The organism is Deinococcus fonticola (assembly GCF_004634215.1).
GTDB classification, from domain to species: Bacteria; Deinococcota; Deinococci; order Deinococcales; family Deinococcaceae; genus Deinococcus; species Deinococcus fonticola.
In genome coordinates this window covers 1-55624 of sequence record NZ_SMMH01000023.1, presented here as the reverse complement: position 1 = coordinate 55624, position 55624 = coordinate 1, and the positions used below count along the sequence as shown (strand labels likewise).

The window sequence follows — 55624 nt, the reverse complement described above, 5'->3', positions numbered from 1 at the left end:
TCAGTGGTGTTCTCCAGGTGATCCCTCGCGCTGCCCGCAATGCCCTCCAGCAGCGAGGCCCGGTCGTAACTGAAGCGCGTTCGGGCCACCTCGCCGCTCGGCTGGCGGCGGATCAGAAACGCCTGCACGTCCTCCCAGAAGTGCATGTTCGATTCCACGAACCGGTCGATCATGCTCCCGAATTGCCGGTCGATCGCCTCGGGCAGGTCGGCGACCGCCTCGCGGCGAAACTGTTCCTCCAGTTCCCGGCTGTTCATCAGTCCGCGCAGGTTGCTGAAACGCAGTTTATCGTCAATGAACTTGTCTGCCCGCACCTCGAATTCGGCCAGCAGGCGGTTCACCCGGTTGAGTTGCCCGTCCAGTTCGCCCAGCATGGTCTCGCGGTGGTGTTCGCGCTGCGCTTCCAGCTCCTGCAAGAACCGCTGATCTTCCATCAGCGTCGTTCGCGCCGCCTCCGAGCGCTGCGCCTCACCGTTCAGCAGTTCGGACGCAGTGTTCAGCGGTGAACTGAACTTCAGGCGCATACGTTCGCCTTCGCTCAGGCGGGCTTGCAACAGCGCCCGCAGGGCCGCGAAGCCCACATCCCCACCGCGCTGCTCCTGACGGGCGCTGATGAGCACCACCGGGGGCGTCAGGCCCAGCACACCCCGCGCCCCGGCCTGCACGAATTCTTTGACCTGCTCTTTCTGGGCGGGCGTTTCCAGCAGGTCGGCCTTGTTCACCACCATGATCACGCTGCGGCCCCACCTGGCCGCCAGGCTCAGGAACTGCCGCTCGGACTCGGTAAACGGTCGATCCGCACTCGTCAGAAACAGCAGCAGATCGGCGCGAGGTAAAAAGCCCTCCGTGAGGGCCTGGTGCTGGCGAATAATGGCGTTCGTGCCGGGCGTATCCACCAGCGCCACGCCCTCCAGGCTGGGCAGCGGGTAAGTCAGGCGGCTCACGAACGGGTCGCGGGTGGGTTCCATCTGTCCCGGTTTCTCCCCGTGAACCAGCACGTAAATCCGGTCCGTGGTGGGCGTCACGCCCTCCGGCAACACCGAGGCGCCCAGCAGGGCGTTCACGAAACTGCTTTTGCCCGCGTTGAATTCCCCCACCACCACCAGCAAAAACGCCTCGTCCAGCGTCCGGGCCGCCACGCGGGCATGCTCGACCACCTCCGGCGGAGCGCCCTGCAACTCCAGAAACGCCTGAAGGTCAGACAGTAAGGTGCGTTCCCTGGTGAGCAAATCCTGCGTTTTTGCGGAAACGAGCATAATGGCAGTCTAGAACAGAGGCCGCGAAGGGCCTGAGCTCCAGAGGGAAAAGATAAAGAAGAGAGCATGGCGTGGATTTCCCCCTGAGTTCACGCCAGTGGGGTAGAGGTGTGGTGGCCTGGTTCTGGATGTTGGAGCGTTGATGTTGGTGCGCTTACCCCTGGGAACGGCGCCGGGAGAGGGCACGAAACGCCAAAAAGAGATCCAGAAGTGCTTTCCCCATCCGTGGGGGCTCGTGGGGCCGCTTTCGCGGTGCCTCCACCCATTTCAGGAAAATGACCTGTACTTTTCCCAGGAGTGGAACCCCGGGGGGAAATCTTTGCCCCCTTCTCCCTGCTTCCCCCACCTGTTCCCACCGACCTCAAAAAGTGGTAATTTGACGTTGGCAACGTTATTCTCGCTACCTTTCGGCCCTGTTCGGCGGCCCGTTAGAAATCCAGTCCGGGGGAACCTGGTGGGGAAACGGGATCACAGTGGGGGAAACCGGGGGGAAAAGTGGGAGACGGTGGTAAATCGTGGTAGGGCTTGTTACACTCTTGTGGCGGCCTGAATGTCTTTCTCATGCAAGTTTTCCGGCTGCGTTCCCCGCAGCCCATTTTTTTGCTGGTGGGAGGGTGTGGGAAAAGGAGAAGCGCCGCTTTGCCGTTCGGAGAGTACCCCTACACCATTGATGACAAGGGCCGCGTGGTCATTCCACCGCCTTTTCGTGAATTCGTGGAGGACGGCATGATCCTGACGCGCGGCATGGAGGGGTGCCTGTACGTGTTTCCCCTGGCGAGCTGGAAGCGTGTGGAGGAGCAACTGGAGGGGCTGCCCCTGACGGACGCCGAGTCGCGGGCGTTCGTGCGTTTCTTCTACTCCGGAGCCAACAAGGCGCGGCTGGACAACCAGAGCCGCGTATCCGTGCCTCAGACGCTGCGTGACTTCGCGCAGCTGGCGGGCGACGTGATCGTGGCGGGCGCCCCGGGAAGGCTGGAGTTGTGGAATCCGACCCGCTGGGAAGCCGCCATCAACGCCGTGCAGGACAGCCCACCAAAACCCGAACTGCTCGCCAATTTCGTGGCGTGACAAACCTTACGGACACCTGTCCTTCACATACTTCATCTTTTACTCACCCTTCCTGGATATTCACTGTGACCGAAAACGAAGCCACCCCCCTCACCCATACGCCTGTGCTGGCCCTTGAAGTGCTCGACGCCCTTCGGCCCGAGCCTGGCAAGGTCTTCGTGGACGGCACGCTGGGCGGTGCCGGGCACACCCGGCTGCTGCTGGAAGCCGGAGCGCAGGTGATCGGCATCGACCAGGATCCTTATGCCCTGAACCGCGCCCGTGAAGCGCAGATAGGGGGCCTGACCGTGGTGCAGGGCAACTACCGCGACATGCGAACGCTCCTGGCCGAGATCGGCGTCAGCGCTGTCGACGGCATTCTGCTGGACATCGGCGTGAGCAGTTTCCAGCTCGATGACGTGGAGCGCGGTTTCTCGTACCACAGTGAAGCGCCGCTGGACATGCGCATGGCCCAGAGCGGCGAGACGGCCGCAGACGTGGTGAACACCTACGAAGAAGCCGAACTGGCCGCGATCATCTACGAGTACGGCGAGGAGCGCCACTCGCGCCGCATCGCGCGCGCCATCACGCAGGCCCGCTACAAAACGCCCATCGAAACCACCGTGCAACTCGCCGAGCTGATCAAACGCGCCTACCCTGGCTTCTCGAAGGGGATTCACCCGGCGAGGCGCACTTTTCAGGCGCTGCGCATTCACGTGAACGACGAACTGGGGGCGCTGCGCGATGGCCTGGGCGCCGCCGAGCATCTGCTTAAACCGGGCGGGCGACTGGCGGTCATCAGTTTCCATTCGCTGGAAGACCGCATCGTGAAACGCTTCCTGCTGGGCAGCTCTGCCCTGACGCCCCTCACCAAACGCCCGGTGGTCGCCAGCGAACAGGAGCAGGCCACCAATCCGCGCGCCCGCAGCGCCAAGCTTCGCGGTGCCGAGAAAACCAGCCCGGAAAAAACCAGCACCGGGAAAACCAGCGTTGGGAAAACCACTGACCCCCCCTCAGCGGAGGAGGCAGAATGATGGCCTTCCCCAACTTCGACACGACCACCGCCACCTGGCAACGCCGCACCCTGCGCTACCTGGGCATCTACCTGGTGCTGGCCCTGCTGCTGGTGGCTGCGCGCTACTTCACGCAGGACATCCGGCCTCACCTGCGCGAGGTGCAGCGCCAGGAAGCCGCCCTGCAAACCCAGCGCGATGACCTGGAGGTGCGCGTTCAGGCCGCCAGCAGCCCGCAGAAGGTGCAGCAGTGGGCCGTGCAAAACGGCCTGCAACGCTTCGCCGAGAAAGCCGCCAGCGCCACCACCCGTGACCTGGGCGCGGGTGAAGCCCCCCCCGAAACCCTGACCCCCTCTTCCACCCCCGCCATCGAGGTGAAGACGCAATGGAAATAAAGATCCGTAACCGCTCCCACATCATGCAAGCCGTCGCCCTGCTGATGTTCCTGACGCTGGTGTGGGCTTACGCGCAACTGGAGTGGGGCCTGCCCAATACCGTGAAACGCAACGTGATGCAGGCGCGCGGCACCATTTACGCCGCGGACGGCTCGGTACTGGCCCGCAGCGTGAACGGCAAGCGCACCTACCCGCAGGGGCACCTGGCCGGGCAGGTACTGGGCATGATGGGCGACACCGAGGGGCTGGAGGGGCTGGAAGCGGCGTACAACCGCACGCTGGAAGTGGGCGAGGACGTGAAACTGACCGTCGATCCGCGCACCCAGGCCAGTGCCGAGGCCGCGCTGGCCGAGAGGGTCAAGGCGCATAAAGGTGAATACGGGTCCGTGATCGTCATGGAGACCCTGACCGGGCGCATTCTGGCAGCGGCCAGTTACCCGGAGTTCAACCCCAACAACTGGCGCAGCTACAGCGCCGAAACGCGCCGCAACCGTCCTTTCCTGGACGTGTACGAACCCGGCTCGACCGTGAAGGGCCTGGTGGTGGCGGCGGCCATGAACGAGGGCCTGACCACGCCCGACACGCTGTACACCACGCCCATGCAGCGCCATGTGGGGGGCAGGTGGGGCAGCGTCATTAACGACGCCGTGGACCACCCGGCCACCCTGACCACCAAGTACGTGCTGCGCTACAGCAGCAACGTCGGCATGAGCCACATCGTGGAGAAGTTCCCGGCCACCGATATGCGCAATTACCTGCTGAACTACGGCTTCGGGCAGGACGTGCAGCTGCCGGTGCTGTCCACGGCCACGGGCCGCCTGCAGAACATCCGCAAGTGGGACGACCTGGTGCGCGTCACGAGTTCTTTCGGGCAGGGCATGAGCAGCACCACCCTGCAACTGGCGGCGGCGTTCAACACCCTTGCGAACGATGGCCTTTACATCACGCCGCGCCTGGTCGAGGGGGCCACGCCCGGCGAGCGGCGCGAGGTGCTGAAGCCCGCCGTGGCCCGCGAGACTCGCACCATGCTGGAAGCCGTGGTGAAGGAGGGCATTTTCGCCAACGCAGGTCTGGAGGGGTACGGCCTGGCCGGGAAAACGGGAACCTCGCAGGTGGTCGTGGGCGGTAAGTACTCGAAGGAACTGTACGACAGTGTGTTCGCCGGGTTCTTTCCGGCCGACGCGCCGCGCGTGACCGTGGCTGTAATGGTGCACGGCGCAAAGTTGGACTACCAGGGTTCGATGCTGGCGGCCCCCATCTACAAGAAGATCGCGGCGGGCCTGTTCTCCGACTGGGCAGCGGCTCCGGCGGCCACCTCCGCGCCCTGATCTTCCGCTTGTCTGGGATTAGCGACCAATGCCGACAGGCTGACGTCAGAAAATGTGAAAAATGAGGAAACGAAGCCGGATGGAGGTCGTAAACGTGACCTTCATCCGCTATTTAAGTTACCTGAGCAGGAACATCACGTTAAAAGAGTGGTCTTGCCAGCTTGATTGGGGAGTGAGGCTGCTGAAAAGCGCGTCGATGGCTCCCTGGTGAGAAATTTAAAGTGAGAAACTAAATGAGTCGATTAGAACTTGACTCATTTTTAAGCTGTCGATCCCAAAGGGTAAAACCCGGCATAATGTGATTTCGGACAGTAAAATTAAACGGTTTTAGTGAGAGAAAAAATCCTTGTTTCTTATTTTTAACTCATTTACGTTGCTAGGCTGTTTGACGTAGGAAGGTTCCGCCCTGGTCAGTTTGAGTACCACTTCAGTGACCAACCCTGAGTTCCATCTGCCTGAGAGTTATCCCCGCTGCCCGCAGCGAGATCTTAAGAAATAAAGTCCACGAGCTTCTCTCCACCGCGTCTGCCGGTGGTGTGCTTTTGCGTTGGATGCCGACAGGAGAACCATGTTGAACAGCCTCAAGAAAACCCTTGCCGTTTCCGCCCTCGTTCTGGCCAGCGCCGCCAGTGTGCTGCCCAGCCAGGCCGGCGCCCAGCAGGTCACGCTCGACACGTACGTCGCCGCCCGCACCGGCCGCAGCGTGGTGGCCCGCGCCACCGCGTACAGCAGCCACGCCGCGCAGACCGACAGCACCCCCAACATCACCGCCACTGGCACCCGCACCCGACCCGGCGTCATCGCCCTGAGCCGCGACCTGCTGCGTATCTTCCCTTACGGCAGCCGCGTGACCATTCAGGATCTCAGTGGCCGCTACAACCTCGGTGGTCGCGTGTTTATCGTCGAGGACACCATGGCCGCCCGCAAGGTCGGCAGCGTGGACATCTGGATGCCCAGCTACGGCGAAGCCATTCGCTTCGGGGCGCGTTCCGTGCGCATCACCGCCGTTCGCTAATTCGCTTTTCCTTCTCAAGGTCGGCCTGTCGGGTCGGCCTTTTTCGTTTTCAGGAGGGTAAGTTTTTTCCCCAGAGCGCATGGCCCACCGCCGTCCCGGACAGTCCGTCACTTCCGCTGATACCCGACCCCACAGAATGGCTTGCTCCTTCAGTGTTCATCCGTTACAATTACGTCCATAACGTAATCAGTATTAAAGGATGATCCATGAACCTCACCCCTGAAACCATCCTGGCCCTTGCCCCTGACAGTGCCAGCGCCAGCAACGGCAAGAAACTCGCCACTCCGGCCAAATGGCAGAACCTGAACGCCCCCGCCGGCATGCTCTGGGGACAGGCACAGGGCAGCGGCAAAGACCCGTACCTGACCGGCGTCGACCTGAACGGCCTGGTCAGCAAATGCAGTTGTCCCAGCCGCAAATTCCCCTGCAAACACGCCCTGGCCCTGCTGCTGCTGCACATCACGCACGCGGGCGACTTCGGACAGGCGGACGCGCCGGAAAGCCTGCAAACCTGGGTCAAGGGCAGAGAGCAGAGGGCCGAGAGTAAAGAGCAGAAAACCGAAGAGGCGGCCAGGAAGGAAGTCGACCCGGCCGCGCAGGCCAGACGCCGCGCCGCGCGCGAGAAGAAGGTCACGGACGGCCTGGCGGCGCTGGACCTTTTCCTCAAGGATCTCGTGAGAGACGGCCTGGCGCAGGCGAGGGGCCGCCCTTACAGCGACTGGGACACGCAAGCCGCCCGGCTGGTGGACGCTCAGGCCGGTGGAGCGGCCCGGCAGGTCAGGAAGATTCCCGAACTGCTAGGCGAACCCGCCGCGCTGCTCACGCACCTGGCAAAATTGCACCTGCTGTGTGAAGCGTGGACGCGCCGTGACACCCTCACCGACGACGAACAGGCGGACTTGCGAACCGCCCTCGGCTTCCCGCTGAGTCAGGCCGAAGTGCTGGCCCGGCCCGGCCTGCGGGGCAAGTGGCTGGTCGCCGCGCAGTTCACCGAGGAAGAAGACACCTTCACCACCCGCCGCACCTGGCTTCAGCAGGGGAGACACCACGCCTTGCTGCTGGATTTCGCGCCGTCCGGCCGCCCGTTGCCGCCCGGTTCCCCGCTGGGCGCCACGCTCGACGCCGAAGTCTGTTTCGTTCCGTCCGCCACGCCTCAACGCGCCCTGCTGCGGGGCGAAGCGTCCATGAGTCCGCGCAGTGAGCAAAGCCCGGAGGCCTTCACGCTGGACGAACTGCTGGAACGCCATGCACAGCTGCTGGCCCGCAACCCGTGGCTGGAACGCAGCGGCATTTATCGGCTCCAGAACGTCAAGATTATGAATGACGGCACGAACTGGCATCTGCTGGACGCGACAGATCGGACTTTACCCCTGCGTTTGATCGACAGCAGGCAACCTTACCTGCTGCTGGCGCAAAGTGGCGGGCAACCCATGCAGGTGTTCGGCGAGTGGGACGGCCAGCACCTGCTGATCTCGGGCACGGTGGGCACAGGGGAGAAAGAATGAAGGATGTTCAGGACTTACTGGCCGCAGCGCTGGTCGGCACGTCGCGCAGCACGCCACCCGTTCATGCCGGGACACTCCTCAGCGAGCCGCTGAACGCCATTCAGGGCGACCCGGAAGGTGTTCTGCTTTCGCGCGCGGCCCTGGCCGGAGCGGTGGAGTGTGCTGGACGCCGCGCCGCACCTCTTCAGCACGATGTCCCCACGCCCGCCCCGGTGGACACCCTGCCGGAGGCCCCCGCGCGAGTGGCCCGGCACCTGCCCATTGTGGTGAACACGCCGGTCGTGAACGAGTGGCTGCAACTGTGCGCTCAGACGGGCTGGCGCATTCCCCACAGCGCCCTGCCCGGGCTGCTTGACCTGGCCCGTTTCGACACCACCCTGCGCGTGAACCTGCGCCCGGTGCTGGGTGAACGCAGCATGTGGCTGGCTTCACTCAACCCCGACTGGCGGTTCAACGCCACCACCTTCAGCGAGGACGCCTGGCTCACGGCCACCGAAGCGCAGAAAGAAGGCCTGTTCCGTGACCTGCGCGAGAAAACCCCCGACGCGGCCCGCGACTTGCTGACCCAGCACTTCAAAACGGAGAAGGCTGGAGCCAGAAAACGCCTGCTCAGCGTGCTGCAAGACACCTGGACGGACGAGGACGCCACGCTGGAACCCCTGCTGGAAGACGCCCTGACCGACCGCAGCCGCGAGGTGCAGGAGCTGGCCCGCGTGTTGCTGCAATCCCTGCCCGGCAGCGCCTACAACGCCCGCATGACCGAGCGCGTCGCCGGTATGCTCCAGCAGGAAAAAGTCGGTCTGCTCGGGAAGCTCCTGGGCAAACAGAAAGTCTCCCTGCACCTCCCGGAAACACTCGACGCGGACGCCGGCCGTGATGGCCTGACTGCCATTGACCCGCACAAAAGGGTGGCACTGGATCGTTTTCGGGAACTCATCCAGAACACGCACCCACAGGCCCTCGCGGACGCGCTGCACCTCACGCCGGAACAGCTGTCCGGCCTCATTCAGGCGCTGGGCGCCGCCGATCAGCTGCGCTGGGCCACCCTGGCCACCCGGCACGTACCCACCGCGAACGTCCTGCAACCCTGTTACCCGGACGACCTGGCCCTTCTGCAAATCAGCGCCCCGGAGACCATCGCCGGGCGCATTGGCACGCACCTGCAAGGCCAGCCGGACGCCTCGCACCTCCTCACGCTGCTCAGCGTCCTGCCCGGCGCCTGGCCCGTTGACCTGAGCGAACAAGTCCTCAATGTCATTCACGGGCAGGTCAGCCGCGCCAATCAGCATCAGAACGACTACCGCTGGGAAGCCGTCATGCAAAACGCCGCCCACCACGCCCACCCGCACGCATCAACTGCCCCACTCCCGCCCCAGGAAGACAGCGACGACTACCACGCCACCTACCTGCGCCTGAGGTACGCCGCCATGCTGCGCCTGCTCGAGCAACGCCGCCTCATGCACGACGACTTCCAGGAAGCCCGAATTCACACTGACCTTAAAGGAGAAACCCCATGACCCACCTGGAAACCACCGTCCTCCGTCAACACGCCGAGCAGCAGTACGCCCATGAACTGACCGCGCTGGCAGAGCACGACACCCGGCCCAGGCCCCCGCGCTGGAACCTGTCGCCCGCGGCCGTCCTGACGTACCTGATGGGCGGGAAGGCCGGGGACACCGAGATCACGCCCAAATACGTCGGGGACAGGCGCCTGATGGAAATTGCCGTGGCCACGCTCGCCACGGACCGCGCCCTGCTGCTGATCGGCGTGCCCGGCACCGCCAAAAGCTGGGTCAGTGAGCACCTGGCCGCCGCCATCTCCGGCGACAGCACGCTGCTGGTGCAGGGCACCGCCGGAACGGGCGAGGAAGCCATCCGCTACGGCTGGAATTACGCCCGCCTGCTCGCCGAAGGCCCCAGCGAGGCCGCGCTGGTGGAAAGCCCCATCATGCACGCCATGCGCCAGGGCAAAATTGCCCGGCTGGAGGAACTGACCCGCGTGCAAAGCGACGTGCAGGACACCCTGATCACCGTCCTGTCCGAGAAAAGCCTGCCTGTTCCCGAGTTGAACACGGAAGTGCAGGCGGTGCGCGGCTTCAACCTCATTGCCACCGCGAACAACCGCGACAAGGGCGTAAACGACCTTTCGAGCGCCCTCAAACGCCGTTTCAACACCGTCGTTTTGCCGGTGCCCGACAGCCTGGACGACGAGGTGAACATCGTCATCAGCCGCGTGAACAGCCTGGCCAGAACCCTGGAAATTCCCGCCGCGCCCCCCGCCCTGGAGGAAGTGCGCCGCATCGTCACGGTGTTCCGCGAACTCCGCGCCGGGGTCACCGAGGACGGCAAAACCAGGCTGAAAAGCCCCAGCGGCACCCTGAGCACTGCCGAAGCCATCAGCGTCGTCAACCACGGCCTTTCGCTGGCCGCGCACTTCGGCAGTGGCGAGCTGTCGGCCCACGACACTGCCGCCAGCCTGGTCGGGGCCGTCATCAAAGACCCGGTGCAGGACGGCGTGATCTGGCGCGAGTACCTGGAAACTGTCGCCAAGAAACGCGACGACTGGAAGGACTTCTACAAAGCCTGCCGGACTGTGAGCTGATGGGAGAGTTCTTCTCTCACCAGCACCCCAGGGGCCCCAGAGGTCAGTCTCTCCTGGAGGCGGTGAAAGCGGGTGCGCCCTGGCCTGTTCACGTCAACCTGAACAGCTGTGGCCTGAGCCAGTGGCCGGAAGCGCTGCGTGAGGCGGACAACCTTGAGTCGCTGAGCGTGTACGACAACCAGCTCACGGACATTCCCGATTGGTTGTGGACGTTCACCCGCTTGCACACCTTGAACCTGTCCGGGAACAACTTCGCGTCTCTTCCAGCGGAACTGGGTGGCCTGCACAGCCTGCGGATGCTCGACCTGGGGCACAATCGGCTGGCCGGCCTGCCCGACTGCTTCGGCGGCCTGCGCGAACTGCGGTTCCTGTACGTCAGCAACAACGGCCTGACCTCGCTGCCTGATTCGATTCGCACGCTGGTCAACCTGACCTACCTGAACGTCACAGACAACGCGCTGACGGAACTTCCCGACGGGCTGGGTGAACTGGAAAACCTCGTCGAATTCCGGGCGTACAACAATCGTCTCGCCACCCTGCCGACAAGCATCGGTCAGTGGCGACACCTGCGTGAATTGCACGTCATGAAGAACGACCTGACGCAGCTTCCCGCTGAACTGGGCCGGTGTGTGAACCTGCGGGAAATCAACGCGCAGGGCAACAAGCTGGCGCATCTGCCGGACAGCATCGGTCAATTGCGGAATCTGGCCGTGCTGGACTTGCGATTCAACGAACTGAGCGAACTCCCGGAGTCCATGCGCGAACTGAGGGAACTGCGTTTCCTGGATTTGCGGGCCAACCGCCTCACCGGACTTCCCGGCTGGCTGGCGCTGCTGCCCCGGCTGGAAAAGCTGGACTTGCGCTGGAACCGGATTGACCACGTGCCGGACGAGTTCAGCGGCTTTCTTGAGAAGGGAGGCTTACTCTACCTATGACGCCTCAAGTCTCCATTTTTCCCATCCGGCACCACGGGCCCGGTTCGGCCCGCAGTCTGGAACACGCCCTGAATCAGCTTCAACCGGACATCATCCTGGTGGAAGGCCCGGCGGATGCGGATTCGGTGCTGCCTTTCCTGACCCGCGAGGAACTGGAGCCGCCAGTGGCGCTGCTGGGGTACGTAACGGATGACCCGGCCAGGGCGGCCTTCTGGCCTTTTGCGGCGTTCAGTCCGGAGTTCGTGGCGTTCCGCTGGGCAGCCCAATCCCGTCAGACTGGCGCAGGGGCACAGGCGCGGTTCATGGACCTGCCCGCCAGTGCCACGCTCGCCCTGCGCGACGAGGATGAAGGGGGACTGGACGCCGCAGGATCAGACGCAGCGGAACCGGACGCCGCGCAGGGCAAGGGGAAGCCGGACATGCCCGACGCCCCGGACATGGACGCCGAACTGCGGGCTGACCCTCTGCGCGTGCTGGCGCAGGCGGCGGGATACAGCGACTTCGAGCGCTGGTGGGAAACGCTGGTGGAGGCGCGCGGAAACGACTTCGTGGTATTCGAGGCGATTCTGGAAGCCATGCAGGCGGTGCGGGTAGGTGCGCCAGCCCCGCTGGGCCGCGAGGCGATGCGCGAGGCGTTCATGCGCCAGACCATTCGCGCGGCGCTCAAGGAAGGGTTTCAGCGGGTGGCGGTGGTGTGCGGGGCGTGGCACTCGCCCGCGCTGGACACGGAAGCCTTCAGGGCGAAGGAGGACGCGGCCATCCTGAAGGGCCTGCCCAAAGCGAAAGTCAGCCTGACCTGGGTGCCCTGGACACACGGGCGCCTCAGCATGAGCAGCGGGTACGGCGCGGGCGTGCGCTCGCCGGGCTACTACCACCACCTCTTCACCACGCCGCAGCACGTCACGGAACGCTGGTTCGCCCGCGCCGCGCGGCTGCTGCGCGATGAGAAACTGGACGCCAGCAGCGCCAGCGTCATCGAGGCCACGCGCCTGGCGAACACCCTTGCGTTCCTGCGTGGGCGGGCGTTGCCGGGCCTGGACGAGTTGAACGAAGCGGCCCTGAGCGTTTTCGGCTGGGACAGCGACCTGCCGCTGCGCCTGATCTCACAGAAGCTTATTGTGGGCGAGGCGCTGGGCAAAGTGCCGGACGACACGCCTTCCGTGCCTCTGGCGCAGGACATGGCGCGGCAGCAGAAGAAGCTGCGGTTGAAAGTGCAGGCCGAGCAGGACGACCTGACCCTGGATCTGCGCAAGGACACCGATCTGGAGCGCAGCGCCCTGTTTCACCGCCTGAACCTGCTGGGCGTGCCGTGGGCGCAGGAACGGTACGCCAGTGGCAAGGGCACGTTCAAGGAAGCGTGGGTGCTGGTGTGGAAACCGGAATTCAGCGTGCGCCTCGTTGAGGCCAGCCGCTACGGGCAGACGGTGGAACAGGCCGCCACGGCGCACTCGGTGGACGCCGCGCACAACGCCACGACGCTTTCCGAACTGACGGCCCTGCTGGAAGCCATCCGGCACGCCGATCTGACGGCCGCTGTGCCGCCCGCCCTGAACGCCCTGAACGCCCGCGCTGCCCTGAACGCCGATGTGGGCGACCTGCTGGGCGCCCTGCCACCCCTTGCCCGGCTCGCCCGTTACGGGGACGTGCGCGGCCGCGCGGCCAGCGGGGACGAACAGGCTGCCGGAACCTTCCGCACGCTCCTCACGCGGGCCAGTGTGGGGCTCCCCACCGCCGCTATCGGCCTGGCCGAGGACGCCGCGAACGAACTGCGCCAGCAGGTGCAGCAGGCCGACGCGGCCGTGCGCCTGCTGGACGACCCGGCGGCCCTGCGCGAGTGGCAGGCGGCCCTGCGGCGCCTCGCCGACCGCGACGACACCGCGCCCGTCCTCGTCGGGGACGCCGTGCGCCGGCTGCGCGACGCCGCGCACCTGGAGAGGGAAGACGTGGAACGTCGCCTCAGCCTCGCCCTGAGCAGCGCCGCACCTCTGGACGTGACCGCGTGGCTCGACGGGTTCCTGGGTCACAGCGGCACGCTCCTCATCCACGACGCGCCCCTGCTCAACCTGCTGGACGGCTGGCTCTCCGGCCTGGAACAGAGCACTTTTCAGGAAGTGCTGCCCCTGCTGCGGCGCGTGTTCTCCCGCTTCGAGAAAGCCGAACGCCGCGCCATCGGCGAGAACCTGAAGGGCGGCGGAGTGAAGCCGCGCGGGGTGGTCACGGAAATTGACGAGGAACGCGGCATGCAGGTCGTTCCCATCGTCCTGAAAATGCTGGGAGTGAACCCATGACGGAATTCAATGCTGAACGCCTGCGCCGCTGGCGACTTGTGCTGGGGGGCGGTGAGGCCGACGGCCTGACCCACGGGGAAGGGGTTGGGATTTCCCTCGGCCTGGAGGACAGGCGCATGGACGACGCCCTGGCGGGCCTGTACGACGCCGAAACGGGAACCCGCAAGGGCGGGCTGGGGGGCAGTGCGCCGAAAGTGGCGCGCTGGCTGGCGGACGTGCGCGAGTTTTTCCCTTCGAGCGTCGTGCAGGTCATGCAAAAGGACGCCATCGAGAAACTGAACCTGACGCAACTGCTGTTCGAGCCGGAAATGCTGGAGAACGTGGAGGCGGACGTGAACCTCATGGGTACGCTGCTGACCCTGAAGGGCGTGATGCCCGCCAAAGCCAAGGACGCCGCCCGCGCGGTGGTGCGCAAGGTCGTGGATGACCTGACCCGGCGCCTGGAGGAACCCACCCGCGCCGCCGTGACGGGCAGCCTCAACCGCGCCCAGCGCAACTTCCGCCCCCGCCCCGGCGAGATCGACTGGGACAGCACCATCCGCAAGAACCTGAAGAATTACCTGCCGGAGAAAAACACGGTGATTCCCGAGCGGCTGGTGGGGTACGGGCGCAAACGCCGCAGCCTGCGCGACATCGTGCTGTGCCTGGATCAGTCCGGCAGCATGGCCTCCAGCGTGGTGTACGCCGGCGTGTTCGGCGCCGTGCTGGCGAGCCTGCCGGCCGTGGACACCCGCGTGGTGGTGTTCGACACCGAAGTCGTGGACCTCTCGGAGAACCTGGACGACCCGGTGGACGTGCTGTACGGCATTCAACTGGGCGGCGGCACCGACATCAACCGCGCGTTGGCCTACTGTCAGGGCATCATCACCAAACCCGAGCAAACCATCCTTGTCCTCATCTCGGATCTGTACGAGGGCGGCAACGAGCGCGAGATGCTGGCCCGCGCCCGCACCCTCAAGGACGCCGGCGTGAACGTGATTGCCCTGCTGGCCCTATCGGACGACGGCGCACCCAGCTACGATCACGGCGTGGCGCAGACTTTTGCCGGCATGGGCATTCCCGCTTTCGCCTGTACGCCGGATCATTTCCCGAACCTGATGGCCGCCGCCATTCGCGGGGACGACATCGCCACCTGGGCCGGGGAGCAGGGCATCGTCACCAAAGGAGGCGCAGCGGGATGACGGGCAAACTGGTCGTTGCTGGCGGTTCGGGCTTCCTGGGGCGGGCCATGGCCGGGGCGAAACGGCCTCCCCGGGTGTGGCTGAACAGTTCCACCGCCACCATTTACCGCGACGCCCGCGACCACCCGCAGGATGAACGGACGGGCGAACCCGGTTCGGGGTTCAGCGTGGACGTCGCCAGGCGCTGGGAGGCGGCCCAGCTGGAAGAACCGCTTCCCATGACGCGCCGGGTGGCCCTGCGGACGGCCATGGTGTACGGCGTGGGCGAGGGCGGCATCATGCAGACCACCGACAGGGTGGTGCGACTGGGCGGTGCGGGCGCCATGGCGGGCGGTGAACAGTACGTCTCCTGGATTCACGAACTGGATTTCTGCCGCGCTGTTCAGTTCCTGATTGAGACTGACCTGTCCGGCCCGGTGAACGTTACTGCGCCCCATCCCATCCCTTTCCCAACGCGGCGTTCTTGCGGGCTTACCGGGAGGCCTGGCGGGTTCCGCTGGGCGTGCCGGCCAGCGCCACGCTGCTTGGGCTGGGCGCGCTGGTCATGCAATCCGAAGCGGAACTGCTGCTGAAAAGCCGCTGGGTGGTTCCCGGGCGGTTGCTGGACGCGGGGTTTGCTTTCCGTTATCCCTGCTGGCCGCCAGCCATTCAGGAACTGGTGCAGCAGGTTCGGGCGCGCGGACATCAGGGGTACTGAAAGCCCAGCCCCTGAACGGCTCTCCGGGACAGTGTTGACCGCAGGAGAGAAAAAAGCGGTGCGGCCAGAACTGCGCGTGCTTAACTTGATTCGATGATTCATCAGGTTCAGGTGGGGGCGTTTCAGCTGTCGGCCATTCAGGTATGGGATGTACGGGAACTGCCCGCGCCAGAGTTCCTGAAGGGCGTGCAGGGTGAACAACTGGCTGCTGTCGCGGCGCGTCAACCGCGATTTTTCTCGGCTGCGCAGGCGCTGCTCTTCACCTTGCAGGTGTTCGTTCTGCGCCGTACCGGACAGGTAATTCTGGTGGACACGGGCGATGCCGTGAACAGAATGGGCAATGTGCTGGAGTGGGGGCTCGCCGCGCTGGGCCTTCAGCCGGAGGACGTGAACGTGGTGTTCCTGACCCACCGGGACGCCGACCATGTGGGCGGCACCCTGAACGCGCAGGGGCAGATACGCTTTCCGAACGCCCGTTACGTCATGTCGGCGCAGGAGCTTCAGGCATTTCGGGAAGACGAAAAACGCGCGGCCCTCTTCCACGCTTGCCTCGCTCCCCTGCTGGACAGTGAAAAGCTGGAAGTGCTGGACGACAACACCGAATTCCTGTCAGGACTCACGCTTATCCCCACGCCGGGCCACCGGGCGGGAGCCAGCAGTCTGCGTGTTCAGGACGGTGGGGACACGGCCCTTATTCTGGGCGACACCTGGCATTTTGCCGCGCAGGTCGCGCGCCCCGAATGGTCGAGCGTGTGGGATGAGCACGCCGAGCAGGCCGCGCAAACCCGCCGGGAAATCCTCGCGCAGGCGCTGGAGCAAAACTGGGTGCTGGCCGCGCCGCACATTCCTTTCGGGGGGCTGGGCCGAATTCAGGAGCGCGAGGGGCAGCGCGAATGGGTGTCCTGCGGTCAACTTTTCACTCGCTGACGTCATTCCCTGACAAACGGCAGACATTGCCTTTACGTTCGTGCGGCACCCTGAGCCCATGACCGTGATGCAGGAAGATTCGACGCTCGCTTCCCTGAACTTATTCCGGCAGCAGGTGGCTGACCTCGACGACGCTGTGCGGGGGGACGCCGCGCGGCGGCTGGAACGCTGGCGGCCCTGGATCACGCGAGCCTCGTACCTGCCCAGCGCCGGGAACCTGGCGGCTTACCTGGCCCTGCGCTGCCATGACATCCGGGACGTGCAGTCCGAACTGATCACCTGGGGCGCGTCCAGCCTGGGCCGCTGCGAGGCCTACGTGCTGCCGAATCTGGAGGCGGTGCAGGGCACGCTGGCGGCGCTGGCCGGCGAGGCCCGTCTGCCCGACCGGGGGGCGTTTGCTCTGCTCGATGCGCGGCTGGGCGTGCATACCCGCGACCTGTTCGGGGAGGGGCCGACGCCGGGCATCATGGTGACGTTCCCCTCGGAGGCGGCGGACGACCCGGTGCTGATCCGCGACCTGCTGGAGGCGGGCATGACCGTGGCCCGTATCAACCTCGCGCACGACGACGAGGCCGCCTGGGGCCGGATGCTCTTGCACCTGAACGCCGCCTGCGAGGCCACCGGAAAAAGCTGCCGCGTCCTGATGGACCTGGCCGGCCCCAAGGTGCGCACGGGTCAGCCGCGCTGGCCGAAGAAACAAGACCGTCTGAGCACCGGTGAGCAGCTGATCCTGGCCACCGATGAGGCCTCGCTGCCGGACGACTTGCCGGGCGTGACCTGCACCCTGCCCGAAGCGGTCAGGCAGGCGCAGGTGGGCCAGAGCGTATGGTTCGACGACGGCAAGATCGGTACCCTCATCGAGCGGGCCGAAGGCGGCGTGCTGACGTTGCGCGTGACGCACGCCCCGCCCAAAGGCGCGAAACTCAAGGCCGAGAAGGGCATCAATTTCCCGGACACCACCCTGAACCTGCCCGCCCTGACCGACAAAGACCGCCAGGACGTGCATTTCGCAGTAAAGCACGCCAATATGCTGGGGTACTCCTTCGTGCAGACGCTGGGCGACGTGCAGGCGCTGCTGGACGAATTAGAGGCCCTGGATGCGCCCGCCGGGCTGGGCATCGTGCTGAAGATCGAGACGAAACTGGCGGTGCAGAACCTGGCCGACCTGATGGTGAAGGTCGCCGGCACGCGTCCCTGCGGCGTGATGATCGCCCGTGGGGACCTGGCCGTAGAGTTGGGCTTTGCCCGCCTCACTGAAATTCAGGAGGAAATGCTGTGGCTGGCCGAGGCCGCGCACCTGCCGGTGGTGTGGGCCACGCAGGTGCTCGAAGGGCTCGTCAAAAAAGGCGAGGCCAAACGCGGCGAGTTCACCGACGCGGCCAACGGCGTGCGCGCCGAGGTCATCATGCTGAACAAGGGGCCGTTCGTCGTGGAGGGCGTGCGCGAGGTCAGCGGCATCATCGGGCGCATGCGGCAGCACTTCAACAAGAAGCGCCCCCAGTTCCGCGCCCTGAATATCGCTCAGCCCGGCACCGATTGACCCTTTGAGTGTTCAGTTTCCCAGCTCAGCACGTCTCCTTCCGGGACGTCTGGCGCGTTCAGGTGCCTCAGCATATGAATCAGCTGGGCACGGTGATGCATCGAGTGCGTGATGAGGTGGGCCAGCGCACCACCGTAGGTTTTCTGCTGGGGCGGGTCGTCTAGATAATCCGTCCAGAGGTCATCCCAGGCGTTTTCCTGCCGAATGCGGCGGGCCAGCTGAGCGAGTTGAGGCGTGACGGTTCTCAGGCGTTCATGCAGGCCGTCCAGCGTGCGCCACTGCTCGGGCGGCGCGAGCAACGTACGCTGTGGAACGCCGTTCATCAGGTCTGTCCACGTTTCCATATTGTCGATAATGTGTTCCAAGGTAAGCCGAACAGTGCGGTGACCGACGTTGATGTCCTGATCGAGCTGCGCGTCAGAGAGTGTCCGGGCGCGTTCGAGCAGCGCAGCCGTTGTCCAGGCGTCGTGGCCCAGCAAGCGATCCAGTAAATCCATGCCGCAGTATGAATTATTCTGAAATTGAGTTCGTCAGCGCAGAAGTGGCCTTTAAGTCCGCCTATTCTGGACACAATCTCTTTGCCTTTCCTTGAGCTTGCTGGCCTGTCCCGCCCTGTTGTACTCTGACATTTGGCCTGTAAAGGCCCGGAGGTTGCGTGGCAAGACGAAAGATGCCGGAACAGCGGGAAAAAAAGCCCAAGAAGGACGAAGACACCGTACGCGCGGAAGGCGTCGTGGAAGAGGCATTGCCGAACACCACGTTTCGCGTGAAGCTGGACACGGGACACGACATCCTCGCTTACATCAGCGGAAAAATGCGTATTCACTACATCCGCATCCTGCCTGGTGACCGCGTGGTTCTGGAAATCAGCCCCTACGACACCACTCGTGGGCGCATCGTCTACCGCCGCTAAAGGGTCTTAGACAGTTACCAACAGATTCCCCACCAGCCAGACAGGTACTGGGGGGTCGAGCGCTGCCACTTATCACCACGATTGGTGAGGCGGCGCGAGGAGGCATCATGAAAGTTCGCAGCAGTGTCAAGAAGATGTGCGACAACTGCAAAGTGATCCGCCGCCATGGGCGCGTGCTGGTCATTTGCACCAACGTCAAGCACAAACAGAGGCAGGGTTAAGTATGGCGCGTATTGCAGGCGTTGACCTTCCCCGCGAAAAGCGCATCGAGATTGCGCTCACCTACATTTTTGGGATCGGCCTGACCCGCAGCAAGGAAGTCCTTGCCCGCACCGGCATCAGCCCCGATACCCGCGTCAAGAACCTGTCCGAAACCGAGCAGTCGGCGCTGCGCGAGGCCATCGAGAAGACCTACAAGGTCGAAGGTGACCTGAAAAGCGAAATCGGCCAGAACATCAAGCGTCTGATGGACATCGGCGCGTACCGTGGTCTGCGTCACCGCCGTGGCCTGCCCGTGCGCGGCCAGCGCACCAAGACCAACGCCCGCACCCGCAAAGGCCCGAAAAAGACCGTTGCCGGGAAGAAAAAGGCAGCGAGGAAGTAAGCCATGGCCAAAGCAACCAAAGGCAAAGCTCCGCGTCGCGCCCGCCGCAACATCAGCGCTGGACGGGCTTACGTTCACGCGAGCTACAACAACACCATCGTCACCATCACCGACGCCGACGGCAACTCTGTCGCCTGGTCGTCGGGCGGCACCATCGGCTACAAGGGCAGCAAGAAGGGCACGCCCTACGCCGCCCAGCTGGCCGCCGCTGACGCCGTGAAAAAAGCCCAGACCAGCTTCGGCATGAACGCCGTGGACGTGATCGTGCGTGGCAGCGGCTCCGGCCGTGAACAGGCCATCCGCGCCATCCAGGCTTCCGGCATCGAAGTCAAGAGCATCATGGACGACAGCCCCGTGCCCCACAACGGCTGCCGCCCCAAGAAGAAATTCCGCGCCTGAGCGGACTGCGCGTGCCCACCTGCCCCAGCTTCGCTGCATAAGGCGTTCCCTGTCATTTAGGGCACTGCTGCTGAAGCGTCACCACACGCGAGAAGCTGGGCACCAGAGGGCCGCAGACCCAGTGAAGCTGTTCAGAACATGACAGTTCACTGATACAAGGAGAAATTGAATGGGTCGTTTCCGTGGTTCTATCACCAAACAAAGCCGCCGCGAAGGCATCAACCTCGCGGAAACCGAGAAAGTCCAGAAGTACCTGGACAAGCGCCCCTACGGCCCCGGCCAGCACGGCCAGCGCCGCAAAGGCCGCCCCAGCGACTACTCGGTGCGACTGCGTGAAAAACAGAAACTCGCCCGCCTGTACGGCATGGGTGAGAAACAGTTCCGCAACCTGTTCGAAGAAGCTTCGAACGTCCCCGGCGTGACCGGCACCGTGTTCCTGCAACTGCTGGAGCGCCGCCTGGACAACGTCGTGTTCCGCATGGGCTTTGCCAGCACCCGCCGCCAGGCCCGCCAGTTTGTCGGTCACGGGCATATTTTCGTGAACGGCAAGAAAGTCGACATCCCCAGCTACCGTGTGAAAATCGGCGACGAGATCAGCGTCGGCGAAGGCAGCCGCAGCATGGGCTTCATTCAGGAAAACATGGAAGCGCAAAAGCGCCGCCGCGTCAGCCCCTGGGTGGAAATGGACGCCGACAACTTCAAGGGCACCTTCGCCCGCCTCCCCGCGCGTGAAGACCTGGCCCTGCCCATCAACGAGAACTTCATCATCGAGTACTACTCGCGCTAAATACGGAGGCCCCAGTGGATCAAAAGCGCCCTCAACTCAAAGCCCGCGTGGACGGCAACTACGGCGAATTCGTCCTCGAACCCCTCACGCGCGGTTACGGCGTCACCATCGGGAACCCCATCCGGCGCATCCTGATGTCCTCCATCCCCGGCACGGCAGTCACCAGCGTGTACATTGAGGACGTCCTGCACGAGTTCTCCACCATTCCTGGCGTCAAGGAAGACGTCATCCGTCTGATCCTGAACCTCAAGGAACTGGTCGTGAAATTCCACGCCCCCGGTCCCAAAACCCTGACGCTGCGTGCTCAGGGCGAAGGCGAAGTGAAGGCCAGCGCCTTCGAGGTGCCCAGCGACGCCGAGATCGTCAACCCCGACCTCGTGATCGCCAACCTCGCTGAGGACGGGAAACTCGTCATGGAAGTGCGCATCGAAGAAGGCGAAGGGTACGTCCCCGCCGACAAGCACGCCACCAAAGACCGCATCAACAGCATTCCGGTGGACGCGGTGTTCAGCCCGGTCAGGCGCGTCGCCTACCACGTCGAGAACACCCGCGTGGGCCAGCAGACCGACCTGGATCGCCTGATCCTGCGCGTCTGGACGGACGGCAGCGTCGGCCCGCAGGACACCCTGGACAAGGCCGTGGAAATCCTGCGCAGCGAACTGAACGTGTTCGGGAACGTGGAAACCCTGCCGCCCGCCGTGATGGACATGCCGCAGGCGGTGTACACCCCCGCGGCGCTCAGCGCCCCCGAGCGCAGCGGACTGGGCAATATGGGCAGCATGGGCGTCAATCCCAACCCCTACGACCTGCCGCGCCAGCCCGAGCTGAGCATCAACCCCCAGCCGTTCCCCAGTGACCTGGAAAGCCCCCGCGTCACTCTGGAAGGCCTGGGTCTCACCACCCGCGTCCTGCATTCCCTGAAAGAGGAAGGCATCGACAGCGTGGACGCCCTGTGCGCCCTGTCCGACCGCGACCTCAAGAAGGTTCCCGGTATCGGCGAACGCAGCCTGGACGAAATCAAACAGCAACTCGCCCAGTTCGGCCTCGCTCTGCGCGACTAAGCCGTCACTGAAGATCAAGGAGACACACCATGCGCCACGGTAAAGCCGGACGCAAGCTCAACCGCAACAGCAGTGCCCGCACCGCCCTGGCCCGCGCCCAGGCGACCGCCCTGCTGCGCGAGGGCCGCATCCAGACGACCCTCACGAAAGCCAAGGAGCTGCGCCCTTTCGTTGAGAAACTGATCACCACCGCCAAGGGCGGCGACCTGCATGCCCGCCGCCTCGTCGCCCAGGACGTCCACGACAACGACGTTCTGCGCAAAGTCATGGACGAAGTCGCCCCCCGCTACGCCGAGCGTCCCGGTGGGTACACCCGCATCCTGCGCGTCGGCACGCGCCGGGGTGACGGCGTGACCATGGCCATCATCGAACTGGTCTAACCCCTCGGGGTTACAGCTTCCCTTGAAAGGGAACCAAGAAAGCCCCTGCTTCGGCGGGGGTTTTCTTTCTTGGTTCCCAGAACTGGCCCTGCCTGAGTCGGTCTGTCTAAAAGGAGGCGCTGGAAACCGCAACGGATTTCCAGCGCTTCCCCTGAGTTATTCCCTTATCCTGCTGCTCTTGTTGTTTGCAGGGTTGGCAGGCTGACCTGGTCGGCGGGCAGGGGGCAGCCCAGCAGGAAGCCCTGTGCTTCATCGCAGCCCATGGCGCTCAGCAGTTCCAGTTGCTCGCTGCATTCCACCCCCTCGGCGACCACCAGAATGTCGACGCTGCGGGCCAGTTCCAGAATGGCTTTCATGAACTGGGACGCCTGCGTAAATTGTTTGGCGTCGGCCGCGGTGGTCAGGTCTTGCAGGAAGGTGCGGTCGATCTTCAGTTGCTGGAAAGGCAGCTGGCGCAGCATGCTGAGGCTGCTGTAGCCGGTGCCGAAGTCGTCCATGGCCACCCGCACACCCAGGTGCTGCAATTCCAGGATGGTGGCCTGCGCCAGGCTGAGGTCGCGGTGAATCATGGTTTCCGTGACTTCCACGACCAGGCAGCGGGCCGGCAAATCATGCTGGGCCAGCGCCTGGCGCACGTTCTGCACGAAGTCCTCGTGCTCGAACTGCTGCGAGGAGACGTTCACGGAAATGGTCAGGTCGCGCTCGTCCAGGTTCCACTCGCGGGCCTGGCGGCACGCCTCGTTGATGACCCAGCGGCCCAGGTCAAGGATCAGGCCGCTTTCTTCGGCCAGGCCAATGAAGGTCAGCGGGGAAATGAAACCCAGTTGCGGGTGCAGCCAGCGCAGTAGGGCCTCGAAGCCGCTCAGGGTCTGTTCCGGCAGTTTGTACTGCCCCTGGTAATGCAGTTGCAGTTGTCCGGCCTTCAGGGCGCCGGGCAGCTCCATTTTCAGGCGGCGGCGCTCCTGCTCCTGGGCGCTCATTTCTGGACGGAAACGCACAATCTGGCTGGTGCCGCGTGCCTTGGCGCGGTAGATGGCCAGTTCAGCCTTCTCGTGCAGGGTGGGAAGGCCAGTGCCGTCGCTGGGCGTACTGACGCACCCCAGCGCCATGCTGAAGGAGATGGCCTGGTTGTCGTAATGGAAGGGCGCACGCATGGCGTTCCTGATTTTCTCGGCGACCAGTTCCACCGCGTCGGGGTCGGGCATGCTGGTCAGCAGGATCATGAACTCGTCGCCGCTCAGGCGGCTGACCAGGTCATTTTCCGACACGGTCTGGGTCAGGCGGTGGGCCACTTCCAGCAGCAGTTGATCGCCGGCCACCGTGCCGTAGGTGTCGTTGATGTCTTTCAGGTCGTCCAGGTCGGCCAGAATCAGCCCAGCGTGGCCGCCGCTCGGCAGCGAGTCCAGGAAGTGCTCGGCCTTGCTCCAGAAGTGCATGCGGTTGACCGTGCCGGTCAGGCTGTCGTGGGTGGCCTTGTACCTCAGCTCCGACTGGGTTTCTTCGAGCAGGGCGTGGGTGGCGGCCAGTTCCAGGTTCTGCTGGCGTTCCAGTTCCTTTTCACGCCGGGTCAGTTCGGCGCGAACCTGGTGGGACAGCAGTTGCGTGCGCCGGGCCATGCCGCGTTCGCGCAGGGTGTGTTCTATCTCCAGGTAGGCCCGCAGGTAATTGAGCGACAGTTGCAGTTCACCCTGGACTTCGAAAAGTTTGGAGAGGCTGCGTTTGTTGTAGGACTCGATGACGGGGTTGTTGATGGCCTGCGCCAGCCGTTCACTTTTGCTGTACTCGGTGTACGCCTGAGAATAGTCGGCCATGTTGAAGTAACACTCGCCCAACATCCAGCGCATCAGGCTCAGGCCCTCGTAATCGTTGGCTTCCTGCGCAGCCTTGAATCCGGCGTGGGCGGCTTCCAGGGCCGGCACCAGTTGCCGCTCCTCGAGCAGAATCATGGCCTGGCTGTGGCGCAGGTTGACCAGGACGCGTTTCATGCCGTAAAGCTCGGCCAGTTCCAGCACCTCGGGGATCAGCGGCACGGCCTCGTCACTGCGGTCAAGTTGACGCAGTTCCTCGATGGTGCCGCGTTTGGCGTCCGCGATATAGAAGACGTTGTTCACCTGATCGGCGGCTTCTCCGGCCTGCTGATAGAGTTCCAGAGCTTTCTCGTGGTCTTCCAGTTCACTGTTCAGGGACGCCATGTTGCTCAGCACGCGGCAGAGGCCATTGGCGTCACCGATGTCGTGCACCAGTTGCAGGCTGGCCATATAGAACTCCAGGGCCTCGGCGTACTTGCTGGTCTGGGCGGCAGCCAGCCCCAGGGCGTTGAGGTTACGGGCTTCCAGCGAACGCAATTCTTCTTTCTTGCTGATGGCCAGTGAGTAATTGGCGAACAGCATGGTTTCCGGGTAATTGCCCTGAAAAAAGGCACAGGCACCCAGCAGACACAGGGTGTAAGCCTCGTTGGCCCTGTCGCCTTTTTCACGGGTGTATTCGAGCAGCGACAGCAGCTGGGTGCGGGCCGTCTGGGGGTCACTGACCACCGTGGCTTCTAGACCGCGAAGTTGGACATTCACGGTCACGGCAGGTTGGGGCGCTTCAAGGGGAGTGACTTGCATGACGTCATTCAGCGTAAGCCGGGCGTCGCACACCGTCCTGACAAACGTCAAGCTTAAAACTGCTGAATTTTAGCCCCAAACACCGGTTTTTCTTCTGAGGAAAAGACAGGGTAACCGTGTGCGGGTGGGCGTTTTTTGCTGCAACACTTTTCCTTGTTGAGGACTTCGCAGAAGTGGCCTACGAGTCGTAAGATTTTAGTGATTCAGACTATAGCTTAAAAATTTGAAACTTTAATTACATTTGCAGCGGAATTAAAAGTCTATGGCGATCTTCGCTGGTGAAATTCTGAAAATAGCTTAAGATCGTTGGTCTACCTTCTTTGTTCCCTCTGTTTTTACCGTAAAGATGCGCCCATTGACTGGACGTTCCAGGAGCTTCCGAAAAAGTTCCCCGAAAGCGTGTGGGGCTGCTTTAGGTGAGAAAATGACCACGGAACCGCTGTCGTGTCCGCCTGCTGCTGTCTGTGGCGTCAGGGGCCGGGCGTTCACGGGCAGGGCTGTCAGCCTTCTGCCAGATTCCCGCGCTTACATTGACTGAGATCTTTCAGTTTTCAAAGAACTTGTCCAGCACGTCTTTTTCCCTCATGTTGAGGTTGTGACGAAAAAGATTGACCGCGCTGGATGTCTCTATGCTGACATGCTCACGGCATGTCAGCGCCGACAACATCAAGACACGCTGGCCGTGGTGCTGTCCTGCTTTCTGGCTGCGCTGGGTCTGACGCGTTTTGATCATGTCGGCTGCAAGTCCCCTGGAGCGATCAGCCGCTTCCTGAATCATCAGCAGTGGAGCACCAGGGGGTTGATCCGTGCCATGCGAAACCACGCTCTCCGCGCGTTGCAGGCCTCTTTGCGTGGACGCCGTGGGCGTCCACCGGTGATCGAGCTTATTGTGGATACGACGTCTATCGCTAAAGAGGGCGAATTTGCTGACCTGGAGGGGTGGATTCACACCCTGAACCGTGTTCGGGGCCTTCATCTGGTCGTGCTCTACGTGTGCTGCGGTGAGCTTCGATTGCCCTGGAGTTTTCGCATCTGGCGCGGCAAAGGACAGCCCAGCCCGAATGACCTGGCGTTGAAACTGGTGCAGCAACTTCCGCAAGAGATCAGAAATCGCACGAGGCAGCTCCATTTTCTTGCGGATTCCGGATTCAGCAGCGTGGCGTTATTGAAGGGACTGACCCAGCTTGGAATGCCGTTCAGTGTGGGCATGCGAAAGAACCGCCAGACGGTGGAGGGCCAAGCCCTCCACGAGATCACGAGTCAGCAGCGTCAAGTTCATCTGAAAGGTCTGCCGGAGTTGGTACTCTGGGTGTATTGGATCTGGCTTCCCGCCAGTAACCTCGGGTGCTAGGGGATACTGCATATCGGGATGTGTCCCACACGGCTTTTCTAGAGATGAAGTATTGGACAGATTCTTCTATTGACGTATTTAAAGCCTACTGTTTGCTAAATAACTAATTGACGAAGTCGTGGTACGTTATATGAAATGCTGAGGCTCGTAGAAAAACCCTGCCCTGCACGGAGTTTTTTCGATCAGCGCCAAATGTGACGCGGCACGAATAGCTAGCACCCGAGGTCAGTAAACAAAACGGCGAACGGGAGCAACGGTTCGTGGTCACGAACCGTCCAAGAGTTCCGCAGGTCGTCAGGCAGTTTGGGCGACGCCGCTGGAAGATCGAGGCCCTGTTCAAAACACTGAAGAGTCGGTTTGCGCTGGGAAAATTTGGCCAGAAGACGAAACAAGGCGTGCTGCGATTCTTGTGTTTGAGCTTCGCAGCGTTTCTGTTGTGCCATCTGGAATTTCTGGATGAACTCACGTCAGGCGCCGAATATTCGGCGCCTGACTGGGGGAAACTGGCACAACAGGTCAAACACAGATTGCTTGGCTGGGTTCGCCTGGTCGAGATTGAAGTGGAAAGACAGCAGATTTTAGCCGTATTGGACGAGGAAAAGCGTGATGCCGCTTAAGGTGAAAGATCTCAGTTGACCGTGAACCGAGTGGGCCGGCCAGGCCGGTACGACAGAGGAGCCGTGTGGTCAAAGTCATTGTGCTCAACCTTTCTCTCTTGATCGCGCTGATGTACGGCCTGAGCCTCACTTACGTCCACCCCAGGCAGTTCCTGCGGCAACAGAAGCTGGATGCCCACTGGCTGCTGCTGAGCCTCGCACCGATTCTGTTGATGAACTTTCCTATCACCCTTTCCGAGGGGGTCTTCGTCGATTTGAGGGCCGTGCCGGTGGTGCTGATGGCCCTACGGTTCTCGCCTGAGTGGCTGGTGGCCGGCCTGCTGCCCGCCATCATGTACCGCGTCGCGCTGGGGGGGCCAGGCGTCATGACTGGAACCATCAGCCTGATCAGCGTGGCCCTGGTGGGACAGTGGTTGCGCCAGCAGCCCGAGGTGCGCTAACAGGCCCTGACCTATCAGGTGCCCCTGCGCAAGGTGCTGCTGGCCCTGGTGCCCAATGCCCTGCTGCTGCCCCTGCACAGCCAAGACCTGACCCTGTACCGGACCGTGTACCTGCCCCTGCTGGCGCTCTGTGCGCTGGCTTACGTCATCGCCGCGATGATGCTGCACAACCGCTACCGGCTACTGCATCTGTTCAGGCTGTACGAGGAACAGGCGCACCAGGACGTGCTTTCTACGCTGCCCAACCGCCGGCAGTTCGATCTGGACTTATATCAGCTCGCGCCAGACGACGTGCTGTGTCTCATCGACATCGACCACTTCAAGGTGGTCAACGACCGCTACGGCCACCAGGTGGGCGACGAGGTGCTCAAGGGTGTGGCCGAGGCCATCGCCAGTTGCCTGCGCCGCCATGACCGCGCTTACCGTCACGGTGGGGAAGAGTTCGCCGCCATTTTCCGCAACGCTGCTCAGGCCGACCCGTGGACGCTGGGCGAACGCATCCGGAAGAAAGTCGGCGCCCTGCACTTCAGTGAACTGGGCGGCGCGGGCGTCACCGTCTCGGTGGGCATCGCGCGGGCCAATTTCGAGTCGCCCGACGCGTGTTTCCAGCAGGTCGATCAGAACATGTACGCCGCCAAACAACGGGGCCGCAACTGTACCGTGGCCAGCCAGGCGCTTACCCCCGGCGCCCCACCGGCCCTGTCCCCTGAACCCGAACCATACGACCGCTCCTCCGTTCCGGTTTCCCAGGAGTAAAGCCTGTTCACGGCGCCAAAAACCTTGACGAATACCTCCATTGGAGAGGCGCAGCAATGTAAGTTCTGTGGCTTTCTCGACCCATCCATTTCCCATCTCGGGCGGGCACAATGATGGATACCCATGAACCCGGTCGCCGTTTCGCGAAAGAACCGCAGGCCTCTCACGGGCTGGCTGAGCACCACGCTGGCCAGCGCGGCCCTGCTGCTGTTGCCCGCCACCCACGCGCAGCCCCTGACTTCGCCCGCACAGCAACTGTTCGACCAGGTCAACCAGATCGTGCAGCAGAATTACGGTGGCCTCAGCACCGTCGACCGCAGCGCGCTGGCCAGCGAGTACCAGACCCGCCTGGACAATGTCTGCGCGGCCATTAAGACCACCTGCCCCGCCGAGAAGGCCTACCCGGTCATTCAGGCGCAGATCAGCGCCCTGGGCGACGAACACAGTTTCTTCCAGACCCCCGAGGACTTCGAGGACTTCCTGACCACCGCCACCGGCGGGGAACGTCGGCAATTCGGCGTGAAACTTGCCGAACTCGACGGGCAAAACCGCGTGGTGCTGGAAGTTATTCCCGAAAGTGCCGCCGAAGCCGCCGGCCTGCGCCGGGGCGACCTGATCCAGACCCTGGACAGCCAGCCCTACCGGTACGAGGTGCTGCGCCAGGCCCGCCTGGACGGACGCACCATCCGCCTCGGCATCGATCGGCAGGGCCAGCGCCTCGACATCACCCTGACCCCCAAAGCCAGCAGCACCCGCGACCTGCCGCGCCTCACCTATACCGGGCCAGGCAACCAGATCGGCGTGCTGCGCATCCCCACCTTCCTGGCCGGCGGGGGCGTCGGCCAGCGCGTGCACGACCTCGTGCATGAAGCCCAGGCGCACAATGCCAAGGGCCTGGTCATCGATCTGCGCGGCGACACCGGCGGCAGCCTCACCGAATGTGACAGCGCCGTCAGCGCTTTCGTGCCCACCTTCACCCGCATCGCCCGCACCAGCGACGGCGACCTGCGCACGCGTGTCCGGGGCGGCGTGCGCCTCGAAGATACCCGTCCCCCCAGCAGCATCCGCAACGCCGCCCTGTGGACTGGTCCCGTCGCCGTTCTGGTTGACCGCAACAGCGCCTCATGCAGTGAATTCTTCGCCTTTGAAGTGCAGTACCGCAAGCGCGGCCCCGTGATCGGTGAGGAAACCGCCGGCGTCGGCAACACCGCCACCCGCGTTTTTGAACTCCTGAACAGCGCCGCCCTGCAACTGACCATCACCAATTATGTGAAACCCGACGGTACCCCTTACCCTACGCGCATTACGCCGAACCCACTGCGGGCCTTCACGGAAGACGACACGCGCCGCCTCACCCGCGGCGAAGATACCGGTCTGAGCCTGGCCCTGAGCGCCCTGACCAGTGCCCCCAGCCTCAGCGCCGACGACCTGAACTGACGCAACATGAGAAAAACACGCTGAGGCCCTGAACAGGCTTGCCATCCGGTAAGTCGTCAGAATTTGCATAGTGAACCCATGCAAAATCTAACCCCGGTCAAACTGGGTCTTTTTCTGACCGCTGCCCTCGCCCTGACTGCCTGTGGAGGCCCCTCAGTGCCTACTCCTACCCCCGACCTGAATGCCGCCAAAGAAGTCTGCGCCCTTCCTGCCCGGCCAGCTGGAGAGCAGCCAGGCGTGTTGTGCGGGCAACTGAGTGGTGTGACCGCCACACAGGTCAAGCCGCTGCCCCAGGAAGTCGAAAAACCCCAGGATGACCTGATCGCCCAGGTGAACAACGGCCAGTTTAATCAGCAACTTCCCTCGGTCGCTGCTGTCAACAAAGAATATATGGATGACCCTATTCGCTTCAATGATCTGTTCGTATGTGAGGTTCCGGTTACCGCTGCTCCAACAGATTTGAAGATTATTCCCATCAACCTGCTCCAGACCGATACCAGGCAGGAGTTGACCGTGCAAAAGGACAATGGCACTTCCACAACTTTCAAATTCTGGTGGTACTCCAACAAAACGCAGTCAGTGACTGTCAGCGGTACCAACTGCTTCACCTTCGGTTCCTTCACAAATCAGGTCTTTGCTCTGAAACTTGGCTGGAACCTGGTCACCTTTACTCTCAATGATGACCTGAAGAACTCGACCTTCCAGGTCAGTGCGCCGACCGCCACCCGTTACACCTGGACGGCAGCCAATGCGGCTGGAGCGATGCTCGGTCAGTCCAATGACCCTTACTTCCTGATGCCCTGGTTGCACCTCGACAAGTACCAGAACCGCCGATAAGCCCTGTCATGCAAAACCCCCGCCTGAGCGGGGGCTTTTCTCTTGGCTGCGCAGGTTGGGGTCGAACCAACGACCGGCCGATTAACAGTCGGCTGCTCTGCCACTGAGCTACTGCGCATTAGAGCGTGGCTGGCCGTTTCCGGCGCGAGAGGGATAGTAGCACGGGCTTTTCAGTGGTGCAAGCCCTGTGGGCCTGGGTGGGCGTCGTTTGGCGTTTAGCTGGTTGAATCTCTGGACAGAGAACCACTCCTAGTGCCGTACCCAGGAGCTTTACGCCTGGGCGCCGCCGCGCACGATGGTGCTGGCGTTCACGCCCAGGCGGTTCAGGGCCTCCTGCCAGCGTTCCTCGGCGGGCACGTCCCACAGGAGGCTGGGGGTGTCCTGTTCGACCCACACCCAGGTGCCTTCGCGCGCTTCCTCGGTGAGTTGTCCGGCAGACCAGCCGGCGTAACCAAGTACCAGCATGTACGGCTGGCCGCCGTCCACCACGGCCTGAAGGACTTCCATGCTGCTACTGACGTTCAGGCCGTCCACCAGGTGAATTTCGCCCCGCAGCCCCACAGGTGTGGGGTACAGGCACCAGCCCAGGGTGGGGTCGACCGGGCCGCCCAGCCACACGGGCTCCTGGTGCGGGGTCAGGTCGGGCAGGAAATGCGGAACCGTCTGGTTGGTGCGGGCATTCACGATCAGGCCCATGGCGCCCTGCTGGTCGTGTTCCAGCAGCAGGATGACGGTGCCCTCGAAGAGGCTGCCGCGCAGGTGGGGGCTGGCGACCAGGAAGGTGAGTGGGCCACTCATGCCTTCAGGATAGTCAAGAGTCGTGGGGCAGGGCTGTGAGGCACTTGACCCCGGCCTCACACTCTGGCATGTCCGGCCCGGGGGGACGCAATGGTGCCTGAGTGTCTGAACTTCTGGGCGACCCGGAGTACACTCGCCCATAAACCATGCCACAGGACGCCCAGCCGTGACCCTTGAAGAACTGATGAATGCCCCCGCGCCCGCCAGCGCCTGGGTGCTGGAGCGCGACTGTCAGGAAACCGGCCTTGACCCGCAGGACATCCGCGCCGAGATGCTGCGCCGCATCGGCGAAATGCGCGCCAGCATCCAACGTGGCCTGCAAAGCGACGCCAAGAGCATCACCGGGATGGTTGGCTGGAATGCCAAGGGTCTGTGGGAGGCTACCGACGCCCTGCAATCGCCCCTGCTCAGGCGTGTGCAGGCCTACGCCATGGCCGTGAACGAGGAGAACGCCCGCATGGGCCGCATCGTCGCCGCACCCACCGCCGGCAGCGCGGGCACCATTCCCGGCGCCCTCATCGGCGTGGCCGACCACCTGGGCCTCCCCGACGAGCGGCTGGTCGCCCCCATGATCCTGGCCGCCGGGGTGGGCAAGGCCATCAGCAAGCGCATGTTCATTTCCGGCGCGGCGGGCGGCTGCCAGGCCGAGATCGGTTCCAGTGCCGCCATGGCCGCCGCCGCCATCGTGGAGCTGCTGGGCGGCACGCCCCGCGCCGCCGTTCACGCCGCCAGCCTGGCCCTGATGAACACCATCGGGCTGGTGTGCGACCCGGTGGGCGGGTACGTGGAAGTGCCGTGTGTCAGTCGCAACGCTTTTTTTGCCGTTCACGCGGTAAGTGCGGCGCAACTGGCCCTGGCGCAACTGGAGAGCTTCATTCCGCCCGACGAGGTGCTGGGCGCCATGGCGTCGGTGGGCCGCATGATGCCCGCTGCCCTGCGCGAAACCGCCGAAGGGGGCCTGGCCCAGACACCCACCGGGCTGGCCGTGACCGCCCGCATGGAGGGCAAAGACGAGGGCGACCTGCCCGGCGGCATGATCGAACTTCCGCTGGCTTGAACGCACAGAACAGCAATTAGAGCAGCGAGGAGAACCTCAGTCCTGAATGTTCTCGCGCTGCGCCAGATCCATACTGGGTGCGGCGGGGGACACCCACGGGCTGCCCTTCAGCACGAAACGCCACGGATGCGTGCGGCCTTCGGCGATGCCTATGCGGGCCGTCACCGCCACCTGATCGTCAGGCAGCGCGCCGGGTGGAAGCAGCAGGTGCAGTTCCGGGCTGTTCACGGGCCGGTGGGCGATGCTGGCCGGGTTCAGGCCCAGCGCATATACCAGTTTCGCCGGGCCGTTCGTCAGGTCGCGTTCGCGCGTCACCGGGCGGTGCTCCAGCATCAGCGGAAGGCCCTCCAGCGGCTCCAGGGCGCGAATCAGCACACTGGCGGCCACCCCCGCCTCACGGCAACTCACCTGCAACAACGGGTGACCATGAGCCATCCAGAAAAGCCAGTGGCCGGGTGCAATGGCCATTTCGGCACTTCTGGCCGCGTGGAAACGCCCCGCTGTGCAGGCCGGGTCACGCGGGCAATCGTAGGCTTCAACCTCCACGATCCGACCTGTCAGCCGGTGGCCATCCGGGGTGAGGCGCACCAGGGTGGCGCCCAGAATTTCCCGCGCGACCTTCACAGGATCGCGGTCGAAAAAGGGAGGGCGCAGCATGACGGGCAGTGTAAACGTCCTTCTTAGCTTCTGAGCCCCGCTGGCCCTTAGACTCCTTGCATGCTTGTCACGATTGTGGTTCTGGATTCGGTGGGGATGGGTGAACTGGCCGACGCGGCAAATTTCAGCGACGCCGGGGCGCACACCATCAACCACATCATGGAGAAGTCGCCCACGCCCCTGCCGAACCTGTCCGGGCTGGGGCTGGGCCGCCTGAAAGGCGTGAACACGTCCGACACGACCATCAGCGGCACCGCCAGAGTGGCGGGCGGCTACGGGCGCATGCGCGAGGTCAGCCCCGGCAAGGACACCAGCACCGGCCACTGGGAGTTCATGGGCGTGCAACTCGAACACCCCTTCCAGATTTTCCCCGACGGGTTCCCGCCCGAAGTCATGGAGAAATTCGACGCCGCCACCGGGCGCGGTCACCTGTGCAACAAACCGTACAGCGGCACTGAAGTCATCAAGGATTACGGCCCGGAACACGTAAAAACAGGGAACCCCATCGTATACACCAGTGGGGACAGCGTGTTCCAGATCGCCGCGCACGAGGACGTCGTGCCGCTGGAGCAGCTTTACCAGTGGTGCCAGGCCGCCCGCGACATTCTGCAAGGCCAGTACGCCGTGGCCCGCGTGATTGCCCGCCCGTTCAAGGGGGAATTCCCGTTCGAGCGCGTGAACGAGCACCGCAAGGACTACAGCCTGGAACCCCCACGTACCGTCCTGAACGCCGTGAAAGACACCGGGCAGCAGGTCGTGGGCATCGGCAAGATTCCGGACATCTTCGCGCATCAGGGCTTCACCGAGGAAATCCACACCGACAACAACCTGGACGGTGTGCAGAAAACGGTTGCCCGCATGAGGAAGGCCGCGCAAAGTGGCGAGTCGGGCCTGATCTTCACCAATCTGGTGGATTTCGACGCGAAATTCGGTCACCGCCGCGATCCCGCCGGGTACGCCGGCTCCCTCGCCGAATTCGACCGGGTGCTGCCCGACCTCCTGGCCGCCGTGCCGCAGGATGGCCTGCTGCTGATTATCAGTGACCACGGGAACGACCCCACCTGGCACGGCACCGACCACACCCGCGAACACGGGCTGCTGCTGGCCTACCGCCCCGGCGTGGGCGAAATCGATCTGGGAGACCGCGAAACCTTTGCCGATGTCGGCGCGACCGTCGCGGACGCCCTGGGGGCCACCTGGGAAGGGCCGGGTGAATCGTTCTGGAAGCACCTGAACTGACGCCGGAAACTGTCCCAGAGGTCAAACTGCCCCCGGTGCGGCTCGGCACGGAGAACTTCAGCATGACCCTGAGCCTCGGAGGAAGGTTCGCGGGCGAGCAGGTCTGGCAACTGCACCCTGAGCGCAATGTCCTGAGCGCCCGCGTGCAAACGGACTTTGCCGGCGTTCTCCCTGAAATCCGGCGCGTGCAACATAGCCGCATGCACCCGCGCACCCTGGCCAGTCAGGCGTACACCGAAGGCGACGGACGGGGCCGCCCCACCTTCGAGACCAGCTTCGACCGGCGCAGTGGGCTGGTGACCCTGCGCCAGGGCCGCGACGAGGTCAGTCAGCCGCTGACCAACGAATACCACGACCCGGTGAGCCTGCTGCTGTGGCTGCGCACCCTGCAAGGCCAGGAGCGCGCCGCCGCACACCTGACCGGCGGACGCGCGCTGATTCAGCGCCTGCCCGACCTTGAGGTTGACGGGCATCCGTGCTACACGTACTTCCTGCGCCCCGGCAACGCTTATGTGTACGTCGAGCAGGAGAGCCCCCACCGCCTGAGGCGCCTTATTCAACCCACGGATTTCGGCCCCATCGAGGCCAGCGTCGGCCTTCCCCGCGCCCGCCCAGGCGGCAGCGGCAGTGATAAGGGCAGAAGACGCAGCCGCCGCGAGGAACGGTGACCGACGACCTCGCACAGCAGGCTCAGCTTGAGATCGACGAGTACCGCGAGCAGCTTGTTCCGGCGGGGCTGGTCGAGCGGCAAATGCACCGGCTGGCGCTGGAATTGCTGGAGCTGGCGCCGGCGGGGCGGGGGGAAAGCGGCGCCATTCTTCTACGCGCGGTTGCCTACCTGAACCGCGTGGCGCAGTGGGCCGACGTCGACCCGCGCCTGCGCCTCGACTGCGCCTGCACGCTGTGCTGGACGAAACGCGAGGAAATTCTGGACGCCCTGCCGCCTGAATTGCGAGAATCCCTGAACGGGGATTGGGCCTCGGCCGACGACCTGCTGGAAACCTGGGAGACGCACCGTCACCTCATGGACGCACGTTTGCTGGCGCGCCTGCTGACGTGGTGGGCCGTGGCCAACCTGGTCAGCAACGCCGCGCACCTGGCAGAAGGGGAGGCCGCAGCGACGCTTCAGCCCCTGCTTCACGCCATCATGGACGCGCCGCAGGGGCTGTCAGGGTTGAATTGACATTTGCCTTAGCCTTTCCAGGCCTGTTCACTTCAACGCTGGAATCCTCAGGCCGCCCCGCCCGTCCCAGCCTTTGAAAGCGTAGAAGCGGCCGGGCTCGCCTGTTCTCAGGTAATCGTTGAGGGGTTCGCGCATGGGGGGTGAATCGAGTTTCTCGATGGCCTCGTCTACCGTGCAGAAGCGGGCCTCGACAATGAAGCCGTCCGGGTCGGCGGGATTCAGCAGGCCTTCCCAGGTGGCCTCGAAGGCGACGGCAATGGCGCGTTCGCCGCGGCGTTCGTCCTCGATGTGCATGGTGTACGCCATGTGCTTGATCCCGGTGAGTTTCAGGCCGGTTTCCTCGTAGATTTCGCGGTACAGGGCTTCGGGCAGGGTTTCGCCGTGCTCGACCACCCCACCGGGCAGGGTGTACCGCACGCGCCCCTGGCCCTGCCAGTCATTGCCGACCAGCAACACGCGCCCGAAGCGGTCTTTCAGGATGCCGGCCGCAACCAGAAGGTCACGCCGCGCCATGCTGGGGGCCTCCTGCCTCGGCGGACATGGCGATCAGTTGCCGCTCCTTCTCGTCACGCGCCAGGGCGGCCACGACGGGCGCGAGGTGACCCTCGATCACGCTGTCGAGGGGATGGTTCTTGTTGTCCCCCTCCAGCCGGTGATCCGTGACGCGGTTTTGCGGGTAGTTGTACGTGCGGATTTTCTCGCTGCGATCACCGGTGCCCACCTGCGCGGCGCGGTCGCTGCGTTCCTTCGCTTCGCGCTCGGCGCGTTCCTTCTCGGCCAGGCGCGTGGTCAGCACCTGAATGGCCTTTTCCTTGTTCTTGATCTGTGACCGGCCATCCTGGCACACGACAATAATCTCGTCGGGCGTGCCGGGGCGGTAAACGGCCCGCACGGCACTGTCGGTGGTGTTCACGCCCTGCCCACCCGCGCCCTGCGAGCGGAACACGTCGAACCTCACCTCGTTCAGGTCGAGGTGAAATTCACCCGGTTCCACTTCCGGCAGCACGGCCACTGTCACGGTGCTGGTGTGAATGCGCCCCTGCGATTCGGTGGCGGGCACGCGCTGCACGCGGTGAACGCCCCGCTCCCACTTGAAGGCCCGGTACGCGAACTCGCCGGTGATCTCCGCCACCACCTTGCTTGCGCCGCCCAGATCGGACTCGTTGGCGTCCAGAACGTTGATCTTCAGGTTTCCGCCTTCGGCGTAACGGGTGTACATGCGCAGCAAGTCCATGACGAACAGCCCCGCCTCCGCCCCGCCTGCCCCGGCACGCAGTTCCAGAATGGCGTTCTTCGCGTCGTCCGGATCGGTGGGCAGCAGCAGCACCTCCAGTTCCTCCGCGATTTCACGCAAGCGGGCCTCGAGACTTCGCACTTCACCCTCGGCCAGCTCGCGCATGTCCGGGTCGGCCAGCAGTTCGCGGGCGCCGGGCAGGTCAGCGCTCAGGCTGTCCTGCTCGCGCAGCAGCGTCACCAGCGGCAGAAGCTCGCGGTGACGGCGGGTCAGGCGGGCGTACTCGCGGGAATCGGCCAGCGCCGCCGGGTCGCCCAGCGCCCGCTCCACCATGCCGAATTCCGCCGCCAGTTCCTCCAGGCGGCCACTCACGGCCCGAACACAATCCGCCGGGAACACGCCCCTGGCGGACTCCCAGTTAAAACAAGAATAGGCGACACAGGAATCATAAATGCAGTCTAGCGCCCATGCAGACCACTGGCCCCTTAAACACCCCTCACCTTTTTGGGCCGGCGGGTTTTCTGCGCCCTCCCTTTAGGAGAAGGTAAAGCGGCGCAGGGGAGGGATTGCTAGGGTTGAGGCGTGAGCAGCAGACCTGTGACTTTGATAACTGGGGCGGCGGGCGGAATCGGTTCCGTGCTGGCGCGGGAACTGGCGCCGTCGCACGACCTGATTCTGGCGGGCCGGGGCGGTCAGCGGCTGGACGACCTGTGCCGGGAACTGAAAGCCCTGCCGCTGGTGCTGAACCTGGAGCAGCCGGCGTCGTTGGCCGAGGCGGCGCAGTCTCTTTCCCGCGTGACCAACGTGGTGCATAACGCGGGCATGGTGGAACTGGGGGAGGTGTCCGGGCAGGCGCACGAGGTCTGGACGCGCACGCTGGCGGTGAACACGGTGGCCCCGGCCGAGCTGACGCGTGTGCTGCTGCCGCTGGTGCGGGCCGAACGCGGAAGTATCGTCTTCGTGAACAGCACGGCGGGCCTGAGCGCCAGTGCCGGGTGGGGCAGTTACGCCGCCAGCAAGTTTGCCTTGCGTGCCCTGGCCGACGCCCTGCGGGCCGAGGAAGCGCCCCACGGCGTGCGCGTGACCACCGTGTACCCCAGCCGCACCGCCACGCCCATGCAGCAGAAGGTCAGGCAGCAGGAAGGCCAGAGTTACGACGCGGACGCCTATCTTGACGCCGCCAGTGTCGCCATCACCATCGCCTTTGCCCTGAACGCCCCCAGGGACGCCGTACTGACGGACATCACCGTGCGTCCGGGGCCGCGCTGATGGCACACTTCGACGCCGTGATCGTGGGCGCTGGCCCGGCGGGCCTGAGTGCCGCGCTGGTGCTGGGGGGCGGGCGGCGCAAGGTGCTGCTGCTGGACGGTGGGCCGGGCCGCAACGTTCGCGCGGTCGCCGCGCACGGCGTGTTCACGCGTGACTGTACGCCCCCCGCGGATCTGAAACGCCTGGGCCTGGCCGACCTCGCGCCGTACGACGTGACAGTCATTTCGTCGGTCGCCCGCGAAATCAAACCGGCCGCCGGGGGGTTCACCCTTCAGGTGGAGCAGGCGTGGTACTTCGCCCGCCGCGTGCTGTTCGCCACGGGGGTGCGTGACGTGCTGCCCGGTATTCCCGGCCTGCGCGAACGCTGGGGCAAACTCGTTCACCACTGCCCGTACTGCGACGGCTGGCCTAACCGGCAGGCCAGGCTGGCGGTGCTGGGCAGCCACCAGGAAGGGCACCATATGGCCCTCAGCGTGCGCGCCTGGTCAGACCACATGACCCTGCTCACGGACGGCCCGGACGAACTGACGCCCGAGCAACGCGCCGACCTGCGCAAACTGGACATTGACCTGGTGGACGCGAAAATCAGGCGGTTTACCGGAACGCAGACCCTCACCGCGCACTTCGAGAACCGCGCCGCCTGCACCTTCGACGCCCTTTTCCTGAACCCCACCCAGACGCAGAACAGCACCCTCCCCGCCGGACTGGGCTGCGAACTGAACGACAAGAGCCGCGTGGTCGTGAACGAGAACGGCATGACTTCCGTGCGCGGCGTGTGGGCCGCCGGCGACATGACCGGCGCGGCGCAGTACGTGGTCAGCGCCGCCGCCAGCGGACACACCGCCGCCGTGAGCCTCAACACCACCCTCATCCACGAGAACGTTCGCGCCCAGGGAGCTGCCTTCCACGAGAGCCCCGACGAGAGCGCGGGGGTTGGCGAAGCGTGAAAGCAGCCAGTGGCAAAGAGGGAAAGAAAAAATCGCCCCACTTTTCCCACGCTGTGCCACCATTCATGAACGCTTTCACCCTGGCCCTGGCCCTCGCGGCCTGACACCCTGAACCTATGAAGATCGACCCGCTGATGAACCTGGAAGAACTGGCCGAGCACATGGGAACGGAGTCGCTGGAGGAAGCGGCATCCATGCGAAAGTTGCTGCTGGCGCAAGGGCGTGAACGCACCGAGGAGTTCAGCGGGCCGGAGTGGGCGGAACTGCTGATCAAGGCGGGCGAGAAAGCATAAAAGCCGCCCTGTTCGACCTGGACGGCACGCTGCATGACCGTAGCGCCACCCTGCGCCGCTGGCTGGGGGAACACACCGCGCACTTCGGCTTACCGGAAGGGTACGCGCCGCGTTTTCTGGAACTGGACGATTTCGGTTACCGCAGCAAGAGCAGTGTGATGCCGCAACTGGTGGAGGAATTTTCCCTGAAGCACGATCCGCAGGTGCTGCTGGCCGATTTCAGCGACCGAGCCTTTGTCATGCCGCAGGCGATGCCCTACGCTCCTGCGGTGCTGCGTGAATTGCGCGGGCGAGGCGTGAAGACGGGCATCGTGACGAATGGCTGGGTGGAACTGCAGACGTTGGTGCTTCAGAGCCTGAACCTGTTCGAGCTGGTGGACGACGTAGTGATCAGTAAGGCCGTGGGGCTCAGCAAGCCTGACCCGCGCATCTACGAACTGGCCTTGCAGCGTCTGGGCGTGCAGTCTTTATACGCCCTACGTCCAATTCCAGAGCATGGCGGGAAAGCGCCGCCATCCTCCTCCATCTCCCGCAGCGCGTCTTTTCTGCCACTCACTCTGTTCGGGAAATATCGCCAAAAAACAAGCGATATTTCCGCAGTGGGTATCAGAAGCGTGGTTCGTGGGCGACTCGCCACAAAACGACGTGTGGGGGCCGCAGCAGGTGGGGTTAAAAACCGCCTTTCTCCAGACCGGTCACGCCCCCAAGGACGAGCACCCCGAAGTCATCCTGGGTGACCTGCGGGAAGTGCTGTCCCTCGTTACTTGACAGGCAGCGTCCTGATGTACCGGTAAAGTGCTTTCAACTCCGTCTCGCTGGGCGCTTTTCCGGTTGGGCGTTTGCCGTAAGCGGTGGCCAGTCCGGTCTTCCCGAAGGTGGGCATCACCGGCTGAAATTTCTGGCCGGCAAACCCGATGCCTTGTTGCATGGCCCGCCTGAACAGCGTGAAAGAGGCCTTCTGCGTCGCTTTCATGTTCGGGGACAGGCCGCCCGTACCGCCCTCGCCTTTCAGGCCGTGACACCCGGCGCAACTGGCTGTGTAGATCAATTTTCCGTTGGGGGCAGGGGCGGCACTCGCCACGCCAGCGGCGAACAGCAAAGCCACGACAGCACGGTGCATGCCCTCAATCTAGCGGGGAGAGACAGCCAAGAGGTGGCCCCAGACGCCTGGCTGACCCACCCTGACCATGCTCGCGGGACACTTACGCAAGCTCGAATAACGCCATCACTACCCCCGGTTGCTCCTCGGCGCCGCAACTGGCGTACAGGCGACGGGCCGCCGCGTTGTCCTGCTCAGTCAGCACCCACGCCGCCCCGCACCCCAGCATTTTTGCCTGCGCCAGCATGGCCTGCACCAGTTTTTTCCCCAGCCCCTGCCCCTGGTAGGCGTCCGCCACGCCCACCTCGTTGATGAACAGTTCGGGCCGCTTGTCCGGCTGCGCGTAGTGAAAACCGCTCGCCATGCCCACGACCACCTCACCAGCCAACGCCACGGCGAGGTGATGACGCGAATCAGAGAAAAAATCCGTCAGCGACTCCGGGCGAATCGGCCCATCGAACACACCAGCCGCCACATTAGACAATACCTGGGACTCATGGGGCTCCAGGACGCGAACCGTCAGTGCATGTTCCATCTGCAAAACATACGAAGAGACCGCCTCAGCCCGGGGCGGCCTCTTCTGCGTACGTTCTGTGTGCTGTTCGGTACGTTTTGCGGCGGCAGTTAGCCCTTCGCTCTTTCCTGATCGTACTGGGCGAAGGTTTTGCCTTCACTGGCGAGGGTCTTGAGGAGAGGTGCAGGGGTCATGCCGTAACTTTCCAGGTCTTTCACGACATTGCCCAGGCCCTGTTCGCTGGCGTACTGCATGGGGCCGCCCCGGTGCGCCGGGAACCCGTAACCGTTCACGTAAATCACGTCGATGTCGCTGCTGCGCAGGGCAATGCCTTCTTCCAGAATCTTCGCCCCTTCGTTCATGAGGGCGTAGGCGAGGCGCTTGGTGGTCTCCTCCGGCGTGATCTCGCGGCCCCGCACCCCTTTCTCGGCGCGGTAGTCGGCCACGAGCTGCTCCACGACGGGCGAGGGCGTGGGCGTGCGGCTGCCTTCGGCGTAATCGTACACGCCGCCCCGCGTTTTCTGCCCCTTGCGCCCCAGTTCCACCACGCGGTCGAGCCAGTCGTCGGGCAGGGGCCGGCCGTCTTTCTTGGCCTGTTCGCGGCGGGCCATGTACCCGATATCCAGCCCGGCCATGTCGCTCATCTCGAACGGCCCCATGGGAAGGCCCAGGGCGTGCATGGCGGCGTCCACGTCCTGCGGCCTGGCGCCTTCCAGCACAAGCCTGTTGGCCTGTTCACGGTAGGCGTACAGCATGCGGTTCCCGACAAACCCGTTGCACACGCCCACCACCACGCCGACCTTCCCGATGGTCTTGGCCATCTTCAAGCTGGTCGCCAGCACGCTGGGGCTGGTCTGGTCGGCCCGCACGATCTCCAGCAGTTTCATGACGTTCGCCGGACTGAAGAAATGCAGCCCGATCACGCTCTCTGGGCGGGTCGTCACGGCCGCGATCTCGTTGATGTCCAGCGTGCTGGTGTTCGTCGCCAGAATCGCGCCGGGTTTCGCCACCCGGTCCAGTCTGGTGAAGATGTCCTTCTTCACGTCCATGTTCTCGAACACCGCCTCGATGATCAGGTCGGCGTCCGCCAGGTCGGCCATGTCCAGCGTGGAGGTCAGCAGGGCCAGGCGCTGCTCGACGTCATCGAGGGTCAGGCGGCCTTTCCTGGCGGTGTTCTCGTAATTGCGGCGAATGGTGGCCAGGCCGCGCTCCAGGTTCTCGGGCGCGGTTTCCACGATGGTTACCGGAATGCCGGCGTTCAGGTAATTCATGGCGATGCCGCCGCCCATGGTGCCTGCGCCGATCACGCCCACCTTCCTGATCTCGCTGACGGGCGTTTCCTTCGTGATGCCGGGTATTTTCGCCCGCTCCCGATCCGCGAAGAACACGTGCCGCAGGGCGCGGGACTGCGGGGAGTCCTTCGCCATGATAAAGAGCCGCGCTTCGGCGGCCCAGCCGTCGGCGAACGCTTTCGACGCGGCAATTTCCACCAGATCCACGATGTAGGTCGGCGAGAGTTGCCCTTTGTGCGTTTTTTTGATGTCCTGCCGCACCTTCGTGAACAGTTCGGGAGTGCCGCCCTCCACCTTGCGTTCACTGATGCGCGGCAACGGGCGGGCGTCCGCGTGCTCTGAGGCGAATTTCACCGCGCCGGCCAGCAGATCCCCTTCTATCAGTTCATCCACCAGGCCCAGTTGGTGCGCCTGCGTGGCCTTGATGGGCGTGCCGGACAGCATCATTTCCAGCGCCCTGGCGGCGCCCACCACGCGCGGCAACCGCTGCGTGCCCCCCGCGCCGGGCAAAACCCCCAGTTTGACCTCCGGCAGCCCCAGTTGAGCGTCCGGCACGGCCACGCGGTAATGGCACGCCAGCGTGACCTCCAGGCCCCCGCCCAGCGCCGTGCCGTGAATGGCGGCCACGGTGGCCTTGGGAAACTGGTCAAGGCGCGAGATAAATCCACGCAGATCCGGGGCCTGCTCACGCGGCAGGTTGAATGTCCGAATATCCGCTCCGGCAATAAAGGTGCGCCCACCGCCCATAATCACCACGGCCCTGATGCTCTCGTCCTTCTCGGCCACGTCCAGGCCCGCGTGCAAGCCTTCCGGCACGCCTGGCGAGAACGCGTTCACGGGCGGGTTATTTACAGTCAGAATCAGGACGTTCCCCTGACGGGATTGCTCAACGATGCTCATGCTTCAGCCTCCTCAAAAATTCCCCCCAAGCTTTCCACGCCACGCCCAGGCGGTCAAACGCCGTGTACGGACATGAGGGCAGCGGCAGCAGGCCAAAAACCCTTCCACCCGTGTTCCCCTTATGATCCCTTCTCCACCAGCCACAGCCCAGAAGCCACAGGCCCTATTCTTCCCGCATGACTTCCATGATGAAAGCTGTGCACGTGGCTGACCGGGGAACCCCTGCCGAAGTGATGCGCCCCTCGGACTTGCCGCGCCCGCAGGTCACGCCGGGGCACGTGCTGCTGCGGGTCGAGGCGGCGGGGATCAACTTCGCCGACGTGCTGACGGTCAGCGGGGAGTACCTGACGCGCACGAAGTACCCGTACACGCCGGGGATGGAGTTTGCCGGGGTGATCGAGGCCCTGGGCGAGGGCGTGTCGGGGTTCAGGGTGGGGCAGCGCGTGGCGTGCCTGGCCGGGACGGGCGGTCTGGCGCAGTTCGCGGCGGTGCCGGCCGCGACGTTGCTGCCGGTGCCGGAGAGTTTCAGCGCCGCGCAGGCCGCCGCTTTTCCGGTGTCCTACCTGACTGCGTACCACGGCTTGAAAACGCTGGGACACGGCCAGGTGGGCGAGTGGGTGCTGGTGCAGGCCGCCGCAGGTGCCCTCGGCACCGCCAGCATTCAAGTGGCCAAGGCGATGGGCCTGAACGTCATCGCCATGGCGTCCACCGACGAGAAACTTGGGCTGGCGCGGGAGCTGGGCGCGGACGTCACGCTGCTCCAGGATGACCCGGAACGCGTGCAAAAAGTGAGGGAAGCGGCGGGCGGCCGCGGCGTTCCCCTCGTGCTGGAAGTCGTGGGCGGCAAGCGTTTTCAGGAGAGCCTGGACATGGCCGCCAACCGGGGCCGCGTCATTGTCATCGGGAACGCCAGCCGCGAACAGGCCAGCCTGCGCCCGGTGGAACTGATGAAACGCAACCTGACCGTCACGGGCCTGTGGCTCACCAGCCTGCTGACCGACGCGGAAGCCGCCGCCCAGGCCATGAGGGAAGTGCCGCCGCTCCTGGCCAGCGGAAAGGTCGTCCCGCAGGTCGGCCCGGTGTACGCCCTCGCGGACAGCCCCCAGGCTTTTCAGGATATCCTCGACCGGAAAACCACCGGCAAAGTGATTATCGAGCCGTGGCGCTGAGCCTCTGAAGAAGTTCCACCCTGCGCCAGCCGCGCAGGCTGTTCAGGTGCCAGATGGTCTGCGCGTTCTGCAAGTCCTGAACGGTGAGCATCCGCTCGGCCACGCCGTTTTCCTCGATGGCGCGCCGTCTCTCTATCCCCGCCAGCAGGCCGCTGGCAATGGGCGGCGTGTAAAGTCGCCCATCAAGTTCAAGCACCACGTTGCCCGCAGTGAATTCCGTCAGTTCGCCGCGTTCGTTGAACAGAAGAACTTCCTCGCCCGCTGGGATGTTCTGGGTGTGCTGCCCGTACACGGCGCGCTGGGTGGTCTTGTGGTACAGGAACACGTCGCGTGAAGACATGGGCGTCCGGGCCAGGTGCGCCCGCACGACTGGCGGGTTCTCGCCCAGCGGCAGCGTCTGAACGGTGATTTCTCCAGCCTTCGAGAGCAGCAGGCGCAGGCGGTGCGTCCCGGTTGGGGTGTCCTGGCTGGCCTGTCGCAACGCGGCCCAGGCCGCTTCCACATCGAACACAAACCCGAAGTAACGCGCACTGGACGCCAGCCGTTCCAGATGAAGGGGGGCATTCACGGCCTGACCCTGCTGTAACCGCAGAGTCTCCAGCAACTCGAACCTCTGTTTCTCACTGGTCAGCACGCGGGATTTTGTCAGGAGCTCATCGTATTCGCCGCCCGCCTCGCTGTCCCAGGTAATTCCACCGCCCGCGCCGTACTCCGCCACGCCCGTCAACGAGTCGATCAGCACCGTGCGAATGGGAACATTGAACACGGCCCTTACCCTGACGCCGTCGCCCGGCTCCACCAGGCCCACCGCGCCGCAGTACACGCGCCGCGCCTGCGGTTCCAGCTCGTGAATGAGGTGCATGGTGTTGATTTTGGGGGCGCCCGTCACCGAACCACACGGGAACAGCGCCGTGAAGATGTCCACCAGACCAATCCCCCGGCGCTTCACGGCCTGAACAGTGCTGGTCATGGTCAGCAGCGTCGGGTACTTCTCCACGGCGCACAATTCCGTGACGCGCACGCTGCCGAACTGCGCCACCCGCCCCAGGTCGTTGCGCAGCAGATCCACGATCATCACGTTCTCGGCCCGGTCTTTCACGGACGACTTTAGCCACGCCGCCTGTGCAGCGTCTCCGGCCTCGTTCAAACCGCGCCCAGTGGTTCCCTTCATGGGCTTGGTGGTCAGGGTCTCGCCTTCTACACGGAAAAACAGTTCCGGCGACACCGACAGAATCTGAAACCGCCCCGTGTCGATGAACGCCGAATACTCGGTGTCCTGCGCCGCACTCAGGCGCGAGAAGAACGCCAGCGCGTCCCCGCCGAACGCCGTGCGCAGACGGCCCGTGAAGTTGACCTGATAGGTGTTTCCAGCCGCGATTTCTGCCCGCACCCGCGCAATGCCCGCGTCGTACTCGGCGCGCGAGAGGTTCAACTTCCAGTCGCCCACCGTGTACGGCTGCTGGCTGTGCGGGGCCACTTCCTCCACGTCCTGAAAAAGGGCGAACCACAACAGCGGGAAGTCCGGCGTTGCGCGCACCGGAAACGCCGGCTCGAAGGCAGGCGCGGCCTCGTAACTGACGAACCCCACGGCGTACAGGCCCGTGCTGGTAAGACGTTCCACTTCCGCCAGCTTCGCCTTGACTCCGTTCAAGTCGCTCGTTTCGACCACCTGTACTGGGCGGGAAAACTTGCGCCAGACGGCTTTCTCGCTGCTACTGGTGGTCATTTTCACGAAGGCGAACGGGGCGGACATGCGCCCAGCATCTTATCCGGGTTTGCACTCTCTGCCGTCTGGAACCACAGAAACTGTGCGGTCTTGCGTTATTCAAAGCCCTCTCAAGCGCTCTGCCGTAACTTTCGGTGGACGTTTCACACGGGCGTCTGGCCTATCCTGACGCCTGTGACTGCCAGGGCCAATGCCATCGAAACGCGCGAACTTCGCAAGGTGTACCGGGGCCGGGCGGTGGTGGACGGTCTGAGCCTGACCGTGCCGCCCGGCGAGGTGTTCGGGTTTCTGGGGCCGAACGGCGCGGGCAAAAGCACCACCGTGAAAATGCTGCTGGGCCTGGTGATGCCCAGCGGGGGAGAGCTGCGCGTGCTGGGCGGTTCGCCCGCCGACCCGGCCATTCGCGCCCGCCTGGGCTTTTTGCCGGAGCAGTTCCGGTTTCAGACCTGGATGACCGGGCAGGAGTTCCTGAATTTTCACGGCCGGCTGGCCGGCATGAAGCCGGGCGAGTTGCGTACCCGTGTTCCGCAAGTGCTGGAAACCGTGGGCCTCGGCGGGCGCGGTCACGAGCCCCTGAGCGGGTACAGCAAGGGCATGCTGCAACGCTGCGGCCTGGCCGGGGCGATTCTGGCGCGGCCTTCCCTGGTGTTTCTGGATGAACCGACCAGCGCCCTCGACCCCATCGGGCGTGTGGAGGTGCGCGAAATTATCGAGGAGTTGCGGGCGGCGGGTGTGGCGGTCTTCCTGAATTCTCACCTGCTTTCGGAGGTCGAGCAGGTGTGTGACCGTGTGGCCTTCGTGCGGCAGGGCAAAGTGCAGACGCAGGGCACCATGCGTGAACTGATGGGCGGTGTCGTCCCGGTGGACATTCGCGTGGACGAACTGAACCCCGGCCTGCTGGACACTCTGGCCCGGCTGGGCGAAATTCACCGCCAGGACACGAACACCCCAGGCCGCGCCGACGTGGAGGTGTGGCTGGAACGCGAAGACATGCTGCCCGCCGTCGCGCAGGCCATCTTCGAGAGCGGCGCGAGGCTGTACGCCCTGACCCCACGCCGCCCGGACCTGGAAACCCTGTTCCTTGAACTGAACGACGAACTCCCCGCTCAGACACAGGGAGTTAAGAGCGTGGGGGCCGCCCGTGCATAATGCCCTGCTCATCGCGGAACTCTCGCTGCGCGAAGCCCTGCGCAAGAAACTCGTCGCCGTGCTCCTGGTGCTCACGGCGCTGTTTATCGGGTTTTACCTGTTCGGCATCTACAAGATGGAAGTCCGGCTGGACGCCCGTGCCGCCGAAGCCGGACTGGAACGCAGCCCCACCGGGTCATCCAACCTTCCCGTGATGTTCGCCACCATGTTCGGCATGTACCTCGTCTATTTCCTGGGCGCCCTGATGGCCGTGCTCTCCACCGTGTCATCCGTCAGTGGCGATATCGAAAGCGGCGTGATGCAAAGCGTGATCGCCCGCCCGGTCAGCCGCGCCGCCCTGGTGCTGGGCCGCTGGCTGGGGTTCGCTGCCGTGAATGTCGGTTACGTCGCCCTGCTCAGCGTGACCCTGCTGGGCGGCGTGTACGCCATCACCGGCTACACGCCGCCCGACGCCCTACCCGCCGTACTGCTGGTGCTGCTCGCGGTTCTTCTGCTTACGGCCCTGACGGTACTTGGCAGCACGTTGTTTACCACGCTCGCCAACGGCATCGGGGTGTTCGTCCTGTACGGGCTGGGCTTCACCGGGGGCATCCTCACGGCCATCGGCAGCCTCTCCGACACCCCCACACTGACCACCCTCGGCAAACTCGCCAACGCCGTCATGCCCACCAACGCCCTGTGGCTCGGCGCCAGTTACCATCTGCAACCCGAAATCATGCGTCAGGTGGGCGAAATCAGCCGGGGAACCAACCCCTTCTTCGCCACCGAACCCATTGCCGCTTGGCTGATTGCCTGGGCCGCAGGACTTACCTTTCTTGCCGTCCTGGCGGGCATGTGGCGCTTCAGTGGGCGGGACTTGTGAGGCCGGAGATGCCCACAACCTCCCTTCTCCCGGTTTCCTGGCGGTTACTGCGGTAATGGCGTGGCCTGCCAGTCCTCCGCTTCGGTGTCCTGCTTGCCGCCAGTTTTCTCGGTCATGTTGATGAAGCTCATCAGCTTCAGCTTCTGTGTACCGGCATGCAGTGTGTAGGTGCCGTGCTCAGTGACATCGGTGGTGCGCTGGGCGGGGGCGTGATAAGTCACCTTCGCCTTTGTCCCGACCACGATGCCGGTGACGGTCGATTCCGTGACTTGGCCGTTGAACACGCGCTTGGGATGCCCCACGTCGCCAGTCCAGGCTCCGTGAATCTTGACGCAGGGTTGCTTGGGTCGCTGCTCGGTGGTCATGCCCTATGACAGCAAGCCGCCGCGTGGCATTCGTGTGGAAGCGCTTCAGGTTTGTTGCGGGAATAGGGTGACGCGCTAGGGGTTTGTTTTCTTTCTGGCTCACGTCTCATCCTCGGTCTGCCTGGCTGCCGCTTACAGCTTCAAAACGCATACAAGGCTCGGCCACTGGCGCTAGCGGATGCGGTTCAGAGGGGCTTTACCGTAGCCTGTCAGGATTTATCCCAGCTCATCTGATCCCCATAGCACTCACGGAAACCCCTGGCCAGTGGCGCGGCAGCCCGAGGGGAATGTGGCTGACTACGCTCAGAAGGAGAACCAATCCCGGAAAGGTGGCACATGAGTGGCTCCCTTTTTCCTTCCTCAATGCCCGTGGGATGTAAGAAAAGCGGGAAGGTCAATATGTTTGACTGGACGGTGGATTTTTATGGCTGCCCCATCGCGTCTGTCCCAGCAAGTCTTGCCACTCAAGGTCAGCTTCACCGCCGCCGCCCGGCGCCGGCAGGGGCTGGCGCTGCTGTCGGTCAGCACCATGGCCTACCACGCCATCTGCGCCGTGCTGGAATGGCAACTGCAACACGAGCTGATGGCCGCGCTGAACCTGGCGGGGGTGGTATTGACTGGTCTGCTGGGCTGGTGGGCGTGGCGCCGGGCCTTGCCACCCGAGGCCCTGGGCAACTGGGTGATGCCACTGGCCTTGATGTGGCTGGCGGCGACCCTGGCGCTGGAGTGGGGACAGCATGAGCAGCAGTGGGTCGGCACGTCCACTGAAGTGATGGTGGTGGTGCTGGGGTTCGCCCTGCTGAGCGTGCGGCGGGCCATGCTGTTCACGGCGGGCGCTTTCGCGCTGCTGCTGGCCTTCAGTCTTCAGTCGTCCATGCCGGTGCTGAGCATCCAGCGCCTGGTGGATGTCGGGTTCCTGAACCTGTTGATCCTGGGCCTGACGGTGTTCGGGCAGCGCGTCGTCGAGGCGGAACAGGTCGCGTCGACGCACGCCCTGCTGGCCATGCGTGATCCCCTGACGGGCCTGTACAACCGCCGGGTCATGGACTTTCTGCTGCAACAGATAGAGCAGGGGGTGCTTCACCCACCGGACAGCACCGCCGTGGCGTTGATCGACATCGATCACTTCAAGCAGGTGAACGACGTGTACGGGCACGAGACGGGGGATGCAGTGCTGCGGGCACTGGCCAGGGTCATTCACGAGCACCTGCGAGAAGACGAGCTGGCGATCCGCTGGGGCGGCGAGGAACTGCTGGTGGTCTACCTGCGCCTCACACCGCAGGAAGCGCGGCGACGTGCCGAGGCGCTGCGCCTGCGGATCAGTCACCTGAACGTGCCGCAGGCTCCATCCTTCACAGTAAGTATTGGCCTGGGCATGCTGAGTGAAGTGGAGACGGTGGGCGACCTTTTCGGAGTGGTCGACGCGCGGCTGTACCAGGCCAAGGCGCTGGGACGTAACCGCGTGGTAGCAGATGGTTAGAGCTCTGCGGTACTTCAGCGAGGTCGTAGTGCATGGCCTCACGGGTGCCAGTCTTGCTTGAAGATGGGGCTTTGCCACAACGGGCCTTCATGCAGGCGGCATATTTATTTAGGGTGGGCCGTCTGGGCTGCCGGGTATGACCAAAAATGACGATTACAGGGATCGCAGCGGCACCGATAAGCACGAGAACGCGGGCCAGGGTGAAGGCCACCAGCAGATCGGGAATCAGGTGCAACCCCAGGGCGGCGACCGCTACCGCGATGACGCTGATATGCCCTATGAGGAAGGCGGCCCCGGCAACGAGAAGAACCAGGGCCAGGACAACCCGGAAGGCGGTCAGGGCAGCGGGACTGACAAGACCAGCAACGACAGCTAACATCCAGCACTGCTTCCGCAGCCAGGCCATTTCATCTGGCTGCGGAAGCTTTTTCGGTAAAAGAAAGTAAGCCGGGATCACTTGTGCTGCACACTGAGAGGCCGAATACCAACTCTCAGCGCACTTCCTACATGCAGTGCCGCACCAGATTCTATGTGCCCTGAAACACGAACGGAGGTCTCTTGCGAAACCTCCGGCGGAGTCATTATGGGGTAAACCCCTTCGTGTTTTGCTGGTCGAGGCGGCGAGATTTGAACTCACGACCCCTACCACCCCAAGGTAGTGCGCTACCAGGCTGCGCTACGCCTCGCTACACCAGCCACAGGAATATACGTGGTGTCTGGCCTTCCGTCAAGGGTGGAGGTGCTGGCGGGTGGCATTGTCCAGGCATCAGGGAGGGTGGGGCGGTCAGAAGGCCTTCGCTGCTGAACGCGTTATTCTGCCGTATGACCCTTTCTTTCGAGGAAAAACTGACGAATTACGCCAGACTGGCCGTGCGTGTCGGGCTGGGCGTAAAACCGGGGCAGCGCGTGCTGGTGCAGGCCCCGGTGGACACGGCTCCCCTGGCCCGCGCCGTGGTGCGCGAAGCCTACGCGGCAGGCGCAAGTTTCGTGGATGTCCGCTGGGACGATGATGACGTGCAACTCGCCCGGTTTGAACTGGCCCCGGACGGCACCTTTGACACCATCAGCAAGTGGCGTGTGGACGCCGAGATCGAAACGGCGGAGGCTGGCGGCGCGGTGATCGCCATTCGCGCCACCAACCCGAACCTGCTGGGCAACGTGGATCAGGGCCGCGTGGCCACGCACCAGCGGGCCTGGGCCACGTACCGCAAACCGTACTCCGCGCAGGTCATGACCAACCGCCTCAACTGGAACCTGATCAGTGCCCCCATTCCCGGCTGGGCCGCCCTGATGTTCCCCGACGCCAGCGAACCGGAGGCTGTGCAGCAGCAGTGGGACGCCATTTTCGCTGCCACCCGTGCCGATCAGTCCGACCCGGTGGCGGCGTGGCAGGAACACCTGGCCAACCTGAAGCGCCGCCGCGAAGTGTTGACCGGGAAACAGTACGCCGCCCTGCACTTCAAAGGCGGCGAGACTGACCTGACCGTGGGCCTTGCCGACGACCACGTCTGGGGTGGGGGCAGCGCGGACACCCCCGCTGGCGTCACCTTCACCGCCAACATCCCTACCGAGGAAGTCTGGACGGCCCCGCACCGCGAGCGGGTGGACGGCGTGGTCGTCAGCACCAAGCCCCTCTCGTACCAGGGTGTCCTGCTCGACGGCATTCGCATCGAGTTCAAGGACGGACGCATTACCAGCGCCACCGCCAGCCAAGGCCAGGAAACGCTGCAAAAAATGATTGAAACGGACGAAGGCAGCCACCGCCTCGGCGAAGTGGCCCTCGTTCCCCACAGCAGCCCCATCAGCCGCAGCGGCCTGTTCTTCTACAACACCCTGTATGACGAGAACGCCGCCAGCCACATCGCCATCGGCGCGGCTTACCGCTTCAACGTGAAGGGCGGCGTGGACATGACCTCCGAACAGTTCCGGGCGGCCGGGGGCAACGACAGCCTCACCCACGTCGACTGGATGATCGGCAGCGCCGACATGAACGTCGACGGCATCACCAAAGACGGCAGCCACGAAGCCGTGATGCGAAACGGCGAATTCGTGATTTGAGCGCCGGGGCGCTGCCCACCAGTGAAACCATCGAACGGTCTCACCGTGCAGGGAAATGCTTTGCGGTGAGACCGTTCGATTTTTAGACGCTCAAACGGACACCGAAGGGGTCACAGCGCCTGTTCAATGTCTGCTTGCAGGTCTTCCAGGGCTTCGACGCCGACGCTCATGCGAATGGTGTTGGGGGTGACGCCGGCAGCCAGGCGGGCGGGCTCGGGGATCCGTCCGTGCGTGGTTGTCCACGGGTGAACGATGAGGGTGCGGACATCCCCGAGGTTCGGGGCGACGCGCAGAACGTTCACACGCCGGATGAAGTCACTGGGGTTGTCCACCTCGAAGGTAAGGACGGCGCCGCTGCCATGCTTGAGGTACTTCTGCGAGAGGTGGTAGTGCGGGTGCCCTTGCAGGCCCGAGTAACTGACCTTGCCGACTTTCGGGTGTCTGTCCAGCCACAGGGCCAGCGCCAGCGCGGTCTGGCTTTCCCGAGCCAGGCGCAGGCTAAGGGTCTCCAGGCCGTGCGCGAGCAGGAAAGCACTGTGCGGCGCGAGGGTCATGCCCAGTTGACTGGCCCCGAACCACCGTTGACGCCACGCCAGGGCCTGCTCACCGCGCACGTTCAGCAGGCTTTGCTCGCCGCCGTCCGTGTAAATGGGGTTGCGCGTCAGGTCGTGCCTGGTTCCGATGGTGACGCTGCCGCCCATCACGTTGCCGTGCCCGCCGGCCCACTTCGTCAGGGACTGCGCCACGATGTCTGCCCCGAATTGCAGCGGACGGCACAGGAAGCCCACGCCACCGCAGGTGTTGTCGATACCGAGCAGTGCGCCGTGTTCATGCGCGATCTGCGCGAACGCCTCGATGTCGGCGATGTCTCCGGCGGGGTTGCTGATCATTTCGGCCCACACCAGGCGCGTGTTCTCCCGCATGGCCCTGCGCACGGCGTCCGGGGTGTTCGGCACGAGCGTCGCTTCGATGCCCATCAGGGGCAGGATGTTGTTCATCAATCCTGTACTGCCTCCAAAGAGGCTGGATGTGGCCACGACATGATCCCCGGCGCGGCACACGCTCATCACAGCGGTCAGGGTGGCAGCCTGCCCGGTACACAGGGCCAGCGTGGCCGCCCCGCCTTCCAGCGCGGTGACGCGGTCTTCCAGCAGTTTCAGGGTGGGGTTCTGAATGCGGGCGTAGCTGAGGCCCGCTCCGTCGATGAACTCCTGTTGCGCCTGTTCCAGCGTCTCGAACTGAAAGGCGGCGGCGGCGTGGATGGGAAAGCCGATACTGGCCCCCAGCCCGCGCTCGATGCCGGTTTGCACGGCCGCCGTCTCGAAGGCCCAATCGTTGAGTGAATCCGTCATGAATGAAAGAGTACGCCCCGCACGCGCTCAGGACGTGGGGGGCTGTTTACTTTTACGGGTTCAGGGTACGGCCAGTTGGTGCAACAGGCCAGCCAGAGCAGCGGCGTTCTGCTCCAGCGTATGACCACTCAGCACCTTCTCCCGCGCGGCCCGCCCCATTTCCCGCGTTCTTGCCGGGTGCGCCGCCAGGGTACGCAGGGCCTTCACGTAACCGCTCACACTGCCCGCCGCGCCCCCGTTCACCAATAGCCCCTCGCGTCCGAACGCCACCAGTTCGCGCTGGGCCGGGATGTCGTTGGTCAGAATGGGCGTGCCGCTGCTCATGGCTTCCAGAGTGGCCAGCGACTGGTTCTCCGCGATGGTGGGCTGAAAGGCCACGTCCGCCGCCCGGTACAGCTCCGGCACGTCGTTGCGCTTGCCCAGAAAACGCACGTTAGGCGTGGCGATCCGTTTCAGCGGTTCGGCCAGATACCCCGTGCCCGCCAGCACGAACTGCAATTCCGGGGTGCGGCGGGCCACCTCGATGACGGTGGGGTGGTTCTTCTCGATGCTGAAGCGCGCCACTGTCAGCACGGTAAAGGCCGTGAACCCGAACTTCGCGCGCAACTCCTCGCGTTTGGCGTCATTCGCCGGGCGGAACTTCTGTGTGTCCACGCCATTCGGAACCGCGTGGACGTTCTTCATGCCGTGCCAGCGCTCCAGGTATTGCGCCGCCCACCGCGACACCGTGACGATATGATCCGCGCCCCGGATGTCCTGGGCAGCCAGCACCTCGTAAAAAGCGCGGTAGATGCCCTGCGGCAACCCCGGAATATGCAGCATCAACTGGTCGTGAATAAGGGCGACGAACGGCCCGCGCAAGGTCGCGTAGTACTTGCGGTAACCACGCGGATTCCAGCTGCTCAGCAACGTCAACCGGAACGCCGAGCGCTGCTGAAGCTCCGCTACCTCGCCCAGATGCTTATAGGCGTGAACCGTAATCCCCCGCTCCTGAAGTTGCCTGCGAAACTCTGCCGTTCCTGGCACGTCCGGCATCGCCACCACACTGGATACTCCGTGCTGCCGCATCGGCACAATGAGTTCCCGCATATACACCTCACTGCCGCCAATGGCCGGGGCGTCCGTGACGAAAAGGATCTCCAGGGGTTGTGGCTCGTGGCCTGTCGCTTGTGGATCGGAAATAAAAGCCTCCAAATGAATGTTTCTGGCTAGACGGTGGGTCTGTTGGGGACACCTCAGGTTCTTAGTTCACGCGGTCAAGGATCAGCGGCGGGGTGTTCACCTGCTGGGCGCTGATGGTGATTCCGGCGTTCAGCAGCTCCTGCGCGTGGGCCAGGCCGCGTCCGTCCCGGTGGTAAAGGCGCATGACGCTCTCGCCTGCGCTGACGGCCTCGCCGGGTTTCTTCAGCAGTTCCACGCCCACGCCGTGATCGATGGCCTCGCCTTTCTTCTCGCGCCCGCCTCCCAGCGCCAGGACAGCGCGCCCTACGCTCAGGGCGTCGATACGCTCCACGAAGCCAGTGGTGGGGGCCGCGATGTCGGCCCGTCCGGGGGCGATATCGAACTGGCCGGGGTCGTCCACGAAGGTCGGATCGCCGCCCTGCGCCTCGATAAAGGCGCGAAATTTCGCCAGGGCGCTGCCATCTTTCAGGGTCTGGCGCGCGCGGGTTTCGGCCTGCCGGGCGTCCTCACCGTAAGCGGACAGGGCTTCCACCGCCAGCGTGACGCACAATTCCGTCAAGTCCTGCGGGCCGTGCCCGCGCAGGGTCTCCAGGGCTTCCAGCACCTCCAGACTGTTTCCGGCCAGGTGGCCCAGTGGCGTTTCCATGTCAGTCAGCACCGCGCGCACCTGCCGCCCCTGATGCGTGCCGATGTCCACCATGGCGCGGGCCAGTGCGCGGCCATCATCCAGCGTTTTCATAAAGGCGCCCGCGCCCACCTTCACGTCCAGCACAATGGTGTGTGCCCCCGAAGCCAGTTTCTTGCTCATGATGCTGCTGGCAATCAGCGGCAGGCAATCCACGGTGGCCGTCACGTCGCGCAGCGCATACAGTTTTCCGTCGGCCGGTGCGAGGTCTTTGCTCTGCCCGACCAGGGCCAGGCCGGTGTCCCGCGCCTGTTGCAGGAATCTCTCCTCGCTCAGTTCAGGCGTCCAGCCGGGAATGCTTTCCAGTTTGTCAATCGTGCCGCCCGTGTGGGCCAGGCCGCGCCCGCTCATTTTCGCCACGGTCAAGCCCAGAGCCGCCAGCATGGGCGTCAGGATCAGGCTGGTTTTGTCCCCCACGCCCCCGGTACTGTGCTTGTCCACCGTGCGTTCCAGGCCCGTCAGGATCATCCGGTCACCGCTCTCGGCCATGATCCGCGTCAGGTCAGCCGTTTCACGCGCCGTCATGCCCCTAAAAAAGACCGCCATCAGCCAGGCGCTCACCTGGTAATCCGGAACGCTGCCGTCAGTGAAACCCTGAACCAGCAGGCGCAGTTCCTCCAGGGAGTGTTCGCCACCAGAGCGTTTCTTCTGAATCAGGTCAGGTATGTGAAAGGACATAAACCCAGTCTATCCATACCACCAAATAGGGGAAGGCCACTTGGGTGATACCCGTGAAAGAGACGGTTCTTCAAAATAGACGCCATGAAGGCTAGAACCGCCACCACTGGAGCCACGCTGATCGTGGTGATGCTCCTGACCCTCCTGATGCTGGCTGTCGTGCTGGCCGCCAGCATGCGCCTGGGACTGGCCAGCCGACAGAATACCGGCGACCAGAAAGCCATTTTGCAGGCGCAGTACAAGGCAGAAACCGGAGTCAATTTGATTCGCAGTAGATTGCGAGATTACGAAACCTTATTAGCTAAGGATAGAAATAATGAGACTGTAGTGCAAATTCGTATGGATCCTTCAACGATGAGGCCGGCCCTCGTCAAGGCGTGGGTCGAAGCCTGACGGCCTGACAAACTTTATGAGAGAGGGCGTAAAACCAGCGTCCAGCCGACTTCCAGCAGAGTGATGAGGTCGGGAGATTTCTTCTTCCGCTTTCCCAAAGGATCTGGATCTGGCCCACCTGGC

Annotated in this window: 58 protein-coding genes, 2 tRNA genes and 1 pseudogene (1 of these 61 cut by a window edge); 44 read left to right on the top strand and 17 right to left on the bottom strand. The window is 64.0% G+C overall.

The genetic code is table 11. From position 1 onward, the window contains the following. Window positions 1-1256, bottom strand: the 5' portion of a protein-coding gene (locus tag E5Z01_RS13510) for a dynamin family protein (RefSeq protein WP_135229843.1). 439 nt of this gene lie to the left of the window's left edge; only the first 1256 of its 1695 coding nucleotides appear in the window; it begins with the start codon at window positions 1254-1256; its stop codon lies off the left edge, out of view. Window positions 1257-1895: 639 nt separating this feature from the next. Between E5Z01_RS13510 and mraZ the strand changes: the two genes are divergently transcribed. The 15 genes from mraZ (at window position 1896) to E5Z01_RS13435 (ending at window position 17729) form a co-directional block, all read left to right on the top strand. Further along, a complete protein-coding gene (gene mraZ / locus E5Z01_RS13505) occupies window positions 1896-2324 on the top strand; it encodes a division/cell wall cluster transcriptional repressor MraZ (RefSeq protein WP_135229842.1) in 429 nt (142 codons plus the stop codon). A gap of 65 nt (window positions 2325-2389) precedes the next feature. Further along, window positions 2390-3337, top strand: coding sequence for a 16S rRNA (cytosine(1402)-N(4))-methyltransferase RsmH (gene rsmH, locus E5Z01_RS13500; protein WP_420810848.1), 948 nt, complete (start codon window positions 2390-2392; stop codon window positions 3335-3337). Beyond that, on the top strand, window positions 3334-3711 hold the full coding sequence (locus E5Z01_RS13495) for a hypothetical protein (RefSeq protein ID WP_240738424.1): 378 nt from the start codon (window positions 3334-3336) through the stop codon (window positions 3709-3711). The genes rsmH and E5Z01_RS13495 overlap by 4 nt, the downstream gene beginning before the upstream one ends. Beyond that, the gene (locus E5Z01_RS13490; protein WP_135229841.1) at window positions 3702-5039 is read left to right on the top strand and encodes a peptidoglycan D,D-transpeptidase FtsI family protein; all 1338 of its coding nucleotides are present in this window, start codon (window positions 3702-3704) and stop codon (window positions 5037-5039) included. Before E5Z01_RS13495 ends, E5Z01_RS13490 begins: the two co-directional genes overlap by 10 nt. 568 nt (window positions 5040-5607) lie before the next feature. Next, on the top strand, window positions 5608-6054 hold the full coding sequence (locus E5Z01_RS13485; RefSeq protein ID WP_135229840.1) for an RlpA-like double-psi beta-barrel domain-containing protein: 447 nt from the start codon (window positions 5608-5610) through the stop codon (window positions 6052-6054). A gap of 206 nt (window positions 6055-6260) precedes the next feature. After that, a complete protein-coding gene (locus E5Z01_RS13480) occupies window positions 6261-7559 on the top strand; it encodes an SWIM zinc finger family protein (protein WP_135229839.1) in 1299 nt (432 codons plus the stop codon). Beyond that, a complete protein-coding gene (locus E5Z01_RS13475) occupies window positions 7556-9076 on the top strand; it encodes a DUF5691 domain-containing protein (RefSeq protein ID WP_135229838.1) in 1521 nt (506 codons plus the stop codon). The genes E5Z01_RS13480 and E5Z01_RS13475 overlap by 4 nt, the downstream gene beginning before the upstream one ends. Beyond that, a complete protein-coding gene (locus E5Z01_RS13470) occupies window positions 9073-10161 on the top strand; it encodes an ATP-binding protein (RefSeq protein WP_135229837.1) in 1089 nt (362 codons plus the stop codon). Before E5Z01_RS13475 ends, E5Z01_RS13470 begins: the two co-directional genes overlap by 4 nt. A 62-nt stretch (window positions 10162-10223) precedes the next feature. After that, window positions 10224-11096 carry a leucine-rich repeat domain-containing protein gene (locus E5Z01_RS13465; protein WP_167757922.1) on the top strand — a complete coding sequence of 291 codons (873 nt, stop codon included), beginning with the start codon at window positions 10224-10226 and terminating at the stop codon, window positions 11094-11096. Further along, window positions 11093-13384: a DUF5682 family protein gene (locus E5Z01_RS13460; protein WP_135229835.1), complete on the top strand. Its 2292-nt coding sequence runs from the start codon at window positions 11093-11095 to the stop codon at window positions 13382-13384. The genes E5Z01_RS13465 and E5Z01_RS13460 overlap by 4 nt, the downstream gene beginning before the upstream one ends. Further along, on the top strand, window positions 13381-14565 hold the full coding sequence (locus tag E5Z01_RS13455) for a VWA domain-containing protein (RefSeq protein ID WP_135229834.1): 1185 nt from the start codon (window positions 13381-13383) through the stop codon (window positions 14563-14565). Before E5Z01_RS13460 ends, E5Z01_RS13455 begins: the two co-directional genes overlap by 4 nt. After that, window positions 14562-15137 carry a Rossmann-fold NAD(P)-binding domain-containing protein gene (locus tag E5Z01_RS13450; protein WP_135229833.1) on the top strand — a complete coding sequence of 192 codons (576 nt, stop codon included), beginning with the start codon at window positions 14562-14564 and terminating at the stop codon, window positions 15135-15137. Before E5Z01_RS13455 ends, E5Z01_RS13450 begins: the two co-directional genes overlap by 4 nt. Further along, window positions 15110-15262: a DUF1731 domain-containing protein gene (locus E5Z01_RS13445; protein WP_167757921.1), complete on the top strand. Its 153-nt coding sequence runs from the start codon at window positions 15110-15112 to the stop codon at window positions 15260-15262. The genes E5Z01_RS13450 and E5Z01_RS13445 overlap by 28 nt, the downstream gene beginning before the upstream one ends. Window positions 15263-15355: 93 nt before the next feature. Further along, a complete protein-coding gene (locus tag E5Z01_RS13440) occupies window positions 15356-16189 on the top strand; it encodes an MBL fold metallo-hydrolase (protein ID WP_135229831.1) in 834 nt (277 codons plus the stop codon). Window positions 16190-16247: 58 nt separating this feature from the next. Further along, window positions 16248-17729, top strand: a complete 1482-nt coding sequence (locus E5Z01_RS13435; RefSeq protein ID WP_135229830.1) for a pyruvate kinase — start codon at window positions 16248-16250, stop codon at window positions 17727-17729. Here E5Z01_RS13435 and E5Z01_RS13430 read toward each other — a convergent pair. Continuing rightward, the gene (locus E5Z01_RS13430) at window positions 17711-18226 is read right to left on the bottom strand and encodes a DinB family protein (RefSeq protein WP_135229829.1); all 516 of its coding nucleotides are present in this window, start codon (window positions 18224-18226) and stop codon (window positions 17711-17713) included. The two genes, E5Z01_RS13435 and E5Z01_RS13430, sit on opposite strands and share 19 nt — an antisense overlap. Before the next feature lie 173 nt (window positions 18227-18399). Here E5Z01_RS13430 and infA point away from each other — a divergent pair, with 173 nt between their 5' ends. The 7 genes from infA to rplQ all read left to right on the top strand — a co-directional run bounded on the left by infA (window position 18400) and on the right by rplQ (window position 21873). Then, a complete protein-coding gene (gene infA, locus E5Z01_RS13425; protein ID WP_119765220.1) occupies window positions 18400-18642 on the top strand; it encodes a translation initiation factor IF-1 in 243 nt (80 codons plus the stop codon). A gap of 107 nt (window positions 18643-18749) precedes the next feature. Then, on the top strand, window positions 18750-18863 hold the full coding sequence (gene rpmJ, locus E5Z01_RS13420) for a 50S ribosomal protein L36 (protein WP_019012075.1): 114 nt from the start codon (window positions 18750-18752) through the stop codon (window positions 18861-18863). 2 nt (window positions 18864-18865) lie between these two features. Further along, complete coding sequence (gene rpsM, locus E5Z01_RS13415; RefSeq protein ID WP_119765222.1) at window positions 18866-19246, top strand: 30S ribosomal protein S13; 381 nt, start codon at window positions 18866-18868, stop codon at window positions 19244-19246. A 3-nt stretch (window positions 19247-19249) separates the two neighbouring features. Continuing rightward, the gene (gene rpsK / locus E5Z01_RS13410; protein WP_119765224.1) at window positions 19250-19645 is read left to right on the top strand and encodes a 30S ribosomal protein S11; all 396 of its coding nucleotides are present in this window, start codon (window positions 19250-19252) and stop codon (window positions 19643-19645) included. 169 nt (window positions 19646-19814) lie between these two features. Continuing rightward, the gene (gene rpsD / locus E5Z01_RS13405; protein ID WP_119765226.1) at window positions 19815-20432 is read left to right on the top strand and encodes a 30S ribosomal protein S4; all 618 of its coding nucleotides are present in this window, start codon (window positions 19815-19817) and stop codon (window positions 20430-20432) included. Between the two features lie 14 nt (window positions 20433-20446). Continuing rightward, window positions 20447-21493 (top strand): DNA-directed RNA polymerase subunit alpha, encoded by a 1047-nt coding sequence (locus E5Z01_RS13400; RefSeq protein WP_135229828.1) that lies wholly within the window; start codon window positions 20447-20449, stop codon window positions 21491-21493. A gap of 29 nt (window positions 21494-21522) precedes the next feature. After that, on the top strand, window positions 21523-21873 hold the full coding sequence (gene rplQ / locus E5Z01_RS13395) for a 50S ribosomal protein L17 (RefSeq protein ID WP_119765230.1): 351 nt from the start codon (window positions 21523-21525) through the stop codon (window positions 21871-21873). Window positions 21874-22037: 164 nt separating this feature from the next. Here rplQ and E5Z01_RS13390 read toward each other — a convergent pair whose 3' ends face one another. Then, the gene (locus tag E5Z01_RS13390; protein ID WP_135229827.1) at window positions 22038-24482 is read right to left on the bottom strand and encodes an EAL domain-containing protein; all 2445 of its coding nucleotides are present in this window, start codon (window positions 24480-24482) and stop codon (window positions 22038-22040) included. Between the two features lie 595 nt (window positions 24483-25077). Here E5Z01_RS13390 and E5Z01_RS13385 point away from each other — a divergent pair. The 6 genes from E5Z01_RS13385 to E5Z01_RS13360 all read left to right on the top strand — a co-directional run bounded on the left by E5Z01_RS13385 (window position 25078) and on the right by E5Z01_RS13360 (window position 29920). After that, window positions 25078-25833 (top strand): transposase, encoded by a 756-nt coding sequence (locus E5Z01_RS13385; RefSeq protein ID WP_135229826.1) that lies wholly within the window; start codon window positions 25078-25080, stop codon window positions 25831-25833. A 260-nt stretch (window positions 25834-26093) separates the two neighbouring features. After that, entirely contained in the window at window positions 26094-26450 is a 357-nt protein-coding gene (locus E5Z01_RS13380; protein WP_135229825.1) for a transposase, read from the top strand. A gap of 65 nt (window positions 26451-26515) precedes the next feature. After that, on the top strand, window positions 26516-26890 hold the full coding sequence (locus E5Z01_RS13375; protein WP_135229824.1) for a LytS/YhcK type 5TM receptor domain-containing protein: 375 nt from the start codon (window positions 26516-26518) through the stop codon (window positions 26888-26890). Between the two features lie 18 nt (window positions 26891-26908). Continuing rightward, window positions 26909-27646 carry a GGDEF domain-containing protein gene (locus tag E5Z01_RS13370; RefSeq protein ID WP_135229823.1) on the top strand — a complete coding sequence of 246 codons (738 nt, stop codon included), beginning with the start codon at window positions 26909-26911 and terminating at the stop codon, window positions 27644-27646. A 123-nt stretch (window positions 27647-27769) separates the two neighbouring features. Continuing rightward, the gene (locus tag E5Z01_RS13365; protein WP_135229822.1) at window positions 27770-29083 is read left to right on the top strand and encodes a S41 family peptidase; all 1314 of its coding nucleotides are present in this window, start codon (window positions 27770-27772) and stop codon (window positions 29081-29083) included. Between the two features lie 261 nt (window positions 29084-29344). Next, the gene (locus E5Z01_RS13360; protein ID WP_167757920.1) at window positions 29345-29920 is read left to right on the top strand and encodes a hypothetical protein; all 576 of its coding nucleotides are present in this window, start codon (window positions 29345-29347) and stop codon (window positions 29918-29920) included. A gap of 43 nt (window positions 29921-29963) precedes the next feature. Here E5Z01_RS13360 and E5Z01_RS13355 read toward each other — a convergent pair. Continuing rightward, window positions 29964-30038: transfer RNA gene (locus E5Z01_RS13355), tRNA-Asn, on the bottom strand. A gap of 152 nt (window positions 30039-30190) precedes the next feature. Next, window positions 30191-30718, bottom strand: coding sequence for a YqgE/AlgH family protein (locus E5Z01_RS13350; RefSeq protein WP_119765240.1), 528 nt, complete (start codon window positions 30716-30718; stop codon window positions 30191-30193). Between the two features lie 166 nt (window positions 30719-30884). On the opposite strand from E5Z01_RS13350, the gene sdaAA reads away from it, so the two are divergent. Continuing rightward, window positions 30885-31775, top strand: coding sequence for an L-serine ammonia-lyase, iron-sulfur-dependent, subunit alpha (gene sdaAA, locus E5Z01_RS13345; RefSeq protein WP_135229820.1), 891 nt, complete (start codon window positions 30885-30887; stop codon window positions 31773-31775). A 36-nt stretch (window positions 31776-31811) separates the two neighbouring features. Here sdaAA and E5Z01_RS13340 read toward each other — a convergent pair whose 3' ends face one another. After that, complete coding sequence (locus tag E5Z01_RS13340) at window positions 31812-32432, bottom strand: DNA-3-methyladenine glycosylase (RefSeq protein WP_135229819.1); 621 nt, start codon at window positions 32430-32432, stop codon at window positions 31812-31814. 60 nt (window positions 32433-32492) lie between these two features. Here E5Z01_RS13340 and E5Z01_RS13335 point away from each other — a divergent pair, with 60 nt between their 5' ends. From E5Z01_RS13335 to E5Z01_RS13325, 3 genes are all read left to right on the top strand, one after another. Further along, entirely contained in the window at window positions 32493-33671 is a 1179-nt protein-coding gene (locus tag E5Z01_RS13335; RefSeq protein WP_135229818.1) for a phosphopentomutase, read from the top strand. 62 nt (window positions 33672-33733) lie between these two features. Next, window positions 33734-34339, top strand: coding sequence for a DUF3108 domain-containing protein (locus tag E5Z01_RS13330; protein ID WP_135229817.1), 606 nt, complete (start codon window positions 33734-33736; stop codon window positions 34337-34339). Beyond that, on the top strand, window positions 34336-34854 hold the full coding sequence (locus tag E5Z01_RS13325) for a hypothetical protein (RefSeq protein ID WP_135229816.1): 519 nt from the start codon (window positions 34336-34338) through the stop codon (window positions 34852-34854). Before E5Z01_RS13330 ends, E5Z01_RS13325 begins: the two co-directional genes overlap by 4 nt. A 27-nt stretch (window positions 34855-34881) precedes the next feature. Here the strand turns inward: E5Z01_RS13325 and E5Z01_RS13320 are convergent, their stop codons facing one another. Then, the gene (locus E5Z01_RS13320) at window positions 34882-35367 is read right to left on the bottom strand and encodes an NUDIX hydrolase (protein ID WP_119765250.1); all 486 of its coding nucleotides are present in this window, start codon (window positions 35365-35367) and stop codon (window positions 34882-34884) included. Further along, window positions 35354-36460: a peptide chain release factor 1 gene (prfA, locus tag E5Z01_RS13315; RefSeq protein ID WP_135229815.1), complete on the bottom strand. Its 1107-nt coding sequence runs from the start codon at window positions 36458-36460 to the stop codon at window positions 35354-35356. Before prfA ends, E5Z01_RS13320 begins: the two co-directional genes overlap by 14 nt. Before the next feature lie 225 nt (window positions 36461-36685). Here prfA and E5Z01_RS13310 point away from each other — a divergent pair, with 225 nt between their 5' ends. From E5Z01_RS13310 to E5Z01_RS13295, 5 genes and pseudogenes are all read left to right on the top strand, one after another. Next, complete coding sequence (locus tag E5Z01_RS13310) at window positions 36686-37357, top strand: SDR family oxidoreductase (RefSeq protein WP_135229814.1); 672 nt, start codon at window positions 36686-36688, stop codon at window positions 37355-37357. Beyond that, the gene (locus tag E5Z01_RS13305; RefSeq protein ID WP_135229813.1) at window positions 37357-38304 is read left to right on the top strand and encodes an NAD(P)/FAD-dependent oxidoreductase; all 948 of its coding nucleotides are present in this window, start codon (window positions 37357-37359) and stop codon (window positions 38302-38304) included. The genes E5Z01_RS13310 and E5Z01_RS13305 overlap by 1 nt, the downstream gene beginning before the upstream one ends. 116 nt (window positions 38305-38420) lie before the next feature. After that, on the top strand, window positions 38421-38597 hold the full coding sequence (locus tag E5Z01_RS19565) for a hypothetical protein (RefSeq protein ID WP_167757919.1): 177 nt from the start codon (window positions 38421-38423) through the stop codon (window positions 38595-38597). Then, window positions 38558-39004, top strand: a pseudogene (locus E5Z01_RS13300) (HAD family hydrolase); the annotation flags it as partial. The gene E5Z01_RS19565 and the pseudogene E5Z01_RS13300, both read left to right, overlap by 40 nt. Window positions 39005-39092: 88 nt before the next feature. Then, a complete protein-coding gene (locus tag E5Z01_RS13295; protein WP_135229812.1) occupies window positions 39093-39365 on the top strand; it encodes an HAD hydrolase-like protein in 273 nt (90 codons plus the stop codon). Here E5Z01_RS13295 and E5Z01_RS13290 read toward each other — a convergent pair. The 3 genes from E5Z01_RS13290 to E5Z01_RS13280 all read right to left on the bottom strand — a co-directional run bounded on the left by E5Z01_RS13290 (window position 39358) and on the right by E5Z01_RS13280 (window position 42402). After that, window positions 39358-39717, bottom strand: a complete 360-nt coding sequence (locus E5Z01_RS13290) for a c-type cytochrome (RefSeq protein WP_119765256.1) — start codon at window positions 39715-39717, stop codon at window positions 39358-39360. The genes E5Z01_RS13295 and E5Z01_RS13290 overlap by 8 nt on opposite strands. Before the next feature lie 82 nt (window positions 39718-39799). After that, window positions 39800-40231 carry a GNAT family N-acetyltransferase gene (locus tag E5Z01_RS13285; RefSeq protein WP_135229811.1) on the bottom strand — a complete coding sequence of 144 codons (432 nt, stop codon included), beginning with the start codon at window positions 40229-40231 and terminating at the stop codon, window positions 39800-39802. Between the two features lie 89 nt (window positions 40232-40320). Then, window positions 40321-42402 carry a 3-hydroxyacyl-CoA dehydrogenase NAD-binding domain-containing protein gene (locus tag E5Z01_RS13280; protein WP_135229810.1) on the bottom strand — a complete coding sequence of 694 codons (2082 nt, stop codon included), beginning with the start codon at window positions 42400-42402 and terminating at the stop codon, window positions 40321-40323. 176 nt (window positions 42403-42578) lie between these two features. Here E5Z01_RS13280 and E5Z01_RS13275 point away from each other — a divergent pair, with 176 nt between their 5' ends. Beyond that, complete coding sequence (locus E5Z01_RS13275) at window positions 42579-43571, top strand: NADPH:quinone oxidoreductase family protein (protein ID WP_135229809.1); 993 nt, start codon at window positions 42579-42581, stop codon at window positions 43569-43571. On the opposite strand, the gene pabB is transcribed toward E5Z01_RS13275, so the two are convergent. Further along, window positions 43552-45324, bottom strand: coding sequence for an aminodeoxychorismate synthase component I (gene pabB / locus E5Z01_RS13270; RefSeq protein WP_135229808.1), 1773 nt, complete (start codon window positions 45322-45324; stop codon window positions 43552-43554). The two genes, E5Z01_RS13275 and pabB, sit on opposite strands and share 20 nt — an antisense overlap. Before the next feature lie 147 nt (window positions 45325-45471). Between pabB and E5Z01_RS13265 the strand changes: the two genes are divergently transcribed. Together E5Z01_RS13265 and E5Z01_RS13260 are read left to right on the top strand one after the other, a co-directional pair. Beyond that, entirely contained in the window at window positions 45472-46446 is a 975-nt protein-coding gene (locus E5Z01_RS13265; protein ID WP_240738422.1) for an ABC transporter ATP-binding protein, read from the top strand. Further along, window positions 46439-47308, top strand: a complete 870-nt coding sequence (locus E5Z01_RS13260) for an ABC transporter permease (RefSeq protein WP_135229807.1) — start codon at window positions 46439-46441, stop codon at window positions 47306-47308. The genes E5Z01_RS13265 and E5Z01_RS13260 overlap by 8 nt, the downstream gene beginning before the upstream one ends. A gap of 44 nt (window positions 47309-47352) precedes the next feature. Here E5Z01_RS13260 and E5Z01_RS13255 read toward each other — a convergent pair whose 3' ends face one another. Next, a complete protein-coding gene (locus E5Z01_RS13255) occupies window positions 47353-47673 on the bottom strand; it encodes a hypothetical protein (RefSeq protein WP_135229806.1) in 321 nt (106 codons plus the stop codon). A gap of 424 nt (window positions 47674-48097) precedes the next feature. Between E5Z01_RS13255 and E5Z01_RS13250 the strand changes: the two genes are divergently transcribed. Beyond that, window positions 48098-49153, top strand: coding sequence for a GGDEF domain-containing protein (locus tag E5Z01_RS13250; protein WP_135229805.1), 1056 nt, complete (start codon window positions 48098-48100; stop codon window positions 49151-49153). Between the two features lie 136 nt (window positions 49154-49289). Continuing rightward, window positions 49290-49529: a hypothetical protein gene (locus E5Z01_RS13245; protein ID WP_135229804.1), complete on the top strand. Its 240-nt coding sequence runs from the start codon at window positions 49290-49292 to the stop codon at window positions 49527-49529. Between the two features lie 233 nt (window positions 49530-49762). Here E5Z01_RS13245 and E5Z01_RS13240 read toward each other — a convergent pair. Further along, window positions 49763-49839, bottom strand: a tRNA-Pro gene (locus tag E5Z01_RS13240). Between the two features lie 136 nt (window positions 49840-49975). Here E5Z01_RS13240 and E5Z01_RS13235 point away from each other — a divergent pair. Then, entirely contained in the window at window positions 49976-51211 is a 1236-nt protein-coding gene (locus tag E5Z01_RS13235) for an aminopeptidase (RefSeq protein ID WP_135229803.1), read from the top strand. Window positions 51212-51321: 110 nt separating this feature from the next. On the opposite strand, the gene E5Z01_RS13230 is transcribed toward E5Z01_RS13235, so the two are convergent. From E5Z01_RS13230 to E5Z01_RS13220, 3 genes are read right to left on the bottom strand one after another with little or no spacing between them, the layout of a single operon-like run. Further along, window positions 51322-52563, bottom strand: coding sequence for an aminotransferase class V-fold PLP-dependent enzyme (locus E5Z01_RS13230; protein WP_135229802.1), 1242 nt, complete (start codon window positions 52561-52563; stop codon window positions 51322-51324). A gap of 60 nt (window positions 52564-52623) precedes the next feature. Continuing rightward, window positions 52624-53757, bottom strand: a complete 1134-nt coding sequence (locus E5Z01_RS13225) for a glycosyltransferase family 4 protein (protein ID WP_276321253.1) — start codon at window positions 53755-53757, stop codon at window positions 52624-52626. A gap of 49 nt (window positions 53758-53806) precedes the next feature. Then, window positions 53807-55108, bottom strand: a complete 1302-nt coding sequence (locus E5Z01_RS13220; RefSeq protein ID WP_135229800.1) for a thymidine phosphorylase — start codon at window positions 55106-55108, stop codon at window positions 53807-53809. Window positions 55109-55192: 84 nt separating this feature from the next. Here E5Z01_RS13220 and E5Z01_RS13215 point away from each other — a divergent pair, with 84 nt between their 5' ends. Beyond that, entirely contained in the window at window positions 55193-55501 is a 309-nt protein-coding gene (locus tag E5Z01_RS13215) for a hypothetical protein (protein WP_135229799.1), read from the top strand. Window positions 55502-55624 lie beyond the last annotated feature (123 nt).

Coding starts and splice junctions, on each gene's coding strand:
- E5Z01_RS13475 (WP_135229838.1), top strand. CDS start 7,556: ATGAAGGATGTTCAGGACTTACTGGCCGCAGCGCTGGTCGGCACGTCG.
- pabB (WP_135229808.1), bottom strand. CDS start 45,324: ATGTCCGCCCCGTTCGCCTTCGTGAAAATGACCACCAGTAGCAGCGAG.
- rpsD (WP_119765226.1), top strand. CDS start 19,815: ATGGGTCGTTTCCGTGGTTCTATCACCAAACAAAGCCGCCGCGAAGGC.
- E5Z01_RS19565 (WP_167757919.1), top strand. CDS start 38,421: ATGAAGATCGACCCGCTGATGAACCTGGAAGAACTGGCCGAGCACATG.
- E5Z01_RS13335 (WP_135229818.1), top strand. CDS start 32,493: ATGCTTGTCACGATTGTGGTTCTGGATTCGGTGGGGATGGGTGAACTG.
- E5Z01_RS13365 (WP_135229822.1), top strand. CDS start 27,770: ATGAACCCGGTCGCCGTTTCGCGAAAGAACCGCAGGCCTCTCACGGGC.
- E5Z01_RS13450 (WP_135229833.1), top strand. CDS start 14,562: ATGACGGGCAAACTGGTCGTTGCTGGCGGTTCGGGCTTCCTGGGGCGG.
- E5Z01_RS13445 (WP_167757921.1), top strand. CDS start 15,110: ATGCAATCCGAAGCGGAACTGCTGCTGAAAAGCCGCTGGGTGGTTCCC.
- rpsK (WP_119765224.1), top strand. CDS start 19,250: ATGGCCAAAGCAACCAAAGGCAAAGCTCCGCGTCGCGCCCGCCGCAAC.
- rpmJ (WP_019012075.1), top strand. CDS start 18,750: ATGAAAGTTCGCAGCAGTGTCAAGAAGATGTGCGACAACTGCAAAGTG.
- E5Z01_RS13280 (WP_135229810.1), bottom strand. CDS start 42,402: ATGAGCATCGTTGAGCAATCCCGTCAGGGGAACGTCCTGATTCTGACT.
- E5Z01_RS13480 (WP_135229839.1), top strand. CDS start 6,261: ATGAACCTCACCCCTGAAACCATCCTGGCCCTTGCCCCTGACAGTGCC.
- E5Z01_RS13295 (WP_135229812.1), top strand. CDS start 39,093: ATGGCGGGAAAGCGCCGCCATCCTCCTCCATCTCCCGCAGCGCGTCTT.
- E5Z01_RS13390 (WP_135229827.1), bottom strand. CDS start 24,482: ATGCAAGTCACTCCCCTTGAAGCGCCCCAACCTGCCGTGACCGTGAAT.
- E5Z01_RS13470 (WP_135229837.1), top strand. CDS start 9,073: ATGACCCACCTGGAAACCACCGTCCTCCGTCAACACGCCGAGCAGCAG.
- E5Z01_RS13350 (WP_119765240.1), bottom strand. CDS start 30,718: ATGAGTGGCCCACTCACCTTCCTGGTCGCCAGCCCCCACCTGCGCGGC.
- E5Z01_RS13250 (WP_135229805.1), top strand. CDS start 48,098: ATGGCTGCCCCATCGCGTCTGTCCCAGCAAGTCTTGCCACTCAAGGTC.
- E5Z01_RS13235 (WP_135229803.1), top strand. CDS start 49,976: ATGACCCTTTCTTTCGAGGAAAAACTGACGAATTACGCCAGACTGGCC.
- E5Z01_RS13330 (WP_135229817.1), top strand. CDS start 33,734: ATGACCCTGAGCCTCGGAGGAAGGTTCGCGGGCGAGCAGGTCTGGCAA.
- E5Z01_RS13455 (WP_135229834.1), top strand. CDS start 13,381: ATGACGGAATTCAATGCTGAACGCCTGCGCCGCTGGCGACTTGTGCTG.
- E5Z01_RS13440 (WP_135229831.1), top strand. CDS start 15,356: ATGATTCATCAGGTTCAGGTGGGGGCGTTTCAGCTGTCGGCCATTCAG.
- E5Z01_RS13285 (WP_135229811.1), bottom strand. CDS start 40,231: ATGGAACATGCACTGACGGTTCGCGTCCTGGAGCCCCATGAGTCCCAG.
- rpsM (WP_119765222.1), top strand. CDS start 18,866: ATGGCGCGTATTGCAGGCGTTGACCTTCCCCGCGAAAAGCGCATCGAG.
- E5Z01_RS13320 (WP_119765250.1), bottom strand. CDS start 35,367: ATGGCGCGGCGTGACCTTCTGGTTGCGGCCGGCATCCTGAAAGACCGC.
- infA (WP_119765220.1), top strand. CDS start 18,400: ATGCCGGAACAGCGGGAAAAAAAGCCCAAGAAGGACGAAGACACCGTA.
- E5Z01_RS13255 (WP_135229806.1), bottom strand. CDS start 47,673: ATGACCACCGAGCAGCGACCCAAGCAACCCTGCGTCAAGATTCACGGA.
- E5Z01_RS13245 (WP_135229804.1), top strand. CDS start 49,290: ATGACCAAAAATGACGATTACAGGGATCGCAGCGGCACCGATAAGCAC.
- E5Z01_RS13340 (WP_135229819.1), bottom strand. CDS start 32,432: ATGCTGCGCCCTCCCTTTTTCGACCGCGATCCTGTGAAGGTCGCGCGG.
- E5Z01_RS13485 (WP_135229840.1), top strand. CDS start 5,608: ATGTTGAACAGCCTCAAGAAAACCCTTGCCGTTTCCGCCCTCGTTCTG.
- E5Z01_RS13215 (WP_135229799.1), top strand. CDS start 55,193: ATGAAGGCTAGAACCGCCACCACTGGAGCCACGCTGATCGTGGTGATG.
- E5Z01_RS13290 (WP_119765256.1), bottom strand. CDS start 39,717: ATGCACCGTGCTGTCGTGGCTTTGCTGTTCGCCGCTGGCGTGGCGAGT.
- E5Z01_RS13220 (WP_135229800.1), bottom strand. CDS start 55,108: ATGTCCTTTCACATACCTGACCTGATTCAGAAGAAACGCTCTGGTGGC.
- E5Z01_RS13460 (WP_135229835.1), top strand. CDS start 11,093: ATGACGCCTCAAGTCTCCATTTTTCCCATCCGGCACCACGGGCCCGGT.
- E5Z01_RS13435 (WP_135229830.1), top strand. CDS start 16,248: ATGACCGTGATGCAGGAAGATTCGACGCTCGCTTCCCTGAACTTATTC.
- E5Z01_RS13430 (WP_135229829.1), bottom strand. CDS start 18,226: ATGGATTTACTGGATCGCTTGCTGGGCCACGACGCCTGGACAACGGCT.
- E5Z01_RS13275 (WP_135229809.1), top strand. CDS start 42,579: ATGACTTCCATGATGAAAGCTGTGCACGTGGCTGACCGGGGAACCCCT.
- E5Z01_RS13305 (WP_135229813.1), top strand. CDS start 37,357: ATGGCACACTTCGACGCCGTGATCGTGGGCGCTGGCCCGGCGGGCCTG.
- E5Z01_RS13495 (WP_240738424.1), top strand. CDS start 3,334: ATGATGGCCTTCCCCAACTTCGACACGACCACCGCCACCTGGCAACGC.
- E5Z01_RS13230 (WP_135229802.1), bottom strand. CDS start 52,563: ATGACGGATTCACTCAACGATTGGGCCTTCGAGACGGCGGCCGTGCAA.
- rplQ (WP_119765230.1), top strand. CDS start 21,523: ATGCGCCACGGTAAAGCCGGACGCAAGCTCAACCGCAACAGCAGTGCC.
- E5Z01_RS13490 (WP_135229841.1), top strand. CDS start 3,702: ATGGAAATAAAGATCCGTAACCGCTCCCACATCATGCAAGCCGTCGCC.